General features: G+C 61.9%; 52 protein-coding genes (2 of these 52 running past the window's edge). 28 read left to right on the plus strand and 24 right to left on the minus strand.

Annotation, left to right across the window (positions count from 1 at the left end):
• Positions 1-688, minus strand: partial view of an IclR family transcriptional regulator gene (locus tag AB4O16_RS12620; protein WP_460157833.1) — the 5' portion only. The gene continues 89 nt to the left of window position 1, outside the view; the window shows 688 of its 777 coding nt (coding positions 1-688); it begins with the start codon at positions 686-688; its stop codon lies beyond the left edge, outside the window.
• Positions 689-863: 175 nt separating this feature from the next.
• Between AB4O16_RS12620 and AB4O16_RS12625 the strand changes: the two genes are divergently transcribed.
• From AB4O16_RS12625 to AB4O16_RS12640, 4 genes are all read left to right on the plus strand, one after another.
• A complete protein-coding gene (locus AB4O16_RS12625; protein ID WP_460157834.1) occupies positions 864-2,612 on the plus strand; it encodes an FAD-dependent oxidoreductase in 1,749 nt (582 codons plus the stop codon).
• Complete coding sequence (locus AB4O16_RS12630; protein ID WP_460157835.1) at positions 2,596-3,429, plus strand: aldo/keto reductase; 834 nt, start codon at positions 2,596-2,598, stop codon at positions 3,427-3,429. The genes AB4O16_RS12625 and AB4O16_RS12630 overlap by 17 nt, the downstream gene beginning before the upstream one ends.
• Positions 3,430-3,655: 226 nt before the next feature.
• Positions 3,656-4,549: a KPN_02809 family neutral zinc metallopeptidase gene (gene ypfJ / locus AB4O16_RS12635; protein WP_150716762.1), complete on the plus strand. Its 894-nt coding sequence runs from the start codon at positions 3,656-3,658 to the stop codon at positions 4,547-4,549.
• A complete protein-coding gene (locus tag AB4O16_RS12640; protein WP_160385702.1) occupies positions 4,550-5,506 on the plus strand; it encodes an alpha/beta hydrolase in 957 nt (318 codons plus the stop codon). It begins immediately after the preceding gene.
• Positions 5,507-5,532: 26 nt separating this feature from the next.
• Here the strand turns inward: AB4O16_RS12640 and AB4O16_RS12645 are convergent, their stop codons facing one another.
• The 3 genes from AB4O16_RS12645 to AB4O16_RS12655 form a co-directional block, all read right to left on the minus strand.
• Complete coding sequence (locus AB4O16_RS12645) at positions 5,533-6,126, minus strand: HAD family hydrolase (protein WP_460157836.1); 594 nt, start codon at positions 6,124-6,126, stop codon at positions 5,533-5,535.
• Positions 6,123-6,992: an acyl-CoA thioesterase II gene (gene tesB, locus AB4O16_RS12650; RefSeq protein ID WP_160385704.1), complete on the minus strand. Its 870-nt coding sequence runs from the start codon at positions 6,990-6,992 to the stop codon at positions 6,123-6,125. Before tesB ends, AB4O16_RS12645 begins: the two co-directional genes overlap by 4 nt.
• A 106-nt stretch (positions 6,993-7,098) precedes the next feature.
• Positions 7,099-7,668: a GNAT family N-acetyltransferase gene (locus AB4O16_RS12655; protein ID WP_460157837.1), complete on the minus strand. Its 570-nt coding sequence runs from the start codon at positions 7,666-7,668 to the stop codon at positions 7,099-7,101.
• A gap of 78 nt (positions 7,669-7,746) precedes the next feature.
• Here AB4O16_RS12655 and AB4O16_RS12660 point away from each other — a divergent pair, with 78 nt between their 5' ends.
• A complete protein-coding gene (locus AB4O16_RS12660) occupies positions 7,747-8,667 on the plus strand; it encodes a histone deacetylase family protein (RefSeq protein ID WP_160385706.1) in 921 nt (306 codons plus the stop codon).
• A gap of 290 nt (positions 8,668-8,957) precedes the next feature.
• Positions 8,958-10,199 (plus strand): TIGR03862 family flavoprotein, encoded by a 1,242-nt coding sequence (locus AB4O16_RS12665; RefSeq protein ID WP_460158057.1) that lies wholly within the window; start codon positions 8,958-8,960, stop codon positions 10,197-10,199.
• A gap of 116 nt (positions 10,200-10,315) precedes the next feature.
• Here the strand turns inward: AB4O16_RS12665 and AB4O16_RS12670 are convergent, their stop codons facing one another.
• The gene (locus AB4O16_RS12670) at positions 10,316-11,656 is read right to left on the minus strand and encodes a DEAD/DEAH box helicase (RefSeq protein WP_150716769.1); all 1,341 of its coding nucleotides are present in this window, start codon (positions 11,654-11,656) and stop codon (positions 10,316-10,318) included.
• Between the two features lie 52 nt (positions 11,657-11,708).
• A complete protein-coding gene (yedA, locus tag AB4O16_RS12675; RefSeq protein ID WP_460157838.1) occupies positions 11,709-12,638 on the minus strand; it encodes a drug/metabolite exporter YedA in 930 nt (309 codons plus the stop codon).
• 165 nt (positions 12,639-12,803) lie between these two features.
• Between yedA and AB4O16_RS12680 the strand changes: the two genes are divergently transcribed.
• The gene (locus tag AB4O16_RS12680; protein WP_007990688.1) at positions 12,804-13,256 is read left to right on the plus strand and encodes an Lrp/AsnC family transcriptional regulator; all 453 of its coding nucleotides are present in this window, start codon (positions 12,804-12,806) and stop codon (positions 13,254-13,256) included.
• 130 nt (positions 13,257-13,386) lie between these two features.
• Here the strand turns inward: AB4O16_RS12680 and AB4O16_RS12685 are convergent, their stop codons facing one another.
• The 3 genes from AB4O16_RS12685 to AB4O16_RS12695 all read right to left on the minus strand — a co-directional run bounded on the left by AB4O16_RS12685 (position 13,387) and on the right by AB4O16_RS12695 (position 15,403).
• A complete protein-coding gene (locus AB4O16_RS12685; RefSeq protein WP_150716771.1) occupies positions 13,387-13,998 on the minus strand; it encodes a 3'-5' exonuclease in 612 nt (203 codons plus the stop codon).
• Positions 13,999-14,020: 22 nt separating this feature from the next.
• A complete protein-coding gene (locus AB4O16_RS12690; protein ID WP_007990686.1) occupies positions 14,021-14,500 on the minus strand; it encodes a LabA-like NYN domain-containing protein in 480 nt (159 codons plus the stop codon).
• A 120-nt stretch (positions 14,501-14,620) separates the two neighbouring features.
• Positions 14,621-15,403: a DUF2076 domain-containing protein gene (locus tag AB4O16_RS12695; RefSeq protein ID WP_460157839.1), complete on the minus strand. Its 783-nt coding sequence runs from the start codon at positions 15,401-15,403 to the stop codon at positions 14,621-14,623.
• Between the two features lie 179 nt (positions 15,404-15,582).
• On the opposite strand from AB4O16_RS12695, the gene AB4O16_RS12700 reads away from it, so the two are divergent.
• Positions 15,583-16,257: a YciC family protein gene (locus AB4O16_RS12700; protein ID WP_460157840.1), complete on the plus strand. Its 675-nt coding sequence runs from the start codon at positions 15,583-15,585 to the stop codon at positions 16,255-16,257.
• A gap of 66 nt (positions 16,258-16,323) precedes the next feature.
• On the plus strand, positions 16,324-17,403 hold the full coding sequence (locus AB4O16_RS12705; protein ID WP_460157841.1) for an endonuclease/exonuclease/phosphatase family protein: 1,080 nt from the start codon (positions 16,324-16,326) through the stop codon (positions 17,401-17,403).
• A gap of 144 nt (positions 17,404-17,547) precedes the next feature.
• Here AB4O16_RS12705 and AB4O16_RS12710 read toward each other — a convergent pair whose 3' ends face one another.
• The 5 genes from AB4O16_RS12710 to AB4O16_RS12730 form a co-directional block, all read right to left on the minus strand.
• Positions 17,548-18,381 carry an ABC transporter ATP-binding protein gene (locus AB4O16_RS12710; protein ID WP_460157842.1) on the minus strand — a complete coding sequence of 278 codons (834 nt, stop codon included), beginning with the start codon at positions 18,379-18,381 and terminating at the stop codon, positions 17,548-17,550.
• The gene (locus AB4O16_RS12715; RefSeq protein WP_007990681.1) at positions 18,369-19,172 is read right to left on the minus strand and encodes an ABC transporter permease; all 804 of its coding nucleotides are present in this window, start codon (positions 19,170-19,172) and stop codon (positions 18,369-18,371) included. The genes AB4O16_RS12710 and AB4O16_RS12715 overlap by 13 nt, the downstream gene beginning before the upstream one ends.
• Before the next feature lie 8 nt (positions 19,173-19,180).
• Positions 19,181-20,167 carry an ABC transporter substrate-binding protein gene (locus tag AB4O16_RS12720; RefSeq protein WP_160385714.1) on the minus strand — a complete coding sequence of 329 codons (987 nt, stop codon included), beginning with the start codon at positions 20,165-20,167 and terminating at the stop codon, positions 19,181-19,183.
• Positions 20,168-20,559: 392 nt separating this feature from the next.
• Entirely contained in the window at positions 20,560-21,930 is a 1,371-nt protein-coding gene (locus AB4O16_RS12725) for an aspartate aminotransferase family protein (protein WP_160385715.1), read from the minus strand.
• 21 nt (positions 21,931-21,951) lie between these two features.
• The gene (locus tag AB4O16_RS12730; RefSeq protein ID WP_460157843.1) at positions 21,952-23,442 is read right to left on the minus strand and encodes an aldehyde dehydrogenase; all 1,491 of its coding nucleotides are present in this window, start codon (positions 23,440-23,442) and stop codon (positions 21,952-21,954) included.
• A 226-nt stretch (positions 23,443-23,668) separates the two neighbouring features.
• Here AB4O16_RS12730 and AB4O16_RS12735 point away from each other — a divergent pair, with 226 nt between their 5' ends.
• Positions 23,669-24,586 (plus strand): LysR family transcriptional regulator, encoded by a 918-nt coding sequence (locus AB4O16_RS12735; protein ID WP_460157844.1) that lies wholly within the window; start codon positions 23,669-23,671, stop codon positions 24,584-24,586.
• A 106-nt stretch (positions 24,587-24,692) separates the two neighbouring features.
• On the opposite strand, the gene hrpB is transcribed toward AB4O16_RS12735, so the two are convergent.
• Positions 24,693-27,209, minus strand: a complete 2,517-nt coding sequence (hrpB, locus tag AB4O16_RS12740) for an ATP-dependent helicase HrpB (protein ID WP_460157845.1) — start codon at positions 27,207-27,209, stop codon at positions 24,693-24,695.
• Between the two features lie 100 nt (positions 27,210-27,309).
• On the opposite strand from hrpB, the gene AB4O16_RS12745 reads away from it, so the two are divergent.
• Positions 27,310-27,729, plus strand: a complete 420-nt coding sequence (locus AB4O16_RS12745; RefSeq protein ID WP_460157846.1) for a polyribonucleotide nucleotidyltransferase — start codon at positions 27,310-27,312, stop codon at positions 27,727-27,729.
• 40 nt (positions 27,730-27,769) lie between these two features.
• Positions 27,770-28,666, plus strand: a complete 897-nt coding sequence (locus AB4O16_RS12750) for a cation diffusion facilitator family transporter (protein ID WP_460157847.1) — start codon at positions 27,770-27,772, stop codon at positions 28,664-28,666.
• Here the strand turns inward: AB4O16_RS12750 and AB4O16_RS12755 are convergent.
• Positions 28,660-29,721, minus strand: coding sequence for a DUF6515 family protein (locus tag AB4O16_RS12755; protein WP_460157848.1), 1,062 nt, complete (start codon positions 29,719-29,721; stop codon positions 28,660-28,662). The genes AB4O16_RS12750 and AB4O16_RS12755 overlap by 7 nt on opposite strands.
• A 436-nt stretch (positions 29,722-30,157) precedes the next feature.
• Between AB4O16_RS12755 and AB4O16_RS12760 the strand changes: the two genes are divergently transcribed.
• Both AB4O16_RS12760 and AB4O16_RS12765 read left to right on the plus strand, forming a co-directional pair.
• Positions 30,158-30,637, plus strand: coding sequence for an Lrp/AsnC family transcriptional regulator (locus tag AB4O16_RS12760; protein WP_056855781.1), 480 nt, complete (start codon positions 30,158-30,160; stop codon positions 30,635-30,637).
• A gap of 213 nt (positions 30,638-30,850) precedes the next feature.
• Positions 30,851-31,060, plus strand: a complete 210-nt coding sequence (locus tag AB4O16_RS12765) for a DUF2788 domain-containing protein (RefSeq protein ID WP_007975837.1) — start codon at positions 30,851-30,853, stop codon at positions 31,058-31,060.
• On the opposite strand, the gene AB4O16_RS12770 is transcribed toward AB4O16_RS12765, so the two are convergent.
• The 4 genes from AB4O16_RS12770 to AB4O16_RS12785 form a co-directional block, all read right to left on the minus strand.
• On the minus strand, positions 31,055-31,690 hold the full coding sequence (locus AB4O16_RS12770; protein ID WP_160385755.1) for a pseudouridine synthase: 636 nt from the start codon (positions 31,688-31,690) through the stop codon (positions 31,055-31,057). The two genes, AB4O16_RS12765 and AB4O16_RS12770, sit on opposite strands and share 6 nt — an antisense overlap.
• A 71-nt stretch (positions 31,691-31,761) precedes the next feature.
• On the minus strand, positions 31,762-33,261 hold the full coding sequence (gene amn, locus AB4O16_RS12775) for an AMP nucleosidase (RefSeq protein WP_178120512.1): 1,500 nt from the start codon (positions 33,259-33,261) through the stop codon (positions 31,762-31,764).
• Between the two features lie 174 nt (positions 33,262-33,435).
• Entirely contained in the window at positions 33,436-35,085 is a 1,650-nt protein-coding gene (locus AB4O16_RS12780; protein ID WP_460157849.1) for an acyl-CoA dehydrogenase family protein, read from the minus strand.
• Positions 35,086-35,159: 74 nt separating this feature from the next.
• Positions 35,160-37,544 (minus strand): 7TM diverse intracellular signaling domain-containing protein, encoded by a 2,385-nt coding sequence (locus AB4O16_RS12785; protein WP_460157850.1) that lies wholly within the window; start codon positions 37,542-37,544, stop codon positions 35,160-35,162.
• 396 nt (positions 37,545-37,940) lie between these two features.
• Here AB4O16_RS12785 and AB4O16_RS12790 point away from each other — a divergent pair, with 396 nt between their 5' ends.
• From AB4O16_RS12790 to AB4O16_RS12805, 4 genes are all read left to right on the plus strand, one after another.
• The gene (locus tag AB4O16_RS12790; protein ID WP_460157851.1) at positions 37,941-38,738 is read left to right on the plus strand and encodes a hydroxymethylpyrimidine/phosphomethylpyrimidine kinase; all 798 of its coding nucleotides are present in this window, start codon (positions 37,941-37,943) and stop codon (positions 38,736-38,738) included.
• 31 nt (positions 38,739-38,769) lie between these two features.
• A complete protein-coding gene (thiE, locus tag AB4O16_RS12795) occupies positions 38,770-39,393 on the plus strand; it encodes a thiamine phosphate synthase (RefSeq protein ID WP_460157852.1) in 624 nt (207 codons plus the stop codon).
• A 28-nt stretch (positions 39,394-39,421) separates the two neighbouring features.
• On the plus strand, positions 39,422-40,705 hold the full coding sequence (hemL, locus tag AB4O16_RS12800) for a glutamate-1-semialdehyde 2,1-aminomutase (protein WP_008052405.1): 1,284 nt from the start codon (positions 39,422-39,424) through the stop codon (positions 40,703-40,705).
• Between the two features lie 224 nt (positions 40,706-40,929).
• Positions 40,930-41,484, plus strand: coding sequence for a tetratricopeptide repeat protein (locus tag AB4O16_RS12805; protein WP_160385760.1), 555 nt, complete (start codon positions 40,930-40,932; stop codon positions 41,482-41,484).
• Positions 41,485-41,493: 9 nt separating this feature from the next.
• Here the strand turns inward: AB4O16_RS12805 and AB4O16_RS12810 are convergent, their stop codons facing one another.
• Entirely contained in the window at positions 41,494-41,823 is a 330-nt protein-coding gene (locus tag AB4O16_RS12810; protein WP_003185742.1) for a DUF1820 family protein, read from the minus strand.
• Positions 41,824-41,958: 135 nt separating this feature from the next.
• On the opposite strand from AB4O16_RS12810, the gene miaB reads away from it, so the two are divergent.
• The 5 genes from miaB (at position 41,959) to lnt (ending at position 47,371) form a co-directional block, all read left to right on the plus strand.
• Positions 41,959-43,287, plus strand: coding sequence for a tRNA (N6-isopentenyl adenosine(37)-C2)-methylthiotransferase MiaB (gene miaB / locus AB4O16_RS12815; RefSeq protein WP_160385761.1), 1,329 nt, complete (start codon positions 41,959-41,961; stop codon positions 43,285-43,287).
• Positions 43,288-43,499: 212 nt separating this feature from the next.
• The gene (locus tag AB4O16_RS12820; RefSeq protein WP_008022966.1) at positions 43,500-44,507 is read left to right on the plus strand and encodes a PhoH family protein; all 1,008 of its coding nucleotides are present in this window, start codon (positions 43,500-43,502) and stop codon (positions 44,505-44,507) included.
• Positions 44,500-44,994, plus strand: a complete 495-nt coding sequence (gene ybeY / locus AB4O16_RS12825; protein ID WP_460157853.1) for an rRNA maturation RNase YbeY — start codon at positions 44,500-44,502, stop codon at positions 44,992-44,994. Before AB4O16_RS12820 ends, ybeY begins: the two co-directional genes overlap by 8 nt.
• A 5-nt stretch (positions 44,995-44,999) precedes the next feature.
• The gene (locus AB4O16_RS12830; protein ID WP_150715958.1) at positions 45,000-45,839 is read left to right on the plus strand and encodes an HlyC/CorC family transporter; all 840 of its coding nucleotides are present in this window, start codon (positions 45,000-45,002) and stop codon (positions 45,837-45,839) included.
• Between the two features lie 8 nt (positions 45,840-45,847).
• Positions 45,848-47,371: an apolipoprotein N-acyltransferase gene (gene lnt, locus AB4O16_RS12835; protein ID WP_460157854.1), complete on the plus strand. Its 1,524-nt coding sequence runs from the start codon at positions 45,848-45,850 to the stop codon at positions 47,369-47,371.
• Positions 47,372-47,748: 377 nt separating this feature from the next.
• On the opposite strand, the gene AB4O16_RS12840 is transcribed toward lnt, so the two are convergent.
• Positions 47,749-48,510: a YdcF family protein gene (locus AB4O16_RS12840; RefSeq protein WP_460157855.1), complete on the minus strand. Its 762-nt coding sequence runs from the start codon at positions 48,508-48,510 to the stop codon at positions 47,749-47,751.
• Positions 48,511-48,614: 104 nt separating this feature from the next.
• Positions 48,615-48,935 (minus strand): hypothetical protein, encoded by a 321-nt coding sequence (locus AB4O16_RS12845; RefSeq protein WP_160385765.1) that lies wholly within the window; start codon positions 48,933-48,935, stop codon positions 48,615-48,617.
• Positions 48,936-49,215: 280 nt separating this feature from the next.
• Here AB4O16_RS12845 and leuS point away from each other — a divergent pair, with 280 nt between their 5' ends.
• From leuS to AB4O16_RS12870, 5 genes are all read left to right on the plus strand, one after another.
• Entirely contained in the window at positions 49,216-51,822 is a 2,607-nt protein-coding gene (gene leuS / locus AB4O16_RS12850) for a leucine--tRNA ligase (protein ID WP_460157856.1), read from the plus strand.
• Positions 51,823-51,909: 87 nt separating this feature from the next.
• Positions 51,910-52,515 carry an LPS-assembly lipoprotein LptE gene (locus AB4O16_RS12855; RefSeq protein WP_160385767.1) on the plus strand — a complete coding sequence of 202 codons (606 nt, stop codon included), beginning with the start codon at positions 51,910-51,912 and terminating at the stop codon, positions 52,513-52,515.
• 39 nt (positions 52,516-52,554) lie between these two features.
• Complete coding sequence (gene holA / locus AB4O16_RS12860) at positions 52,555-53,592, plus strand: DNA polymerase III subunit delta (RefSeq protein ID WP_460157857.1); 1,038 nt, start codon at positions 52,555-52,557, stop codon at positions 53,590-53,592.
• A gap of 209 nt (positions 53,593-53,801) precedes the next feature.
• A complete protein-coding gene (arfA, locus tag AB4O16_RS12865; RefSeq protein WP_007990624.1) occupies positions 53,802-53,966 on the plus strand; it encodes an alternative ribosome rescue factor ArfA in 165 nt (54 codons plus the stop codon).
• A 60-nt stretch (positions 53,967-54,026) separates the two neighbouring features.
• Positions 54,027-55,349 carry a lytic murein transglycosylase gene (locus AB4O16_RS12870; RefSeq protein ID WP_160385770.1) on the plus strand — a complete coding sequence of 441 codons (1,323 nt, stop codon included), beginning with the start codon at positions 54,027-54,029 and terminating at the stop codon, positions 55,347-55,349.
• Between the two features lie 117 nt (positions 55,350-55,466).
• Here AB4O16_RS12870 and AB4O16_RS12875 read toward each other — a convergent pair whose 3' ends face one another.
• A protein-coding gene (locus tag AB4O16_RS12875) for a S66 peptidase family protein (RefSeq protein ID WP_460157858.1) crosses the window boundary here: on the minus strand, positions 55,467-56,207 show its 3' portion. The gene runs 210 nt beyond the window's last position; the window shows 741 of its 951 coding nt (coding positions 211-951); its start codon lies off the right edge, out of view; it ends in the stop codon at positions 55,467-55,469.

Here is a 56,207-nt window from a genome sequence, read left to right on the forward strand (position 1 = left end):
CCGGCATCCGTGCGCTCGGGCCGGCAATGCTGAGCACGCCGATCACCCGTCCATCCGCGGGATGACGCACCACCGCCGCAATGGCTGAGGTCCCCACTGCCGAGCTTTCCTCGACCCAGGCGTAGCCCTGCTCCCGCGCCAGACGCAGGCGTTCGAGCAATTCGATGTTGGAGCGTGGCGCGTTCGGCCCTACGTGTTCCGGCACCTGTACACCCTGGCGCTCCACCAGAGACAAGGCTTCGGCATCGCTCATGCACGCCAGCCACGCATGTCCGGAGGCTGTGTAGAACAACGGCGCATCTCGTCCCATGTCCGGGTCGTAACGCAGACCGGAGCGCGCACCCTGGGACTTGGCGATCCAGGTCTGGCGTTCGCCATCGATCACTCCGAGACGCACCAGTTCGCCGGTTTCCTGCGCCAGGCGATCAAGCACCGGCTGCACAATGTCGGCGCCGCTGCTCGACAGGTAACGGAAGCCCATTGCCACCAGTTTGGTCGAGAGGTGATAACGCAGATTATCCGGATTCTGCCGCACATAACCGAGGCGGATCAGCTCGGCCAACAGGCGATGGGTTGCGCTCTTGGGGATGTCCAGCTGTTCCGCCAGGGTCTGCATGGGCAGGCCACGAGGGTCGCTGGTGAGGCTTTCGAGCACACTGAAAACACGTTCGATCTGACTGCCGGCCATGGTCGCTTCCACACAAAATTTGTTCGATTCTAGAAGACATCCAGTCGAATGCGAAATCTGGAACTGACCGTTCGATAACCGCCCGCTTTACGCCACCCAGACTTGTCCGACTTCACCGGACTCCTATATTTTTTGGAACCAGATTCCAAAACAATAGAACACCGGAGTTCAAACAATGCCTGCCCCAGCGCACTTTCTTCCCGACGTCGACTGCGATGTGCTGATCGTTGGCTCCGGTGCGGCGGGACTGTCAGCAGCCGTGACCGCCGCGTGGCACGGGCTGAAAGTCATAGTGGTGGAAAAGGACCCTGTGTTCGGCGGTGCCACGGCCTGGTCCGGTGGCTGGGCCTGGGTGCCGTGCAACCCGTTGGCCCGGCGTGCCGGCATCGTCGAAGACGTTGAACTGCCGCGCACTTACCTCAAACACGAATTGGGCGAGCGCTTTGATCCGGCGATGATCGACGCTTTCCTGGAGGCCGGCCCGCGCATGGTCTCGTTCTTCGAACAGCACACCGCGCTGCAATTCGCCGACGGCAACGCCATTGCCGACATTCACGGCGACACACCCGGGGCAGGCACCGGTGGACGTTCGGTGATCGCAGCCCCCTACGACGCAAGAAAAGTCGGCACACTGCTCAGGCGTCTGCGCAAAACCATGCGGGAAACCTCGTTCATGGGCATGCCGATCATGGCGGGGGCGGACCTCACGGCCTTCCTCAACCTGACCCGCTCCCTGTCGGCGGCCTGGCACGTTACGCGGCGTTTCAGTCGCCACCTGATCGACCTCGCCACGCATGGCCGGGCGATGCAACTGGTCAACGGCGTTGCCCTGGTGGCGCGCCTGGCAAAATCCGCCGACGACCTCGGCGTGTTGCTCTGGGAGTCGGCGCCCGTGACCGGCTTGCTGCGCGAGAACGATCAGGTGCGAGGTGCCGTGGTCAGCACCGCCAAAGGTTCGGTGCGCATCCATGCACGCAAGGCCGTGGTGCTCGCCGCCGGTGGTTTCGCCAATGACATCGAACGGCGCAAGGCCCTGTTCCCCCGCACGCCAACCGGGCATGAGCACCTGGCCTTGCCGCCCCTCGGCGTTTGCGGCGATGGCCTGCGCCTGGGCGAAAGCGCCGGCGCCCGGGTGAACAGCGACATGGCGTCAGCCGTCGCCTGGGCGCCGGTCTCACAAGTGCCGCACAGCGACGGCAGCACGGGACACTTCCCGCACATCATCGAGCGGGGCAAACCGGGCATCATCGGTGTGCTGAGCAACGGCCGGCGCTTCGTCAATGAAGCCAACGGCTACTACGACTACGTCACGGCCATGGTCGCCGCCGCCCCGCCGGGTGAAGAGGTGGCGTCGTGGCTGATCTGCACCCATGGCTTTCAGCGTCGATATGGCCTGGGCATCTCCCGGCCATTTCCGGTGCCGCTGTCATCCTTCATCCGCAGCGGCTATCTGAAAACCGGCAATACACTTGAGGAATTGGCGACCGCCTGTGGCATTGACCCGATTGGCTTGCGTAGCACGGTGTCGGACTACAACCGCCACGCCCGCAACGGCGAAGACCCGCAGTTCGGTCGTGGTTCCACGCCTTACAACCGCAAGCAGGGTGACGCGTTACAGCAACCCAACCCCTGCGTCGCGCCGATCGAACAAGGCCCGTTCTATGCCGTGAAGGTCCAGCCGGGCTGTTTCGGCACCTTCGCCGGACTCAAGGTCAACCAACACGCCCAGGTCCTGGACGACTGCGCGCAGCCCATCGCCGGGCTGTATGCGGCGGGCGGCGACATGGCCAGCATCATGGGCGGTCACTACCCCGCCGGCGGCATCAATCTCGGCCCGGCGCTGACCTTTGGCTACATCGCCGCGCGCCATATCGCAGGCGTCACGGCTTATGAAAAGGAGATCGACCATGCAGCACATCGTTAACGCACAGGGTTTGAACATGCCGAAACTCGGCCTCGGCACCTGGCCGATGCTCGGCGAGGAATGCACCCGTGCCGTGGAGCAGGCCCTGGCCCTGGGTTACCGGCACATCGACACGGCAGCGGCCTACAACAACGAAGACGCTGTCGGTCAGGCGCTGGCGAACAGTCCGATATCCCGCGGGCAGATCCACGTCACGAGCAAAGTCTGGTGGGACCAACTGCAACCCGACGCCATGCGTCATTCCATGGACCGCAGCCTCAAGGCCCTTCGCAGCGAATACGTCGACCTGTTCATGCTCCATTGGCCGACCACCGATTGGGATTTACCGCTCACCATCGAGACCCTGGTGTCGTTCAAGGAACAAGGCCTGGCGCGCAACATTGGCGTGGCGAACTTTCCACTGCCCTTGCTACGCAAAGTCGTCGAAGAACTCGGCGCGCCGCTGTCGGCGATCCAGGTCGAGTACCACGTGCTGCTCGGACAAAACGCCCTGCTCGACTACGCCCGTCAACACGATATGGCGCTGACGGCCTACACGCCGCTGGCCCGCAACAAGGTATCCGACATCCCGGCCATCCAGCAGATCGCGGCGAAACACGGTGTGCTGCCGACCCAGGTCGCGCTCAAATGGCTGCTCGATCAACCCAATGTGGCCGCAATCCCCAAGGCCAGCAGCGAGGCCAATCAACTGGCCAATCTCGCGGCACTGCAAGTGCAACTGGATGACCAGGACCGTTCCTTGATCGCCAGCCTGTCCAAACGCGAGCGTCAGGTCAGCCCGGACTTTGCGCCGGTGTGGGATGCATTCGACGAGTAATCCGCAAGACCGCAGACCGCCCTCAGGATAAAAACCCGTCGCCGGAGGGAATTCGATGGGTTATCCGTGTTCAATACAAGCCTGAATCGTTTTCGGCAGCCCTTCCCCGGCTGCCGGGAATCAACCTGTGCACAAGAAAAAGACGGACGACCGGACTGGCGCCGCTCCCACTTGGCAGCAACACTCATCGCACGGCTGTTTACCCGGTACAGAAGAGGATTCCCACATGCTATGGAAAAAAGGCCGACGCAGCGACAACGTGGTCGATGCCCGTGGTGACGACGTGGGCGGCGGTGGCGGCGGCATGCGGTTCGGCGGTGGCAAGGGCCTGAGCCTGACGGCGATCCTGTTGATCGTCGGCATCGGCTGGATCACCGGCCAGGACCCGCTGCAAATCCTCGGACAACTGACCGGGCAAATGGGCCAGCAAACGGCGCCCGCTACCAACCAGAGTCGCCAGGCACCGCCGGCCAATGATGAAAGCGCGGAGTTCGTGCGTTCGATCCTCGGCGACACCGAGGACACCTGGGGTGCGATTTTCCAGCAGGCCGGTCGCCAATACAAAGAACCGACCCTGGTGCTGTTCAGCAACCGCGTGAATTCGGCCTGCGGCCTGGCCACCTCGGCAACCGGCCCGTTCTATTGCCCGGCGGATCAGAAGGTCTACCTGGACATGGCGTTTTTCCAGGAAATGTCCCAACGTTTTTCCGCCGCGGGCGACTTCGCCCAGGCCTACGTGATCGCTCACGAAGTCGGACACCATGTGCAAACCCTGCTGGGGGTGTCCGCAAAAATTCAGGCCGCGCGCCAACAAGGCCGGCAGATGGAAGGCGACGGCGGTTTGCTGGTTCGCCAGGAACTGCAAGCCGATTGCCTGGCCGGCGTCTGGGCCAACAATGCGCAGAAGCGCCTGAACTGGCTGGAACCGGGCGACATCGAAGAAGCACTGAACGCGGCAAACGCCATCGGCGACGATCGTTTGCAGCAACAGGGTCAGGGCCGCGTGGTCCCGGACTCGTTCACCCACGGTACGTCAGCGCAACGGGTGCGCTGGTTCAAAACCGGTTTCGCCCAAGGCCAGGTTGGCCAGTGCGATACCTTTGCGGCGAAAAATCTGTAAATGAAGAAGTGGTTGTTGGTTGTTCTGTTTACTTGCGCAACGTCCCAGGCCGCCGAGCAAGGGGTCAAGGAGCTCAGCCCCGGGCGCTTGCTGTTGAAATCAGGTGAAATCGCGGTGGGCATAAGCCCCGCCCCGGCAAATATCGAGCGGGTGCTGATCATCATCCACGGGCGTTTACGCAACGCACAAACCTATCTGCAAAGCGGCGAGCACGCCGCCGAACTGGCCGGGCAGAGCGCTACGACCCTGGTGATCGCCCCGCAGTTTCTCAATGAAACCGACGTCGCGGCCCATCCGGTGGCCGACACGGTCTTGCGCTGGCAAGGCGATGAATGGATGGCCGGCGGCGAATCCACGGCACCGTTTCGGCTGAGTTCCTACGCGGCGCTCGACGAAATCGTCGCCCGCCTGGGTGACCGCCAGCAGTTTCCGGATGTGAAGCAAATCGTCATCGCCGGGCACTCCGGCGGCGCGCAGGTGGTTCAGCGCTATGCATTGCTCGGCCACGCGCAGTCCGGCCTCGATGCGGCTGGCGTGCAGGTGCGCTACGTGATCGCCAACCCGTCCTCCTACGCCTATTTCGATGAGCGCCGGCCCGTGGCGTTCAGCCACGCGGGTTGTCCGCAATTCAATCGCTGGAAGTATGGGCTGTCGGATTTACCGGCCTACGCCGAAGGACAAACCGCGGCGCAACTGCAGGAAAGTTACCTCAAGCGTGAAGTCGTTTATCTGCTGGGGCAGCAGGACATCGACCCGAACCATCCGGCGCTGGACAAGAGCTGCGAAGCCCGGGCACAGGGACCCTATCGATTGGCGCGTGGGCGTTTTTACTTTGATTACCTGAAGCGCCTGCAACCGCAAGGGCTGAATCAGCAACTGGTTGAAGTGCCCGGAGTCGGGCATAACGGTGACGGGATGTTTACCTCGCCGGAGGGGCAAAAGGCTTTGTTCCCGTAGGAGCTGGCTTGCCAGCGATGAGGCCATCAAGCCAACAGCATCCGCCGCAACGCAACACAATCGGCCGCATGCCAATCGGTCAATTCCGGCCATGGATTATCCGGCTGATTCACCAGCACCGTGCGTGCCCCCGCCGCGCGCCCGCAATCGAGATCGAAGCGGTAATCACCGACCATCACCATCTCGCTCGCCGGCACATTCCACGCTTCGGCCAGTTTCAGCAGCCCGCCCGGATGCGGCTTGGGCGGTGCATCATCGCGGCCCAACACATCCTCCAGCGCAAAGCAGTCGGCCAGGCCGATGGCCTGCAGCGTGACATGCGCCAGCTCCCGGGCATTGCGCGTCAGGATGCCCAGGCGATAACCGCGCCCGGCCAGCTCGCGCACCAGCTCCACCGCACCCGGTGCCGGTTGCGAACCGAGCGCCAGGTCGCGCTCATGCTCCAGCAGCCACGCATGCTTGGCTGCGGCTTCATCGGCCGGCAGCGCGGCGAGGTGGGTCAGGATGTCGTCTTCGGCAGGAATCGCCAACGCCACGCGAATCGCCGCGAAGTCGTGCACGGCCACCGTCAGGGTGCCGTCCATGTCGAACACCCAGTGACGCACGTCGGCCAGGCTCATGCCCAATCCTTGCGGTGGCGGATCAAGCCTTCCTGGGTGACCGAGGCCACCAGTTGACCGGCGCGGTTGAACACGCTGCCACGGGAGAATCCACGGGAGTTGCCGGCCCACGGGCTGTCCATCGCGTAGAGCAGCCAATCATCGGCGCGCAGATTCTGATGGAACCAGAGCGCGTGATCGAGGCTGGCGACTTGCATGTCCTTGTGCCAGACCGACTTGCCGTGGGGCTGCATCGAGGTGACCAACAGGCCGAAGTCCGATGCGTAGGCCAGCAGGTACTTGTGCAACGCCGGCGAATCGGCCAAGGCCCCGTCGGCGCGGAACCAGACGTACTTGATCGGGTCGGACGGCAGCGGGTTGTAGGGATCTTTTTCGGTCACCGGGCGGAATTCGATCGGCTTGGGGCACAGGAGCTTTTCGCGCATTTTCTCCGGGATCAAGTGCGCGCGCTGCTGGGTGATCTCCAGCTCCGATGGCAGGTTTTCCGGACCGACCACTTGCGGCATTTCGGTCTGGTGCTGGAAGCCTTCTTCGTCGTACTGGAACGAGGCGCTGCACGTGAAAATCGGATGGCCTTTCTGGATGGCCGTCACCCGACGCGTGCTGAAACTGCCCCCGTCACGCACCCGGTCAACCTGATACACCACCGGCAACCCGGCATCGCCCGGCCGCAGGAAATAGCCGTGCATCGAATGCACATGACGTGCCTCTTCAACGGTCTGACTGGCCGCCGACAGCGACTGGCCGAGCACCTGACCGCCGAACAACTGACGAAAGCCCAGGTCCTGGCTACGGCCACGGAACAGGTTTTCCTCGATCGGTTCCAGGGTCAGCAGCTCGACCAGATCTTCCAACACTTGGCTCATTCAGACTCTCCTCACGCAAAACATTGCCGCACAGTCTTGGCTGCAACGGTCGATTCAGTTTCCGGCCCGGGCCATCATGAGGGCCATTGTAAACGTCCGCGCCAGCTTATCCATGCAAGGTTTGCAGCCATTGTTCGCGACTGATGCGATACAGCACATGCCGACGCAACGGGTGATCGGCCTCGAGCCGCGGGTGATCGAAGTCATCCGCCGGATCATGGTGCATGCCGATGGCCTGCATGACTTTTTCTGAAGGCAGATTGGTTTGCGTCGTGAAGGCCACCACTTCTTTCAGCGGCAAGCGGTCAAAGCCGCAGCGCAGAGCGGTCCACGCCGCTTCACTGGCGTAACCGAGGCCCCAGTGCTCGCGGGCCAGGCGCCAGCCGATTTCCGTGGCGGGGGTGAAAGGCGCGTCGAACCCGACCATGAGTAGCCCGGTGAAGCCGATGAACTGGCCGGAGTCCTTGCGCTGCAAAGCCCAGAGGCCATAACCATGTTCGGCGAAATGCCCACGGATTCGCCCGATCAATGATGCACTTTCCAGCCGGCTCAAGGTGGCTGGGAAATAGCGCATCACCTCCGGATCGGCACACATCGCCGCAAAGTCCGGCAAGTCTTCATCGCGCCACTGGCGCAACAGCAGCCGCGCACTTTCCAGCTCCAGTATTGGCTCCATCGTGCCCGCCCCTCCATTTCAATGTCGCAAGTCTACAACGCTGGTAGGATCCTTCTCTCATTCCTACATGAAATGACCATGCCACTGCCGCTGATTTATCACGAAGACTACAGTCCCGAGTTTCCGGCGGATCACCGCTTCCCCATGGACAAGTTTCGCCTGCTGCGCGATCACCTCGTGGACAGCGGCCTGACCCGCGACGCCGACCTGCTGCGCCCGCAATTGTGTCCCGCAGACATTCTCGCCCTCGCCCATGACCCTTCGTATATCGCGCGCTACATGAGTGGCGAGTTGTCCCGCGAAGACCAGCGCCGCCTCGGCCTGCCCTGGAGCGAAGCCCTGGCCCGGCGTACGGTGCGGGCGGTCGGTGGCTCGTTGCTCGCCGCCGAGCAGGCGCTGGAGCATGGCCTGGCCTGTCACCTGGCGGGCGGCACCCACCATGCGCACTACGACTACCCGGCCGGGTTCTGCATCTTCAATGACCTGGCGGTGATCAGCCATTACCTGCTGGAAAGCGGTCGGGTCAATCGGGTACTGATCTTCGATTGCGACGTGCATCAGGGCGACGGGACTGCACGAATACTGCACAACACTCCAGAAGCGGTGACCGTTTCCCTGCACTGCGAGAAGAACTTTCCTGCACGCAAGGCCGAAAGCGACTGGGACATACCATTGCCCAACGGCATGGGCGATGCCGACTACCTGAAAGTGGTGGACGATGCGCTCAACTACCTGCTGCCGCTCTATCAACCGGATCTGGTTCTGTATGACGCCGGGGTCGATGTGCACAAGGACGATGCCCTGGGTTATCTGCAGCTGACAGACGAAGGCGTCGCCGCCCGCGATGAAAGCGTGATGCGCCATTGCCTGGGTCGCGACATCCCCGTGGTCGGCGTGATCGGCGGCGGCTACAGCAAGGACCGTCAGGCCCTCGCCCGCCGTCACGGCATCCTCCATCACAGCGCGCAGCGCGTCTGGCAGTCATCAGGTTGTCACTGAGCTGTGGATGCTTTACCCACAATGCCTGTGGAGCTGCCTGTGGATAACCTGAGTGAAAGGGACTACAGGCCACGCGGTATATAGGCTACAGAGCCCTGGTTGTTTTTTAGCCAGCGATCCAATACACCGATCATCCCTGTAGGAGCGAGCCTGCTCGCGAAACACTCACCGTCGCCGCTGGGCAGTTGGTCATACGCGTTATCGTTCAAGACCTTCGCGAGCAAGCTCGCTCCTACAGAAGGCAGGGCGGTAGAATGCGCGGCTTATCCCGCCAGACCGCAGTGCACTCCATGACCCAATCCTCGCCAGCACTCTCCCCTCACGTCGCCATCATCGGCGGCGGCCCCGCCGGCCTGATGGCGGCCGAAGTGTTGAGCCGGGCCGGGATCAAGGTCGACCTGTACGACGGCATGCCTTCGGTCGGACGCAAATTCCTCCTGGCCGGTGTCGGCGGCATGAACATCACGCACTCCGAAGCCTACCCGGCGTTTCTCTCGCGCTACGCCGAACGCGCCCCGCAGATCGCCCCGCTGCTGCGCGGTTTTGGTGCCGAAGCGCTGTGCCAGTGGATTCATGACCTGGGCATCGAAACCTTCGTCGGCAGTTCCGGCCGGGTATTCCCCACCGACATGAAAGCCGCGCCATTGCTGCGCGCCTGGCTCAAGCGCCTGCGCGACAGCGGCGTAGTTATCCACACCCGCCACCGCTGGCTCGGCTGGGACGAGCGCGGCGCTTTGCGCATCGACAGCCCGGAAGGCGAAAAGACCGTTCAGGCCGACGCCACCCTGCTCGCCCTCGGCGGCGGCAGTTGGTCGCGCCTGGGTTCGGACGGTGCCTGGATGCTGCCACTTGAGCAGCACGGCGTAGGACTGGCGCCGCTGCAACCCAGCAATTGCGGCTTCGAGGTGCAGGCCTGGAGCGAATTGATGGTCAGCAAATTCGCCGGCGCACCGCTGAAAAACATCGCCATTGGCCTCAACGACGACGTGCCACGGCTCGGCGAATGTGTGATCACGGCCACCGGAATCGAAGGCAGTTTGATCTATGCCCTGTCCGCGCCTGTGCGCGAAGCGATCAACCGACACGGATCGGCAACGATTCATCTGGACCTGCTGCCTGGCCGGCCTGTGGATAAAATTCAGGCGGCGCTGAGCAAACCCCGGGGATCACGTTCCATGGCCAAGCACCTGCACAGCCAGTTGGGCATCGATGGGGTGAAAGCGGCGTTATTGCGTGAACTGACCGGCGCCGACTGCTTTGCCGACATGGCCTTGCTGGCCAAGGCGATCAAGGCATTGCCACTGACGCTGGTGAAAACCCGTCCACTGGACGAGGCCATCAGCAGTGCTGGCGGTGTGTTGTTCGAGGCGATGGATGAGCGCTTGATGCTCAAGCAGATGCCTGGCGTGTTTTGCGCCGGGGAAATGCTCGATTGGGAAGCGCCGACGGGCGGCTATCTGCTGACTGCGTGTTTCGCCAGCGGCCGGACGGCGGGGTTGGGGATGGTGGAGTGGTTGCGGCGCAAGGGTTGAAGACCGAGGCGCCCCCATCGCGAGCAAGCTCGCTCCCACAGAGGATGTGTGAACAATGCAGATCCAGTGTGGGAGCGAGCTTGCTCGCGATGGCGGACTAACTAACGCAGCACCTATTAAGGCTTGCGCTTGCGCGGCCCGGTATTGAACACCGGCACCTTGCGCACTGGCTTGATCGAAGGCTCCGCCGGCGCGACCTCGCCGCTGTCCACCCACTTACCCAGATTGCGTTTACCACCGCCACCACCGGAAGCCTTGGGCTTCTTCGGTTTCTTCGGCTTCTTGACGACCTGGCCACTGGCATCGGTGTCCGGTACGCGGTGCTCGGGTTCGAAGTCCGGCTCGTTCTGCCGCTTCAGGGTCTGGCGGGTCAGCGTCTCGATGGCCGACAGCAGATTCACTTCATCGGCACACACCAGGGAAATTGCCTCGCCGGTCGAGCCCGCGCGGCCGGTACGACCGATGCGGTGGATGTAGTCCTCGGCAACGATCGGCAAGTCGAAGTTGACCACCAACGGCAGGTCTTCGATGTCCAGGCCACGGGCCGCGACGTCGGTGGCGACCAGGATCTGCACTTCACTCGCCTTGAAGCGGTCGAGCGCACGCTGGCGGGTCGCCTGGGGCTTGTCGCCGTGGATGCCGTCGGCATTGATGCCCAGGCCCTGGAGTTTTTCCACCAGCGCGTCCACGCCGTTGCGGGTCTTGGCGAACACCAGCACCTGCTTCCACTTGCCCTTGCGCATCAGGTGCACGAACAGTTCCGGCTTGCGCTTCTTGTCCACCGTCACGATCCATTGCTTGACCGTGTTGGCCGCGACGTTGCGCGGGCTCACTTCAACCGTCAGCGGGTCGTTGAGCATCTGCCCGGCCAGCAGGCGGATGTCGTCGGAGAAGGTCGCGGAGAACAGCAGCGTCTGACGTTTCTTCGGCAGCGCGCGGTAAATGTTCGCCAGCTCCTCGGAAAAGCCCAGGTCGAGCATGCGGTCGGCTTCGTCCAGCACCAGGGTCTGCAGCTGGTTGAACTTCAGCGCGTTCTGGCGGAACAGGTCGAGCAAGCGGCCCGGAGTCGCCACCAGCAGATCGACGCCACTGCGCAGCTTCATCATTTGCGGGTTGATGCTGACGCCGCCGTACACCGCGTAAGTGCGCAACGGCAGGTTTTCGGCGTACTGGCGCACGGCTTCGTGAACTTGCTCGGCCAGTTCGCGGGTCGGCACCAGGATCAGTGCGCGAACCGAGTTGGCGGTGACTTTCGGCCCTTCCATGGCCAGCAGTTGCAACAGCGGCAGGGCGAAACCGGCGGTCTTGCCAGTGCCGGTCTGGGCGGCGGCCATCAGGTCGCGCCCGGCCAGCACCGCCGGAATGGCTTGCGCCTGAACCGGCGTCGGAGTCTGGTAGCCGAGCGTCTCGAGGGAGCGCAGCAAGGGTTCGATCAGGCCAAGGGTGGCGAAAGTCATGGGAGTACCGTAGGAAAATTCAGCGCGGGTGTGCAATGCCGCGCAGTTTACCCTAATTCACACGGGATTCTGTCGGCACCACCTTCACCGCAGGTAGCTCCGGTTTACGACGCCATTGCGGCAGGCCAATCAACACAACGGCACTGATGATCACAGCCATCGCCAACGCTTCCTCGATACCGATGCTTTCGCCGACAAACACGATCCCCAGCAACACCGCCACCGCCGGGTTGACGTAGGCATAGCTGGTGGCCGCGGCCGGACGCACGTGCTTCAACAGGTACATGTAGGCGTTGAAGGCGATGATCGACCCGAACACGGTCAGGTACGCCAGCGCGGCCCAGCCTTCGATCGGCGGCACCTTTTCCAGGTGTTCACCGCTGACCGCACTGGCGATCAACAGCACCACACCACCCACCAGCATTTCCACGGCGCTGGCCATCGCGCCTTGGGGCAGCGGCAAATGTTTGCTCCAAACAGAACCAAACGCCCAGGTCGCCGCAGCAAAAATCAATAACGCCGCACCCAATGGACTCGATTGCAGGTTGGAACCCAGGTTGAGCATGGCAATGCCGATCAGCCCGAGGACAATCCCGGCCCATTCGAGACGGGTATTACGCGCGCCCCAGAAATATCCACAGAGCAAGGTAAACAGCGGCACCGTCGCCACTGCCAGTGCTGCCACGCCCGACGCGACGCCCGTGTGTTCGGCCACACTCACCGCGCCATTGCCGCACGCCAGCAACAAGATCCCGATGATGCCAGCAGCTTTCCATTGCGCCCAGGTCGGCGCAGGCGCCCCGCGCCAGCGCAGGAAGGCGTACATCAAGGTCCCGGCAATGACAAAGCGGATCCCCGCGAGCAACAGCGGCGGCCAATATTCCACACCGATGCGGATCACCAGGTAAGTCGAGCCCCAAATCACGTACAAGGCGAAGAAGGCAGCGATCAGGGGTAAGGGAAAGCGACGAAGACCGGACATGGGGGCAGCTCACAGGCAAAGACAAGTGAACGGCTATTCTAGAAAGGCTAGTGTCGGAAAATAAGTTACAAAACCTGTTTAAAGCGCCAGTACACTTTTCAAAACACGGAGTTCAGCGCTATAAACCGTGTTTTCGAAAGTCGGCTATTTTCAGGAGTCACCCCGATGGATAAGTACGACCGCATGCTGCTCAGCGCCCTGCTGGAAAACGGTCGCGCGTCCTACGCCGACCTGGCGCGCAAGGTCAACCTGTCCGCCCCGGCGGTGGCCGAGCGCGTGGCCAAGCTCGAAGCCAGCGGGGTGATCACCGGCTATCAGGCGAAAGTCGACATGGCCAAGCTCGGCCTGCCGATCCAGTGCGTGATCGAACTGCGCCTGAACCAGCACGGCAACCAGAAAGCCTACGACGACCTGATCAAAATCCCGCAGTTGACCGAATGCCATCGGGTGACCGGCGACCCGTGCGTGATCATGCAAGCGGCGGTGGGCTCGATGCCGGAGCTGGAAGAACTGATCAACCGGATTGCTACGTTCGGGTTCAGCAAGACGTCGATCGTGTTGTCGAGTGCGATAGAGAAGCGGGTGCCGTTGGGGCATATCGAAGGGAATGGCAAGTAAACCCAAGACAACAGCAGATCCAATGTGGGAGCGAGCCTGCTCGCGAAAGCGGAGTATCAGTCGACATCAATGTTGAATGGTAAATAGCCTTCGCGAGCAGGCTCGCTCCCACAGGGGATGTTTGGTGAATTCAGAACCCGCGATAGCGCTTGAGGTGCTCGCCCACTTTCGCCGCCGGCACTTTCTGCAACTTGCACAGCAAGTCATGGGACAGTTCGCGCAAGCCATGCTTCTGCCGCAGTTCTTCGGCCAGGTGCGCCGTCAGGTTGGCCGCCATCTCGGCATCGGCCATGGCCCGGTGGGCCTTGCCGGTGTTGGGCAGGTTGGCGAAGGTGGTCAGGGTGCCGAGCTTGTGGTTCGGCGCGGCGGGCATCAGGCGGCGGGCCAACAGCAGCGAGCAGGCAAAGTTCTGCAAGCGGGTGCGTTTGATTCGCCCGAGCTCGAAGTCCCAGAACTTCTGGTCGAACGCGGCATTGTGCGCGAGCAACGGCGTGCAGCCGACGAACTCATTGACCTCGTTCATCACCTGCTCGGCAGGCGGCGCGGTGCGCAGCATGGCGTTACTGATGCCGGTGAGTTGCTCGATGAAGCCCGGGACGCGCACACCGGCGTTCATCAGGCTCTGGTAACGCTCGACGATGCGCCCCTGTTCAAGGATCACCACGGCAATTTCCGTGGCCCGGCAGCTGCTGCTCGGGGAGATCCCGGTGGTTTCAAAGTCGATGACTGCTATGCGTTCCAAACCTGGTTCAACTCCGTAAAAATCAATTCTTGAGCAGCAACGCGCCTTCGATCGGCACGTAGCGGCTGGCGGCGCGGATCAGCGAGTTGGCCGTCAGCCCCGGCACGCCGTAGGCCACCGCCTGTACCCCGTGTTTGCTGATGATGCGCTCGAGCAACATGTCGAAATCACCATCACCGGAGGCCAGGACGATTTCATCGACATGGTCGGCGGCGTCCATGATGTCGAGGGTGATGCCCACGTCCCAGTCACCCTTGGCCGAGCCGTCGCTGCGCTGGATGTAGGGCTTGAGCTTCACGGTGAAACCGAGGTTGCGCAGGATTTGCTGGAACTGCTGCTGTTTACTGTCGCCGCGGTCGATGGCGTAGGCGTAGGCCTCGACGATCTCGCCCTGTTTGCTGATGTCAGCCCACAGCGCGGCGTAGTTGAAGTGGCAACCATAAGCCTGACGCACGGTGTAGTAGAGGTTCTGGACATCGGCGAACACTGCGATTTTTTTCACCGGTATTCCTCAAGGCGGAATCAGGCCCCGGGCCCGAAAAGTCGCCCAGTATGCCAGCCCAAAGGATTGTTCCGCGAATAATCGGCCCGGAGCGCGGTTGCGCTCCGGACGAATGGCGTGTCAGACGAAGGAATCGTCGTCGCCACCGAAGAACGATGAGTTGTCATCGCTGTAGTCGGCGTCGCTGAACCCGCCCTGATCGTTGCTCCAGGAATCATTACCGGCCATGCGCTGGTCATCGCCCCAGCCATTGTTGCCCTGGTCGTTGACCTGGGCCGGCTCTTCCTTGATGACTTCGACGACTTCCGGTTGCTGATTGTGATGGAACAGGCTGCTGATGCCTTGAGCCAGCATCACGCCACCCGCCACGCCGGCAGCGGTTTTCAGCGCACCGCCGAGGAAACTGCTACCGGCCGCTGCCGGAGCCTGCTGCTGCGGTGCATAGCCCTGCTGTGGAAAGTTTTGCTGTGGCGCGCCGAAGTTCTGCTGTGGCGGTTGCGCACCGAACGACGAGCGTCCCGGCTCACGCCAGCCGCCGCTGGGCGGCGGTGCGTTCTGGGTGGGTGCCGGTTGTGGATCACGGGAAGCGCCGCCAAAGATGCTCGACAAAAAGCCACCACTGCTGGGTGCCGGAGCCGGGATCGCCTGCGCCTTGGCCTGCTGCAGCTCGGCCTGCAACTGCTGGACTTGCCCGTTCAGTTGCTTGTTCTGCTCATCGAGGCTCTTGATTGCCGCCTCTTGCACCAGAATCGCCTGGGTCATGAAATAACCTGCCGCTGGCTGGCGCGTCAGGTGTTCCTTGATCCGCGCCTCGGCCAATGCGTCGCGCGGGGCTGAGTCCGTTTCGGCCTGCTGCAGCCGGGAAAACAGTCCATCGATCAGGGTTTGTTCTTCGCTGTTCATGGCGACCTCGTAGATTGCCGGGGGAAATCAATGCGCTTTTCCAGTGAGGATAAGGCGCCCGACCTTAATGGAGGCTGAAACAAGTTGTTTCAATGACCTTTACCGATCGTTTACGTTTGCGTCCCCGAGCACTTGATCGGTTAAAGTGGACCACTGCTTCCAACCTGCGATACCGACTGATGAATCCGTTAGATGTGCTGCGTGACTCCCTGTATTTCTTCAAGCGCAATCTGGGCCAGATCGTGCAGCTGTGCCTGCCGCTGGTGATTTTCGAGGCGCTGCTGCAACAAGTGGTCGACCACTCCACGGAGCCGGACAGTTTCCCCGGCATCAGCGTGATCGTCGGCTTGCTGGTGTACCCGCTGTACACCGCCGCGCTGATCCTGTTTCTCGACGCCCGCAGCCGGGGCGAATCGCCGAGCAACCGCGAGCTGCTGTCTAGGTCCGCCTACCTGTGGCCGCGCTTCGCCCTGCTGACGGCGCTCAATACGGTGCTGATTCTGCTGGGCCTGTCGCTGTACTTCCTGCCAGGCATCTACCTGATGGTGACCCTGGCGTTTGGCGAATACCTGCTGGTGTTGCGCGGCCTGGCGCCGCTGGCGGCCATGAAGGAAAGCCTGCGCGTGACCAAAGGTCACTTCCTGCGCATCCTGCTGTGCATTCTGTGTGTGATGGGGCCGTTGTGGCTGCTCAAGGGCATGACGCTGGCGGCGTACCCGGAACCTCAGAACCCGGTGGTTTCAGTGCTGATCGACAGCGCCCACAGCTTCCTGCAGTTGTTTACCAGCGTGGTGCTGTTCCGCCTGTTCATGCTGATCAACCCGCTGCCCGAGAGCAATGACAACCCGCTCTGACCTTGGGCGCGACCCTCGCTCTCGGGTATGCTCGAGAGCAATTTTGTAACGCTATTAAGCCGAGCCATGACCCGTCTACTGCGCTACACCCTGCTGGGCCTGCTGATTGCGATCGGCCTGGCCGTCGTGATGATCTACAGCCTGACCTGGCGCCCCGACGCCAAAGAAGTGTTACCCGTCAGTTGCAGCGACCAGGCACCCACCCTGGTCCCGGGGCAGGCGTTGAAGGTGATGACCTGGAACGTCCAGTACCTGGCCGGCAAGCGTTACGTGTTCTGGAATGACCTGGCCGCCGGTACCGACGAACGCCCCACACCGGAAGACATGGCCTTCAGCCTCGACGAAGTGGCGCGGGTGATTCGCGACGAGCAACCGGACATCGTGTTGCTGCAGGAACTGGACGACGGCGCCAAGGCCAGCGATTACCAGCACCAGTTCAAGCTGCTGCAGGAACGGCTCGCCGACTTGTATCCATGTAGCGCCAGCGCCTTCGACTGGAAGGCCGACTTCGTACCGAACCCGCACATCTTCGGCAGCGTTGGCCGGCAACTGGCGACCCTGAGCCGTTACCAGATCGAACATGCCGAACGCCTGCAACTGCCCGTCGCCTCGGGCAATCCTCTCAGCCGCCAGTTCCAGCCGAGGAACGCCTTGCTGGTGAGCTACCTGCCCTTGAGTGACGGTGGGCAAATTGCCGTGCTCAATACCCATCTGGAGCGTGCGACCCGGGCCGGCAATATCCTGCAAAAACAGGTGGACGCCGTGGCCAGGACGCTCGACAGATTCGAAAGCCGTGGCACGCCGTGGCTGATCGGTGGGGATTTCAACCTGTTGCCGCTTGGCCAGTATCGACGCCTGCCCGATGCACAACGCACGCCCTTCTCCGCCGACAGCCCGCTGCACTTGCTGTGGGACAAATACCCGATGATCCCGACCAACAACGAGGCCAGTGGCATCAATCGCGAGCGCTGGCTGACGCATTACCCGAACGACACCGGGCTGAACGGCCCGGACCGGACCGTCGACTACCTGTTCTACAGTCCGCGGATCAAACGGGTGGAGGCCATGGTGCGGCAGGACGATACGTTGCGTATCTCCGATCACCTGCCGGTGATTGCGCGGTTTCTGTTGCCGGCTGCGCCCTGACACCTCACTCCAGCCAGACACAAAACCTGTGGGAGCGAGCTTGCTCGCGATGGCGTCGTGTCAGTCGACATCTATGCTGAATGACAAATTGCAATCGCGAGCAAGCTCGCTCCCACAGGGATGGTGCACGGGCTGGAATCGGCTTTAATGCACCTCTTCCAGATCATCATGCAGCAGCCCGAAGATCTCGCGTTTCATCTCGATGAACGAGCGCTCCATGACCATGTCCAGGTTGCGCGGACGTTCGATCGGCACATCGAGAATCTGCTTGATCCGCCCCGGCCTGGCGCCCATCACATACACCCGGTCACCCAGCAGAATCGCTTCGTCAATGTCGTGGGTCACGAACAACACGGTCTTCTTGCTGTTGCCCCACACCCGCAGCAACAACTGCTGCATTTGCAGGCGCGTCTGGCTGTCGAGGGCGCCGAAGGGTTCGTCCATCAGCAGGATCTGCGGATCATTGGCCAGCGCACGGGCAATGGCGACGCGTTGCATCATGCCGCCGGACAACTGCTTGGCGTAGTTGTCGGCAAAGCCGCTCAAGCCCACTTCGTTGACGTAGTAGTCGACGATGTCTTTGCGCTCCGCCGCCGGCATGCCGCGCCGCTTGAGGCCGAACTCGACGTTCTGGCGCACCGTCAGCCACGGGAACAGCGTGTAGCTCTGGAACACCATGCCGCGATCCGCACCCGGCCCTTCCACCTGTTGGCCGCCGACGTAAATCTCGCCCGAGGTCGGTTCGGCCAGGCCGGCGGTGAGGTACAGCAGGCTCGACTTGCCGCAGCCCGAAGGTCCGACCAGTACCGCGAATTGCTGGTCCGGCACTTCGAATGACACTTCCTCCAATGCGGTAAAGGTTCCGCCATCGGGTTTCTTGTAACGCAGGCTGACCTTGTCCACCTTCAGCCGAGGGGCGTTCACCGGGACAACCTGGGGGGCGACAAAACGATGAGTGGCGGCGGTTACTGAGCCCATGCGGTGATCCTCAAGCGAAGGAAACGGAACAGTTGATCGGTGACCAGGCCCAGCAGGCCGATGATCGCGATGGCGAGGAAAATCACATCCACCTGGAAGCCACGCATGGCCTTGAGGCTCAGGTAACCCAGGCCACTGGAAGCGGCGACCAGTTCAGCCACCACCAGGTAAGTCCAGGCCCAGCCCATGGTCACGCGCAGGGTGTCGAGCACACCTGGCAAGGAAGCCGGAGCGATCACGTGCAGCACCGCATCACGACGGTTGGAACCCAGGGTGTAGGAGGCGTTGATCAGGTCCTTGGAGATGCCTTTTGACACGTCCGCGATCATCACCAGTTGCTGGAAGAATACGCCGAAGATGATCACCGACACCCGCTGCTCCAGACCGATACCGATCCACAGGATGAACAACGGTACGAACGAGGTCACCGGCAAATAGCGGATGAAGTTGACCAACGGTTCCAGGAACGCCTGGACGATGCGGAAGCTGCCCATCAGCAGTCCCAGCGGCACCGCCACCAGGGACGACACGATGAAGCCGACCATCACCACCTCAACGCTGGCCCACACATGCTGGCCGAGGGTGCCGTCGCGACCCAGGCGCACGGCGGCCTCGACCACCGCGCCCGGCGTCGGCAGGAACATGCCCGGCACCACGCCACCGTAGGACAAGCCGGCCCACAGGCCGACCAACAGCACCCAGGCCAAACCGCTCGCGCTCCAGATCACCGAGACCGGCAAACCGGTCTTGGGCGTGATGCAACGGCTCAGCCACGAATTGCGCTTGAACATGCAGCCTCCTAGAGCGGGGTGACGAAGCGGTTGTCGATCAGGTCGTCATTGCTGACGTTGTAGGGTTTGCCTTGCAGCTCGCTGGCGGTCTCGTTGGCCAGTTTGATCAGCGGCGCGCTGTCACCCGGCTTGCCCGGCGAACCCAGCAGTTTTTCGCTCATGGCCTGATCGTAGAAACGCACGCCTTGCGCTGCAGCTTCCAGCTCCTTCGGATCGGCCAGGTAACCGCCAACCCCCTTGGCCATGATTTTGTAGGCTTCCTGCGGATGATCCTTGGTGTACTGCACGGCTTTGTACAAACCGGCCACCAGGGCCTTGACGTCTTCCGGCTGTTTTTCGATGACGCTGCAGTTGAGTGCAACCACGTCGACGATCACCCCCGGTGTGCTGCTGCTGTCGATCAGCACCTTGCCCTGCTGCTTGTCGCGAACCATCGACAGGTGCGGCTCCCAGGTCACTGCGGCGGGAACGCGACCGGCGATGAAGGCAGTGGCGGCATCGTCGGCCGTCATGTTCTGCACGGTGATGTCGCTCATGCTCATGCCGTGTTTCTTCAGCAGATAGGACAGCCAGAACTGCGAGGTCGAACCTTCGTTCACCGCCACTGCCTTGCCCTTGAGTTCTTGCAGGCTCTTGACGTCCTTGCCCACCAGCACGCCGTCGCCACCATGGCTGTCGTCCAGTGCGGCCACGGCCTTGAAGCAGAATTGCGGACGGTACTTGAGCACCTCGTCGATGGTCGACGCCGAGCCGGACAACTCGCCGGACGCTTGTGCGGCCATGTACATCGCCGCTTCTTCGACCACCGGCAACTCGACGGTCAAACCGTTTTCCTTGAAGTAGCCAAGGTCCTGGGCCAGGTACAGGGTGCCGTAGCCGACCCAGGTGGTATGACCGATGGACAGGGTGCCGGCCTGGGCGCTGGTGGCGACCGTCGCGGCGATGGCGGTGACCGCCAGTGGATGGGCAACGCGGGTAAGCAAGGACTTGATCATGGAGCACTCCCAAAGCTGTTGATTTAGTTTTGTCATGGGCAGTACGGCGAGCCCTGAATCGGCTGCGGCCTGTGGTCTCTCGGGGACCCTTCGACGGGCAGCATTCGGCGGGCTGGCGAGATCGATGGTGGCCCAAGGGCGGGATCAGGAAAACGAGGAAATATGTCGATGCGAACGATGAAAAAACTCGTTAGCGCGCACCGGGAAAGGGCGCTGTGGGCGGGGATGCCCGAGGTGGGTGCAACGCGTTAAAAATGTATTGAATGGGCGATAGCAATCGCGGGCAAGCCCGCTCCCACAGGTCAGGTGTCGTGCCCGATTTCTGCGGCCGACATAAATCCTGTGGGAGCGGGCTTGCCCGCGATCAAGGTCCGCAGGACCTTCCGGCAATATCAGAGCCGGCCGTATTCCTGCGCCGTACGATCCATCGCTGTCAGGGTCTTGCTGATCAACTCGTCAACCTCTTCACGACTGGCAATCAACGCCGGCGCCATGATGATCCGCCCCAAAGTCGAGCGCACGATCACGCCCTCCTCGAAACCAATCGTACGGCAGCGCCACGCAATGTCGTTCTCGTTGGCGAAACGCTTGCGAGTGGATTTGTCTTCGGCCAGTTGCAGCGCCGCGACCATGCCGGTGCCCTGGATGTCGCCCACCAGCGGGTGCTTGCCGAACACTTCGCGCAGGCACTGTTGCAGGTACGGGCCGATGTCGTCCTTGACCCGCGTCACCACGCCTTCATCACGCAGCGCCTTGAGGTTGGCAATCGCCACCGCCGCCGCCACCGGGTGCCCGGAATAGGTCAGGCCGTGGGCAAACACGCCGCCCTGCTCCACCAGCACCGAGGCCATTTTCTTCGACAGGATCAAGCCGCCCATCGGGATATAGCCCGAGGTCAGGCCCTTGGCGATGGACAGGGTGTCCGGCTCGAAACCGAAGTACTCGTGGGCGAACCATTCGCCGGTACGACCGAAGCCGCCGATCACTTCATCGGCGCACAGCAGCACGTCGTATTTGCGGCAAATGCGCTGGATTTCCGGCCAGTAGCTTTCGGGCGGGAAGATCATGCCGCCGGCGCCCTGGAACGGTTCGGCGATGAAGCCTGCGACCTTGTCCGCCCCCAGTTCGAGAATCTTCGCTTCCAGTTGCTGTGCCGCGCGCAGACCGAATTCGGCTGGCGTCAGGTTGCCTTCGTGGGCGAAGAAGTACGGCTCGTCGATGTGCTCGATGTCCGGAATCATGCCGCCCATTTCGTGCATGAATTTCATGCCGCCCAGCGCCGTCGCGGCCAGGGTCGAACCGTGATAACCGTTCCAGCGGCCGATCATGATTTTCTTCTCGGGCTTGCCGAGCACCTGCCAGTAACGACGCACCGTGCGGATCAACACCTCGTTGGCTTCAGAGCCGGAGTTGGTGTAGATCGCGTGGCTGTAGTGAGCCGGCAGCAGGCTGAACAGCAGCTCGGACAGCTCGATCACCTGCGGGTGGGTGGTGTGGAAAAACATGTTGTAGTACGGCAGCTGCTCCAGCTGTTGCGACGCCGCAGCGGCCAGGTCCTTGCGCCCGTAACCGAGGTTGGTGCACCACAACCCGGACATGCCGTCGAGGTAACGCCGGCCATCGTTGTCCCACAGATGCAGGCGCTCGCCACGGACCATCACCCGTGGTCCCTCGTCGTTGAGGGCTTTCTGATCGACGAACGCATGGATGTGGTGCGCAGCGTCGGCGGCCTGGTAGTCGCGGGTTTCACGTGGTGTGGTCATCGCCAGTTCTCCGTTTTGTTATCAGCGCAATTGAAACCAGGTGGTCTTCAACTGGGTGTATTTATCGAATGAATGCAGGGACAGGTCGCGGCCGAAACCGGACTGCTTGCCACCGCCAAAAGGTACGGTCACGTCCAGCGCATCGACGCTGTTGACCGACACCGTACCGGCTCGCAATTGTCGCGCCACACGGTGGGCGCGGTTGAGGTCGTCGGTCCACAGCGAAGCGGCCAGACCGTAGACGCTGTCGTTGGCCAATTGCAAGGCGTGAGCCTCATCGTTGAACGCCGTGACGGCCAGCACCGGGCCGAACACTTCGTCGCGAAACAGCGGCATATCCGGGGTCACACCGGTGAAAATCGTTGGCTGGATGAAGTTGTCCGAGCCGTTGAAGATCGACTGCCGACCGCCACAAATCCGGGTCGCGCCTTGCTGCTCGGCCTGCTGGATGAAGGTCATGATGCGCGCGGTCTGACGGCTGTCGACGATGGCCCCGGCGGCGCTCGACGGGTCCAGCGGGTCGCCCGGCAACCAGCGTTCGGCCTGGGCCTTGAGGCGCTCGACGAACTCGTCATGAATCGAGCGCTGCACCAGCAACCGCGAGTTGGCCGAACAGACTTCACCCTGGTTGAAGAAGATGCCGAACGCGGCTTTCTGCGCGGCCAGGTCCAGATCCTGACAATCGGCGAACACCAGGTTGGCGCTCTTGCCGCCGCACTCCAGCCACACCTGCTTGAGGTTCGATTGCGCCGAGTACTGCATGAAATATTTGCCGACTTCGGTGGAGCCGGTGAACACCAGGCAATCGACGTCCGGGTGCAGGCCGAGGGCCTTGCCGGTTTGCTCGCCGAGGCCGGGCAACACGTTCAACACACCTGCCGGCACGCCGGCTTCAAGCGCCAGCTCAGCCAGACGCAAAGCGGAAAACGGCGACTGCTCGGCCGGCTTGAGAATTACCGAGTTGCCCGACGCCAGGGCCGGAGCGAGTTTCCACGCGGCCATGTCCAGCGGGAAATTCCACGGCACCACGGCCGCCACCACGCCGAGGGCTTCGCGGGTGATGGTCGCGAGCACGTTCTGCGCACTCGGGGCGACCTGATCATAGAGTTTGTCGAGGCTCTCGGCGTACCAGCGGAACACGCCCGCGGCGCCCGGCACATCGATGTTGTAGGCATCCGCGACGGGCTTGCCCATGTTCAGCGAGTCGAGCAGCGCCAGTTCTTCGCGGTTGTCGAGAATCAAGTCGGCCAGGCGCAACAGTACTTGCTTGCGTTCGCTCGGTGAGCGCGCAGCCCAGGTACCCGCCTCGAAGACCTGCCGCGCATTGCGCACCGCCACGTTCACGTCTTCTTCGCCGCAGGCGGCAACGTTGGCCAGGCATTGGCCGGTGGCGGGGTTGATCGCGGCGAAAGTCTGCCCCGACTGCGCCGCATGGCGCTTGCCGTCGATCACGGCCTGGTCGGGAAACCGCAGGGAAGCGGCCTTGCGTTGCCAATACTCAAGCTCGAACACGTTCAGATGCTCCGTTGGACATTCTTGTGTATTGGATAGTCGCTCAGGCCCGAGCGGTGGAAAACCAGTAAAAATGTGTTCGCAGGCCAAGAAAAAACTACGTAGCCAATCTCCCTTCCGGCGCAGCATGTGGTTATTGTTCAACCACGACAAATCGCTACCCGAGCGGATAGGGGTGGCGCGCAAATTGCCTGGATGCCTGATCCGTTCTCCCCCGAGGTTTGCTGTGGCTGCCTACAATCTGCGTCAACTGAAATACTTCATCACCACCGTCGAGTGCGGCAGCGTCGCCGAGGCCTCGCGCAAGCTCTACATCGCCCAGCCTTCGATCTCCACGGCCATCAAAGGTCTGGAAGACAGTTTCGGCGTGCAACTGCTGATCCGCCATCACGCCCAGGGCGTGTCATTGACCCCCAGCGGTGCCCGCTTTTACCGCAAGGCCCAGGAACTGCTGCGCATGGCCAAGGAGTTCGAGCAGAACGCCCTGGCCGACAACGACGTGGTATCCGGGCAGATCGATATCGGCTGTTTCGAAACCGTCGCGCCGCTGTACCTGCCGCAATTGATCGCCGGGTTTTCCGCGTTGTACCCGGGGGTGGAAATCCGCATCCGCGACGGCGAGCAACAAGAGCTGGTGCAGGGCCTGACGTCTGGCGCCTTCGATCTGGCGATCCTCTACGAGCACGATCTGGACGGCACCATCCAGACCGAACCACTGATGCCGGCGCAGCGACCGTACGCGCTGCTACCGGCGGATCACCGCTTCGCACAGCAAGCGCAAGTGTCGCTGCGGGACCTGTACCTGGAGCCGATGATTCTTTTGGACGTGCAGCCGAGCCGGACCTATTTCGTCAGCCTGTTCGATGAGCTGGGCCTGACCCCGCGCATCGCCTTCAGCTCGCCATCGATCGAGATGGTGCGCGGCATGGTCGGCCAAGGCTTCGGATTCTCGATCCTGGTGACCAAGCCGCACTCGGAGTGCACCTACGACGGGCAGAAAGTGGTGTGTGTGGACATCGCCGAAGACGTCACCGGTTCCGGGCTGGTGGCGGCATGGCTCAAGCGTGGGCAACTGACCAAACCGGCGCAGTTGTTCGCTGACTATTGCCGCGAACAACTGACCGCCAAATCCGAAAGCTCGTAGGAGCTGGCTTGCCAGCGATGGCGGCATCAAGGACGGTACATGTCTCAAGGGCCTCATCGCCGGCAAGCCGGCTCCTACAAGGTATGCGTGCAGGTCGACGTTTGATTTACTTACGCGGTTTGATCCGCGCCGTCGCCTCCGCCACCAAAGGATCATCCGGCCAGTAATGCTTCGGGTACCGCCCCTTCAAATCCTTCTTCACTTCGGCGTAGGTGCTGCGCCAGAAGTTCGCCAGATCCTGAGTCACTTGCACTGGCCGCCGTGCTGGCGACAGCAGATGAAGTTTCACGACTTGTCGCCCGCCAGCGATGCGCGGGGTCTCGGCCAGGCCGAACAACTCCTGCAAACGCACCGCCAGAATCGGCGGCTGTTCACTGTAGTCCAGACGAATCGACGAGCCCGACGGCACGCTCAAATGATGCGGCGCCAGTTCGTCCAGCCGCTGTGGCAGCGGCCACGGCAGCAGGTTGTGGACGATGCTCGACAGGTCCAGGTTGGCGAAGTGACTGAGCCGGGAAACCTTGCCCAGATACGGCATCAGCCAATGCTCCAGGCCTATGAGCAACGCCGCGTCGCTGACATCCGGCCACTCGCTCTCGCCCTTGGCGGCGAGGTCCAATTGACGCAACAAGGCAACCCGCGCCTGCCACTGACGCAGCTCCGGGGTCCACGGCAACAGCTCCAGGCCTTTGCGACGCACCAGATTCACCAGCGCCTGGCTGCGTGCGTTTTCGTCGAGTCCGGTGAGCGGTTCACGACTGAGGATCAATTCGCCGACCTTGCGCTGACGCTCGGCCCGCAGCACGCCTTCACGCTCATCCCAATCCAGTTGATCGACGCAACGCACCTGCTCGGCCAGCACTGAATCGAAGAGCGCCGGGTCGAAGTCCGTCGCCAGATAAATCCGTTCCTCACGCTGCCCCTGACGACTGCCCAGATCGGCAATCACCAGCCACGGTTGCTTCATCAGGCTGTCGGCTTCGGCGAACAGTGCCGCACGACCGTTGGCCAAACGGTATTCCGCGCCACCGGCACGCCGCTGCTGGGCGACCCGGTCGGGATAGGCCAGCGCCAGCAAGGCGCCGAGCCAGCGTGGATGGTCGGGATCGCTGACCGGCGCCGAGGCTTTGCCGCGCAGGTAACCACGATATTGCCGCGCCAGTTGCCGTGCGCGCTGCACCCCGCCCTGTGCGCCACGTGCAGCACGCTCTTCGCCGGACAGCAGCACCAGTCGGCTGTGCAGGTCCGCCCCGGCACCGCGCAAGATATCGCGCTCGCCGAGCAGCGCCGCGACGTCGCAGGCCATGTCCGCCAGCCCCAGCGCCTGACCGCGCAACAGCAAATGCGCGATGCGCGGATGCGCAGGCAGTTCAGCCATGGCCTGGCCGTGGCGGGTCAGCGCTTCGCCCTCCAGTGCGCCCAGGCGTTCGAGCAGGTCCTGGGCCTGTGCATAAGCGGCGGCCGGTGGCACGTCGAGCCACACCAGTTGCCCGGGTGTCACACCCCAGCGTCCCAGTTGCAAAGCCAGCCCGGCGAGGTCCGCGGAAAGAATTTCCGCACTGCCGTAGGCCGCCAGTTGCTCGTGCTGATCCTGGGACCACAGGCGATAACACACGCCCGGTTCCAGCCGCCCTGCCCGGCCCGCACGTTGCGTGGCGCTGGCTTTGGAAATGCGCTGGGTGTCGAGGCGAGTCATGCCGCTGCCGGGGTCGAAACGCGGCACCCGCGCCAGCCCGGCATCGATCACCACGCGCACACCATTGATGGTCAAGCTGGTCTCGGCGATGTTGGTGGCCAGCACCACTTTGCGCTCGCCCGCCGGTGCCGGATCGATCGCGGCCCGTTGCGCGGCGAGGTCCAGTTCACCGTGCAACGGACACAACAGAACCTGAGTGTTTTCGCCCAAGGCATCGGCCAGTTGCTGATGCACGCGGCGGATTTCTGCCTGCCCCGGCAGGAACACCAGCACGCTGCCGGTCTCGTCGTTCAAGGCTTCGAGGATGGTCTGCACCAGCCGCGGCTCGATGAATTCACCTGCCTGGAACGGCCGCCCCCAGCGCATCGCCACCGGGAACATGCGCCCTTCGCTGCGCAGGATCGGTGCGTCGTCGAGTAACCCGGACAGGCGCTCGCCCTCGAGCGTGGCCGACATCAAGAGGATTTTCAGCGGCTGATCGTCACGGAACAGTTCCCTGCCATTGAGGCTCAGGGCCAAGGCCAGATCCGCGTCGAGACTGCGTTCGTGGAACTCGTCGAAGATCAGCAGGCCCACGCCTTCCAGCGCCGGGTCATCCTGCAGGCGCCGGGTGAGGATGCCTTCGGTGACCACTTCGATGCGGGTATTGGGGCCGACCTTGCTGTCGAGCCGAATGCGATAGCCCACGGTTTCGCCGACCTTCTCCCCCAACTCGCTGGCCAGGCGCTCCGCTGCTGCGCGTGCGGCCAACCGGCGGGGTTCGAGCATCAGGATGGTCTGCCCGGCCAGCCACGCCTCGTTGAGCAAGGCCAAAGGCACGCGGGTGGTTTTACCGGCGCCTGGCGGCGCTTCGAGCACGGCTTCGTGGCGTGTAGCGAGGGCTTCACGCAGGGCGGGTAAAACTTCATCGATCGGCAAAGAAATCATGCTGGCTCCAATACAGAGCGGCGAGTATAACGGCGAACTGTTTGGCGTAGTCTGGGCTCTAACCAGTAACGTTATTGGCGTTCTACTCAGGAGATTTCAAATGCGTGCTCCCTTTCGCCTGATTGGCGGTGTTCTGGTCGCAACCTTGCTGACTCAAGTGACCGCCTGCGGTTCGATCTTCTACCCCGATCGCCGTGGCCAGATCGAAGGCAAGATCGACCCGGCCATTGCCGTGCTCGACGCCGTCGGCCTGCTGTTCTACATCATCCCCGGCCTGATCGCGTTTGCCGTGGATTTCGCCACTGGCGCGATCTACTTCGAGCCAGGCAAGACCGCGCAGGTCGATCCGCAAAAACTCAAGAACGCCATCGGCCCCGACGGCAAGGTCGATAACCGCAAGTTGCAGACTATTCTGGAAAGCGAGCTGGGCCGCAGCTTCCCGCTGGACGATCCACGCCTGATCCAGAGCAAGGGCAGCGCCCAGCAACTGGCGATGTTCGGCCTGCAACCGGCCGCGTAATCACTGCGCGCCAACGGACTCTTCAAGGAACGATTGCCCTATGACCTCCAGCTCCGAACACGCCCGCCTGCTGCGGCTGGCGACCCGTGCCTCGGTGGCGGTGGCGTGCACGTTGATCGTCGCCAAGGCCATCGCCTGGTGGCTGAGCGGTTCGGTGAGCATGCTCGCCGGGCTCACCGACTCGGCACTCGACGGCGTCACGTCGTTGCTCAATCTGTTGGCGGTGCATTACGCCCTGCGCCCCGCCGACGATGATCATCGCTACGGGCACGGCAAGGCCGAGTCTCTGGCGGGCATGGCCCAGGCGCTGTTCATCGGCGGCAGTGCGGTGCTGATTGCGTTGCAGGCCTACGATCGGCTGAAACATCCCGAACCGATCGGCGCGCCGTGGATCAGCATCGGTGTGATTGTGTTCTCGCTCGCCCTGACCCTGGCCTTGCTGATGTTGCAGCATCGGGTGATCAAGGCGACGGGCTCCAATGCCGTGCGTGCCGATTCGCTGCATTACCGTTCGGACATGCTGCTCAACGGCAGCATTTTGCTGGCGCTGATACTGGCCGGGTTCGGCTGGGATCAGGTCGACGCCTGGTTTGGCCTGGGCATCGCCGCGTATATCCTGTGGAGCGCGGTGCAGATCGCCCGGGAGAGTTTTGCAGTATTGATGGATGAGGAACTGCCACCGGATGTCAGCCAGCACATGCTGGAACTGGCGTGCGGCGTACCCGGCGTGTTGGGTGCGCATGACCTGCGCACGCGGATATCCGGCAACCAGTGGTTTGTGCAGTTGCACCTGGAGTTGCCGGGGGAACTGACGTTGTCAGTCGCCCACGGCATCAGCGATCAGGCGGCCGCAGCCATTCACAACACCTACCCGCGAGCCGAAGTGCTGGTGCACGCCGACCCGCAGGAAGTGGTGAAAGCCGCCCGGGCTCAGTAGTTCACCTGATAACCGCGACTGCTCAGGCAGTTGCCCTGGGCCTGTCGATAGGCTTGCACCACCGACGGGTCTGGCTGGTAGGTGGCGGTGCGTGGATCGAAACCACTCTGCTGCACCGCGTATTGATAACACTCGTAGCCATCCCGGCTGACCTGCTCCTGCGACTGCCCGTTGGCCGGATACGCTTCCACGTCATAGCCATTGCTGGCGGCCGGTGGTTGCGATTGCGGTTGGCCAACCGGCGGCTCGACCACGATGTAATCCCGAGTGTTCTCCTGGTAGGCGTAATACGAACCGGCCGCGAGGAACAGCAGCGCCCCGCCGATCCACACCTGTTCGGCGTAGTCAGGCAGGTAGCTGACGCGAATTCCGCGCGGTGGCGCTACCACCTCATAACGCGGGCCCAGCGGGCGATACCAGTAGCCCCCGGAATAGTAGTAATCCATGCCACGGTAAGGCACGCGGTAGTTACGCTCGGGGAAGCGGTCGATCACCTGGCCGGGGCGATACCTGGGGCCCGGACCCCAGCCGTTACCGCGTCCGCTCGGGCGTCCGTCCCAGTGATTGTCATTGTTCGGCGCACCGACATAGCCGTTCCAGCGCTGGTTGTTATCGTTGCGATGAGGCTGATCCTGGTAGTAACCGCGCTGCGGTTGCTGGGTCTGGCGCACGGTGTCGGGGCGGGGCTGGATCGGCATGTCAGTGGCCGGCGCCTGCGGCGGTGGCGGTGGTGAGCGAACCCGGCTGTTGAAATCCGGTGCTGGACTCTCCTGCCCCTGGCCCTTGTTCTGACGTTGGTTCTGACCGTTGTGCTCGTACTGGCGGTTGTCGTTGTTCTGCGCGCGCGGCTGATTCTGTGGCGGGTTGTTTTGCGGACGTGGCTGGTTGTTGCCACCACGGCCCTGATCACCACCCTGGTTACCACCCTGACGCCCATCCTGGCCGTGCTGTCCGCCATCATGGCCTCGGTTCTGCGGCTCATCGGCCAGCGTTTGCGCGGTGACACTGACACACAGCAAACCAACACCGGCCAAACGCCAGATGCGCGATTTCATGCTTTTCCTCATTGCGGGTTAGGGCCTGTACATAAGACTGGGAAAGCAGTGGCCGGTTCTGCAACAGGTTATCAGTCACGCAACTTATTTATTGAGGACGGGGGGTAAATTCCACGCAAGAAAAAGGGGAGACCCGTCGGCCTCCCCTTGGAGAACTTCGTCCTGGCTCGACGCTTATGACGTCGGCTCACCTCACGCCGTCTTCTGGACAGTGTGTAGCTCGGGGGCCGGCACATCCCCGGTGGGGGTGGCGGCCGCGGCTGGCCTGATTGGGCGAGTCGCAGTGGACTGTTTGTCCGAGCAGTGATTCTGGTGATAAGAATAGGCTCGGAGCGCCGGCAGAGGATTGCGAAGATTGCTCAATTAAACATCACTTGCGCAATTTTTAACCCCGGATACATAATCCGCCGCAATAGTTACGACAAAGGACTGATTGATGAGCAAGCTCGACCGTTATGACCTGAGTATTTTGGCGGAATTGCAGCGCGACGCGCGCATCTCCAACCAGGAGCTGGCCGAGCGCATCGGCCTGTCGCCTTCGCCGTGCTCGCGGCGGGTCAAGCAACTGGAAGACGACGGCTACATTTCCCGTCAGGTCGCCCTGCTCGACCGCAAGATGCTCGGCCTGAGCCTGACGGCCTACGTGCTGATCGGCATGGACCGACATACCCCGGAGCGTTTCGAGAATTTCGAACAGGCCATCCGCACTTTGCCGCAGGTACTGGAATGCAGCCTGGTGACCGGCATGGACGCCGACTATCAGCTCAAGGTCGTGGTGCCGGACATGGATCACTACCAGAAACTGCTGCTCGGGCATCTGACGCGGATTGAAGGCGTGACCAGCGTGCGGTCGAGTTTTGTGTTGAATCAGGTGTTGAATAGCACCGAACTGCCTTTGACTCATCTGCGCAGCTAAGTACGCCATCGCTGGCAAGCCAGCTCCCACAGTGTCCGTGTCGTATACAAATTCCGTGAACACTGCTGAACCTGTGGGAGCTGGCTTGCCAGCGATGGGGCCGGCACAGGCGACGAATGACTGCGACACACCGACGCAGGTCAATACTGCACGCAGCCTGCCGGGCGTATACTCCCCGCGCCCTTTTAGCCTCGTCCGCGCTGGAGATGTTCGATGGATCCTGCAGTTTTTGAAGAATGGATGATGACCGGCCTGGTCACGATCCTGATCATTTTCATGGGTTTCATCGTCTGGGATCTGGCGAAGAAATCCAAGGCCGGGCGCTTTGGCTCGTTCATTCTGTTCTTCGTGCTGGGCCTGGGCGTGGCCGCGTTCATCATCAAGAGCGTGGTGATCGGCCTGATCGAATCCGGCGCCCTATAAGCGCGCCGGTACTTCTTTCCACTGGCCCTGGTCGAGCCCTTCGATCGTCCAGTCGCCGATCTTCACCCGCACCAGACGCAAGGTCGGCAAGCCGACCGCAGCGGTCATGCGCCGCACCTGGCGGTTGCGCCCTTCACGAATCACCAACTCCAGCCAACGGGTCGGCACGCTTTTACGGAAGCGCACCGGCGGATTGCGTGGCCACAGCTCGGGCTCGTCCAGTTGCCGCGCCTCGGCGGGCAAGGTCATGCCGTCATTCAATTCAACGCCGTCACGCAAACGCTGCAATTGTTCGGCACTCGGCTCGCCCTCGACCTGCACCCAATAGGTCTTGGCCAATTTGTGTTTCGGGTCGGCGATGCGCGCCTGCAACTGACCGTCGTTGGTCAGCAGCAGCAAGCCTTCGCTGTCGCGGTCCAGCCGTCCGGCCGGATAGATTCCCGGTACATCGATGTAATCCTTGAGCGTCGCGCGCCCTTCGCCGTCGCTGAATTGCGTCAGCACATCGAAAGGTTTGTTGAACAGGATCAGCTTCGGCTCGGCCGGTGGTGCCTTGGCGACACGACGCGGGGCTGAAGGTGAAGGTTTCGCGCCAGGGCGACGGGAAACGGGGCGTTGAGGACGGGACATGGCGAAGAGAACATCTAACGGTCAGGGCTGCTAATGCTAGTGCCCTGACCGCCAAATGACCATGATAACCGTTAGCGGAACGGCGGCTCGTCGAAGCTGCGCAGTTTGCGCGAGTGCAGCGAGTTGAGTTCGGTGCGCAACAGATCCACCGCCTCGATACCGATCTTCAAGTGCTGGCTGACCGCGCGTTCATAGAAGGCGTTGGCCGAGCCCGGCAACTTGATTTCGCTGTGCAGCGGTTTGTCCGAGACGCACAGCAACGTGCCGTACGGCACCCGCAAGCGATAACCCTGGGCTGCGATGGTGCCGCTTTCCATGTCCACCGCCACGGCGCGGGACAGGTTGATCAGCGGCCGCTCCTGGGCCCAGCGCAGTTCCCAGTTGCGGTCGTCGTAGGTCAGCACGGTACCGGTACGCAGGCGTTTCTTCAGTTCGTCACCCTTCTCGCCGGTGACGTTGGCCGCCGCTTGCTGAAGCGCCATCTGCACTTCGGCCAGCGCCGGAATCGGAATGTTTGGCGGCACCACCCGGTCGAGAATGCCGTCGCGACGCATGTAGGCGTGGGCCAGCACGTAATCGCCGATGGTCTGCGACTGACGCAGGCCGCCGCAGTGACCGATCATCAGCCAGCAATGCGGACGCAGCACGGCCAGATGGTCGGTGATGTTCTTGGCGTTGGACGGGCCGACACCGATGTTGACCAGGGTCACGCCGTGGCCGTCAGTGGCGATCAGGTGATAGGCCGGCATCTGGTAGCGGTGCCAGACCACGCCGGCGGCAATCGCCGAGGCTTCGCCGTGATCCATGCTCTTTTCGATGATCACGTTGCCCGGCAGGACCATGCGCACAAAACGCGGGTCGCTGCGCAATTGCTCCAGGCCGTGGACGATGAACTGGTCGACATAGCGGTGATAGTTGGTCAGCAGGATCCACGGCTGCACATGCCGCCAGTCGCTGCCGGTGTAATGCACCAGCCGGCGCAGGGAGAAATCCACCCGGGCGGCATCGAACAGGGCCAGCGGCAGCGGATCGGTGTTTTCCCAGTCGTACAAACCGTCGGCAATGCCGTCGGTCGCGGCCGACAGGTCGGTACTCGGGAACACCCGTGCCAGCACGGCAGCGGTGACGCCGGAGCCGGCCAGTTCATCGCCCTGCTCGACCACATACGGATACGGGATGTTCTGCTGGCTGACACCGACTTCCACGGTCACGGTGAAGTCGTGCATCAGCGGAACCAGTTGTTCCAGCAGGTATTTACGGAAAGCCGATGGATGGGTGACGGTGACGCTGTAAGTGCCCGGCAACTGGACCTTGGCGTAAGCGCGAGTGGTCTGCGGGACTTCGCCTTGACAGTGATAGGTCAGGCGCAATTCGGGATAGCGGAACATCGAGCGCTGTTCGGCATCGGGCTCGACGCGGTCCTTGAGGTAGCGCTTGAGCGCCTGACTCAACGCGGTGGTTGCACGATGGTGCAAGTGTGCAAGCCGATCCACGGCTTGCTCGGCGGTTTGAACGATAATAAAAGCTTCGGTCACGATCAGCATCCTGTGTTCTGACTTGCAGACCTTCATCTTGCCTGCATCGTCGCTTCACGGGAACAGTGGCATTGACTGAGTACAAAGAACAACTGTGGGAGCGAGCTTGCTCGCGATAGCGGCGTATCAGTCAACATCACTGCTGAATGTTAATCCGTCATCGCGAGCAAGCTCGCTCCCACAGGGTTTGCGGTGCCGGGTCAGTCGTGATCAGAAACCCTGTGGCGTCGAGCGGGCGACAATCGCTTCCACATCCAGCCCGCGTGGCAATGCGCCGTAGACCCGGCCGCCACCGCCCAGACGACTGGCAATAAACGCATCACTGACCACCGAATTCCCCGCTTCCAGCAACAACTTCGCCTGCAACCCCAGAGCAATATCTTCAGTCAATTGCCGGGCACGGTACTGAATGTCGCTGGTGTCCTTGAAGGCCACCTGCAATTGATGGATATGCGCAGCCAGGCGCTTGTCGCCATGGCCATCGCCCAACTCGCTGAACAGTGCGTCAAGCACACCCGGCTCTTTCGACAGGGCTCGCAGCACATCCAGGCACTGCACGTTACCGGAACCTTCCCACGTCGAATTCACCGGTGCCTCGCGGTAAAGCCGCGGCAGGATGCTGTCTTCGACATAACCCGCGCCGCCCATGCATTCAGCCGCTTCGTTGATCATCGCCGGGGCTCGTTTGCAGATCCAGTACTTGCCCACTGCCGTCACCAGCCGGGCGAACCTGGCTTCCTGCGAGTCATCCAGATGATCCAGCGCCTTGCCCATGCGCAGGCTCAATGCCAGGGCGGCTTCGCTTTCCAGCGCCAGATCCGCCAGCACGTTCTGCATCAACGGCTGCTCGCTGAGCCGCTTGCCGCCGACCGAACGGTGCGCGCAATGATGGCTGGCCTGGGTCAGCGCCTGGCGCATCAGCGAGCTGGACCCGACCATGCAATCGAAGCGGGTCATGGCGACCATCTCGATGATCGTCGGGACGCCTCGGCCCTCTTCACCGACCATCCACGCCAGCGCGCCACGGAACTCCACTTCGCTGGAAGCGTTGGAGCAGTTGCCGAGCTTGTTCTTCAAACGCTGGATGTAGAACTGATTGCGCGTGTCGTCCGGACGATGGCGCGGCAGCAGGAAACAGGTCAGCCCCTTGTCGGTCTGCGCCAGTGTCAGGAAGGCGTCGCACATCGGCGCCGAGCAAAACCACTTGTGCCCCACCAGCTCATAAGCCTGGCCCGGACCGCTGGCACCGACCGGATAAGCCTTGGTGGTATTGGCCCGCACATCGGTGCCGCCCTGTTTCTCGGTCATGGCCATGCCGATGGTGACCCCGGCCTTGTGGGCCATGCCGACGTTGCGCGGGTCGTATTCGGTGGCGAGGATTTTCGGCAGCCACTTTTCCGCCAGGTCCGGTTGCAGGCGCATGGCCGGCACACTGGCGAAGGTCATGGTCAATGGACAACCACTGCCGGCTTCGGCCTGGCTGTGCAGATACGACATCGAAGCGCGGGCGACATGGGCGCCGTCCTGCGGGTGTGCCCAGGGCAGCGAGGTCAGGCCGTGCTCCACCGCCGTGCGCATCAATTGGTGATAAGCCGGATGAAATTCCACCAGATCGATACGATGACCGAAGCGGTCATGGCTGTTGAACACCGGCTTGTTCTGATTGGCGAGGAACCCGGCCTCCATCAACGGGCCACCGGCCAGTGCGCCATAGGCGTCGATCCGCGATTCGGCCCAGCCCGCCCCGAAGCGTCGCGACCATTCCTGCAACGGCAAGTCGATGCGGTACAGGTTGGCGCCATCCAGTGAAGGTGGCTGGTTGGTGACTTCGTGGGTTTCGGCGAACTGATGCAGGTTCATGACAGGGCTCCTTTGGTCGGCCAAGGGAATTCAGTTAAGCACCGCCCCTCGGCCGATCAAAGTGTCATATCCGCCTAACTGTCGGCGCTTTCGCCCTGCTGCGGGCAGAGCACGCGACGGTAGAGCGCGGCCTGCAAGTCTTCGAATTTCACCGGTTTGCTCAAGTAATCGATCAGCGCGCCGGTCGGGCAGCGTTCTCGGTCACCGCTCAGCGCGATCATGAACAACGGCAGTTCGGCATATCCCGGCAACTCGCGGATGCGGCAGCACAGCGACTCACCGTCCTGAAGCGGCAACTGACAATCGACCAGCACCGCGTCAAACACTTCGCGCTGCAAGAGATCGAGCGCGACATCGGTGCTGTCAGCCGTGCGTATGCGAAAACCCAGTTTGAGCAACATGCCGCGCATCACCAACTGGCTGACGCCGTTGTCATCCACCAACAGCACGGCACAATCCCCAGGCAAGCGCAGGCGCGGAAAGTCCCGGGACATCAACGGCGTCACCGGACGTTGGGCCACCGGCAGCCCGACCTCCACATCCAGTTGAAACCGACTGCCACGGCCTGGTTCGGAGCGATGTGTCAGGCGCCCACCGAGCAATTCGACCAACTGTCGGCAAATCGCCAGGCCAACACCCAGGCCACCGTATTCACGGGTCATCGAACCGTCGAGCTGGAAGAACCGCTGATACATCGTGGCCTCCCCCAGATCGGTGAAGCCGATGCCGGTGTCGATCACCGCAAAGGTCAACGCCAGCCGGTCGGGCTCAATGGCCTTGCCGGTCACCCGCAGGGCCAGGCCACCGACCTTGGTGAACTTGATGGCGTTATCCAGCAAACATTCCAGGCATTGCGCAATCTTGAGGTTGTCGCCGTGCAAGCGATCCGGCACCCCGGTTGCCACGTCGATCTTGAAGTCCAGCGACTTGCCCGATGCGTTGCCCTCGAACTGCGTGCGCAGTGCCTCGACCATGCCGCGCAAGCTGAAGGTGTCGGCCGAGGCCTTGAGTTTGCCGGCCTGCAATTCGGTGAGGGTGAGGATGCCGTTGACCATGCGCATCATGTCCCGCGCCGAGCCCGAAGCCGTCTGCTGATACTGCTCGAGTTCCGGCTCCATTTCGACCGTCTGCATCAGCTCCAGCGAACCGATCACACCGTTCATGGGGGTGCGCAGTTCATGGGTCAGGGTGGCGAGGAATTCGTCCTTGAGCTTGTTACTGCGAGCCAGTTGCTGGTTGAGCACTTCAAGCTTCTGGCTGGCGTCGAACAGCGTTTGCGCCTGCTGCTCGCGCATGGCGTTGATGCGGTCGGCCAGCGCCAGGGACAGCAACGCCACTTCGATGGCCGAGCCGATCTGGCTGGAATACATGGTCAGGAATACGTTCGGCAGGTAGCCCAGTACCATCAGCGTATTGACGATGCCGCCGAGCAAAAACGCCGACCAGGCAATGATGAAATATCGCGCAACGCGCAGGCCCCGCAGCCAGGCAAAGATCCCGGCGGCAAAAATCACCACGGTGAACGTCAGTGCCAGCGCCGTGGCCAGGCGCAGGGCCAGGGCATAACTGGTCATCAATGACAGGCCGATCACCAGCGCACCGAAGGCAACCAGCGCCAACAACAAGCGGTCGAGCCAGCGACTGTGGGTAGCCATTTGCAGGAAGCTGCGGGCGAACTGACTGCCGAACAGCCCCGCACAGCCGATGAAAAACGGCGTAGCGGCGTTGGCCCACCATGGATTGTCCGGCCAGAAATACTGCACGGCCGCCCCGTTTACCGACAGCTGATACAGGCCGAACGAGGCGATATAGAAGATGTAGTAGAGGTAACTGGTGTCGCGCACGCTGAGGTAGATGAACAGGTTGTAGACCAGCATCCCCAGCAGCACGCCGTAGATCAGCCCCAGTACATAGAGGCGCACGGGCTGCTCTTCGAGGTAGGCGGTGCTTGACCACAAAGTGACCGGAGCCTGGATCGAGCCTTCGCTTTGCAAGCGCAGGAACAGGGTTTGCGCCTGGTCAGGCTTGAACGTCAGGTCGAACAGATAGTTGTTCTGGCGAATTTCGCGGCTGGCGAACGGCAAGGCATCGCCGGTCCGCCTGACCAACTGATAGTTGCCGGCCGCATCGGGCAAATAGAGATCGAGATGATCGAGGGGCGGATAGGCCAGTTCCAGCAACCAGGTCCGTTGCGCCGCCGGATTGGCCGGACGGTAATGCAGGTCGATTTTCAGCCAGAACACCGAACGCGAGTACCCGGCGTTGAGCGTGTCCTTGTGGTGCGCCTTGAAGTTGCCGGCCGCCGCTTGCGCACGGATATCCGCGATGGTTGCCTGACCACCTGCGTCCTCGTAGACCTGCAGGGTTCGGCCCAAGGGGAGGCTTTGAGTGAACTCATCGAACTCGACGGCGTTTGCCAGGAGGGGCAAACACAACAGCAACATCAGCAAATAGCGCATTGAAGCCCCAGCGTGGCCTGTCCGGTTCTGTCAGGAAGCCCCCCATTCCTTTTGAGCAGACGTAAAACCGGTATCACCTGTTATTGGTTTGGATCCACTCTAGCATAGCCGTTGATGGCCATTAAACACCATTGAAACTTTTCATCCGGAGGCTCTAGTACGGGCGTCTCAGAGCAGCTCCGGGAAGGCATTTTGTGGTTGGCAAGTCACTGTGGAGAGGGGGCTTGCCCCCGTTCGGCTGCGCAGCAGTCGTGAAACCCGCCAAGGCGTTGAACCAGGCAGGTTATGGGGGGCCGCTTCGCGACCCAACGGGGGCAAGCCCCCTCGCCACAATGTATCGATTAACCGCACCGCCACAACACCCGAAAAACAGGTTTGGTGGTAAGCTCGCGCACCATGAATATCTACAGCTCACGCCCCGTTGTCCTCTGTCTCTCCGGCCACGACCCAAGTGGTGGCGCCGGCTTGCAGGCAGATATCGAAGCCCTGCTCGCTCAGGGTTGCCATGCGGCTCCGGCCGTCACCGCGCTGACCGTGCAAGACACCGTCAATGTCACTGACTTCCGTGTCCTCGACCGTGAGTGGGTACTGGCCCAGGCCAATGCCGTACTCAACGATTCCGAAGTCGCGGCGGTCAAACTGGGCATGCTCGGTTCGCTGGAAATGGTCGACACCGTTGTCGAACTGCTTTCGGCGCACCCGCACCTGCCGCTGGTCTGCGACCCGGTGCTGCGCGCCGGCGGCGGCGGACGCCTGGGCAAGGACGAAGTCGGCTATGCCATGCGCGAACGCCTGCTGCCCTTGTCGATCATTGCGACCCCCAACCTTCCCGAAGCCCGAATCCTCGCCGAACTGCCCGAAGGCACCGCGGACGAGTGCGCTGAAAAACTCCTGCCGTTCGTCAAACACCTGCTGATCACCGGCGGCCATGGCGACGAAACCGAAATCCACAACCGCCTGTACAGCCGCGATGGCCTGCGCGAAACCTTTACCTGCCAGCGCTTGCCAGGCAGCTATCACGGTTCCGGTTGCACCCTGGCCAGCGCGCTGGCCGGTCGTCTGGCCCAGGGCGAAAATCTCGCCAGTGCCGTGCAGACCGCGCTTAACTACACGTGGCGCACCCTGCGTGACGCCGAGCAACTGGGCAAAGGCCAGTTTGTACCGCGCCGCTTGCCACTGGATTTCTGTTCGTAACTTCTATTTGCATTGCGGTGAGGCTTGTCCGATGAAACTACGTGGCCTGTACGCCATTACCGACAGTCATTTGCTGGACGGCAAGTTGCTCAAGTACGTGGAGGCGGCGCTGGAAGGCGGCGTCACCTTGCTGCAATACCGCGACAAGAGCAGTGACGAGGCCCGCCGCCTGCGTGAAGCCGAAGCCTTGCGCGGGCTGTGCGAACGCTACAAGACGCAGTTGATCATCAACGACGACGCCGAGTTGGCTGCACGCCTGAACGTGGGCGTGCACCTGGGCCAGACTGATGGCCCGCTGACTCCTGCCCGTGCACTGCTCGGGCGCCAGGCGATCATCGGTTCGACCTGCCACGCGCAGCTCGAACTGGCCGAACAGGCCGCCAAGGAAGGTGCCAGCTACGTCGCCTTCGGCCGCTTCTTCAATTCAAACACCAAACCCGGCGCACCGACTTGCAGCCTCGACCTGCTCGACCAGGCCCGCAAGCAGTTGCACCTGCCAATCTGCGCGATCGGCGGCATCACCCTGGATAACGCCGCCCCACTGGTGGCCCATGGCGTCGATCTGCTGGCGGTGGTGCATGGCCTGTTCGGTGCCGAGAACACGGCTGAGGTGACCCGCCGCGCCCGCACCTTCAACGAACTGTTTTCCATTTAAGCTTTAAATCTGATTTGAGAGCCCGATCATGTCTCGTTCCGAAACGCTGTTTGCCAATGCCCAGAAACACATTCCCGGTGGCGTGAACTCGCCGGTTCGCGCGTTCAAGAGCGTCGGCGGCACGCCGTTGTTCTTCAAGCACGCCGAAGGCGCCTACGTCACCGACGAAGACGACAAGCGCTATGTGGATTACGTTGGTTCCTGGGGCCCGATGATCCTCGGCCACAGCCACCCGGACGTACTGGACGCCGTGCGCAAACAGCTTGAGCATGGCCTGTCCTACGGCGCCCCGACCGAGATGGAAACGCAGATGGCCGACCTGGTCTGCTCGCTCGTGCCGTCGATGGAAATGGTGCGCATGGTCAGCTCCGGCACCGAGGCGACCATGAGCGCCATTCGCCTGGCCCGTGGTTTCACCGGCCGCGACAGCATCATCAAGTTCGAAGGCTGCTACCACGGTCACTCCGACAGCCTGCTGGTCAAGGCCGGTTCCGGCGCACTGACCCAAGGCGTACCGAGCTCGGCCGGTGTACCGGCAGCGTTCGCCAAACACACCCTGACCCTGCCCTTCAACGACATCGATGCCGTTGAAGCCATGCTCGCCGAAGTCGGCCAGGACGTCGCCTGCATCATCGTCGAGCCAGTGGCCGGCAACATGAACTGCGTGCCGCCGGCACCGGGCTTCCTCGAAGGCCTGCGGACCCTGTGCGACAAGCACGGCGTGGTGCTGATTTTCGACGAAGTGATGACCGGTTTCCGTGTCGCCCTCGGCGGTGCCCAGGCGTACTACGGCGTGACGCCGGACCTGACCACCTTCGGCAAGATCATCGGTGGCGGCATGCCGGTCGGCTGCTTCGGCGGCAAGCGGGAAATCATGCAGCGCATCGCTCCGCTGGGCCCGGTCTACCAGGCCGGCACGCTGTCCGGCAACCCGCTGGCGATGGCCGCCGGCCTGACCACCCTGCGCCTTATCAGCCGCCCGGGCTTCCACGCCGAGCTGACCGACTACACCACTCGCCTGCTCGACGGCCTGCAACAGCGCGCCGATGCGGCCGGCATTCCGTTCGTGACCACTCAGGCCGGCGGCATGTTCGGCTTGTACTTCAGCGGCGCCGACGACATTGTCACTTTCGATGACGTGATGGCCAGCGACGCAGCCCTGTTCGGCCGTTTCTTCCACCTGATGCTGGAAGGTGGCGTGTACCTGGCACCGAGTGCCTTCGAAGCCGGTTTCACTTCGATCGCCCACGGCGAAGCCGAACTGAAGCTGACCCTGGACGCCGCCGAGCGTGCCTTCGCTGCCTTGAAGTAACGCTGTAGCGCTGACGTTGGCCACGGCCAGCGTCAGCTTTCACCTACATGCCCGCCTGCATTCCTACAGTTTCAGCAAAAATCCCCCGCAAAACGGGAGATATATTTCCCGCGCAGCAGAAAAACGAGTAAAGACTTTGTAAGGTTGGCCCTGCTTATTTCATAATGCGCGCTTATTGGATCCCTCGATGGGTCCGCGCGCCCTTCAGAGGTAAGTCGATTCCCATGAACCGCACCGGCCGCACCCTTGCACTGGGCTGCCTGTTGCTTCTTCAGCCCCTGCTCGCGCAAGCACAAGCAGGCGGCAACTCGTTGTTAATCCCAGCGATGGGTCGCTGCACCCTCAATACCCAGCCGCAAGACCTGGAACAGGCGCTCGCCGCCTGCCAGAAAGCGTCGGATGAAGGGGATGCGCAAGCGCAATACGAGTTGGGTGAGTTCTACTACGAAGGCAAAAACGCACCGCGCGACCTCAATCAAGCCCTGAGCTTTTTCGAAAAAGCTTCACTGCAAGGCCACGCCCAGGCGCAATTCAAGCTCGGCACCATGTTCTTCCACGGCGAAGGCGTGCCGGCTAACAATGTTCAGGCATACATCCTGCTGAAAATGGCCGCGGTCAACGGTGCTGAAGATGCACTGGACACTGCCGACGAAGTCACCGAAAAGATGCCCCGCGAAGAACTCGAAGTCGCCACCCAGGTGCTCGGGCAAATATTCCGTAAATATTTGATGGAATTGCAGAGCGCTGACGGGCGTACGCCTTTCGCACCTCTTCCCTGACAGCGCTGCTTACTTCTCAGGCATCGGCATCGGAAACGGCATGACATTGCCGACCGCGCCACGGGCTTCGCTGATTTTCGGCGTCCCCAGACGCTCGACTTCGTCGATGCGCACGATCGAATGCATCGGCACAAAACTGCGCACCACGCCTTCGAACTGAGCCTTGAGCTTTTCCTCGCTCGGATCGACGACCACTTGCGTGCGCTCGCCAAAGACGAACTCTTCCACTTCCAGAAAGCCCCACAGATCACTTTGATAGATCTGCTTGGCGTACATTTCGAACACCTGGCCCTGGTTGAGGAAAATCACCTTGTAGATTGGAGCTTCACGTTTGGTCATGGCAGGCGAGCAACACATCGGGGGATAAAAATGAGGGCGCGAACTATAGCATAGCCATCGGACGCGCAGCGGTAGGAACCTGGGTACATGTTCCCTATAATGCGCGGTTCTTTGAATCACGTGATGACTCTTTCCATGGCCAAGAAGCTTTACATCGAAACCCACGGTTGCCAGATGAACGAGTACGACAGCTCGCGCATGGTCGATCTGCTGGGCGAACACCAGGCCCTGGAAGTCACCGCCCGCGCCGAAGACGCCGACGTCATCCTGCTCAACACCTGCTCGATCCGCGAACGGGCACAGGACCGGGTCTATTCCCAGCTCGGTCGCTGGCGTGAACTGAAGCTGGCCAACCCGGACATGGTGATCGCCGTCGGCGGTTGCGTGGCCAGCCAGGAAGGCGCCGCCATCCGCGATCGCGCGCCGTACGTCGACGTGGTCTTCGGCCCGCAGACCCTGCACCGCCTGCCGGAAATGATCGACGCCGCGCGCACCAGCAAACTGCCGCAAGTCGACGTCTCGTTCCCGGAAATCGAAAAATTCGACCATTTGCCCGAGCCGCGCATCGATGGCCCGAGCGCCTATGTGTCGGTGATGGAAGGTTGCAGCAAGTACTGCACCTTCTGCGTTGTGCCCTACACCCGAGGCGAAGAAGTCAGCCGGCCGTTCGACGACGTGCTTGCCGAGATCATTCACCTGGCCGAAAACGGTGTACGCGAAGTGACGCTGCTGGGGCAGAACGTCAACGGCTATCGCGGCCTTACCCATGACGGGCGCCTGGCGGATCTGGCCGAGCTGATCCGCGTGGTCGCCGCAGTCGATGGCATCGACCGCATCCGTTACACCACCTCGCATCCGCTGGAATTCTCCGACAGCCTGATCCAGGCCCACGCCGACGTGCCGGAACTGGTCAAGCACCTGCACTTGCCGGTGCAGTCGGGTTCGGACCGCATCCTCGCCGCGATGAAGCGCAACCACACCGCGCTGGAATACAAATCCAAACTGCGCAAGCTGCGCGCTGCCGTGCCGGGGATCTGCATCAGTTCGGACTTCATCGTCGGCTTCCCGGGCGAGACCGAGAAAGACTTCGAGCAAACCATGAAGCTGATTGCCGACGTCGGTTTCGACTTTTCCTACTCGTTCGTCTACAGCCAGCGCCCGGGCACTCCGGCCGCCGACCTCGCCGACGACACCCCGGAAGCGCTGAAAAAAGAGCGGCTGAATGCCCTGCAGCATCGCCTGAACCAGCAAGGTTTCGAGATCAGCCGACAAATGGTCGGTTCGATCCAGCGCATTCTGGTAACCGATTACTCGAAAAAAGACCCGGGCGAGCTGCAAGGCCGGACCGAGAATAACCGTATCGTCAACTTCCGCTGCGACAATCCGACCCTGATCGGCCAGTTCGCGGATGTGCACATCGATGCCGCGCAACCGCACTCGCTGCGCGGCTCGCTAATTCAGTAACACCGATCCCTGTGGGAGCTGGCTTGCCAGCGATAGGGCCAGCAAGCCCGACAATGGTGTCGCCAGTTACATCGCCATCGCTGGCAAGCCAGCTCCCACAGTGAACTGCATTGTTCTTGAGAATGGGCTGATCCATTTAAGAGCTTTCGCACCCGCGCCACTGGCGCTATCCTTGATTCATCACTATTGCCCCAGGGCGGCTAAATACGACCTTGAACGCACCCATAGAACCACATCGTTTCATCCTCGAGCCTTTTGAAGCTCGTCGCTTCGCCAATCTGTGCGGGCAATTCGACGAGCACCTGCGCTTGATCGAACAGCGCCTGACCATCGAGATCCGCAATCGCGGAAACCAGTTCGAGCTGATCGGCGAACCCAAACACACCACCTCCGCGGAAAACCTTCTGCGCCGCCTGTACCGGGAAACCAAGGGTACCGAGCTGTCGCCGGACATGGTGCACCTGTTCCTGCAGGAATCGGCCGTCGAACAGCTGGACAACCACTCCCCCGCCGAGCCGTCCGTTGCCCTGCGCACCAAGAAAGGCATGATTCGCCCCCGCGGCTTGAATCAGCTGCGCTACGTGAAGGAAATTCTCGGCAACGACATCAACTTCGGCATCGGTCCGGCCGGTACCGGCAAGACCTATCTGGCCGTTGCCTGCGCGGTGGACGCACTGGAGCGCGAGCAGATCCGTCGCATCCTGCTGGTGCGCCCGGCGGTCGAAGCGGGTGAAAAACTCGGTTTCCTGCCCGGCGACCTGTCGCAAAAAATCGACCCGTACCTGCGCCCGCTCTACGACGCGCTCTACGAAATGCTCGGCTTCGAATACGTCGCCAAGCTGATCGAGCGCCAGGTGATCGAAGTTGCGCCGCTGGCCTACATGCGCGGCCGTACGCTGAACAACAGCTTCATCATTCTCGACGAAAGCCAGAACACCACGGTCGAGCAAATGAAGATGTTCCTGACCCGGATCGGCTTCGGTTCCACGGCCGTCATCACCGGGGACATCACCCAGGTCGACCTGCCGCGCGGCACCAAGTCCGGCCTGCACCATGTGATCGAAGTGCTCAAGGACGTGCCGGGGATCAGCTTCACGCACTTCCAGCCCAAGGACGTCGTGCGCCATCCGCTGGTACAGCGCATTGTCGAAGCCTATGAGCGCTTCGAAACCAAAGCGGCCGACGATGCAGCCGCCAAGGATAGCCGCCGCGATGCTTGAGCTTGACCTGCAAATCGCTACCCAAGCCGCCGCCCCCGGCGAAGCCGAGTTCCGCCAGTGGTGCGAACTGGCTTTGCGCCAGCGCAGCGCCGACTCGGAGATGACCATTCGCCTGGTCGACGAAGCCGAAGGACGCGAGCTGAACCACACCTGGCGGCAAAAGGATTACGCAACCAACGTCTTGTCATTCCCGGCCGATGTGCCGGATGAGTTCCTCGACATCCCGCTGCTGGGCGATCTGGTGATCTGCGTGGCCGTGGTCGAGCGTGAAGCTGCCGAGCAAGGCAAGGCGCTGGATGCCCATTGGGCACATTTGGTGATCCACGGCTGCTTGCATCTGCTCGGTTATGACCATATTGATGACGACGAAGCCGAAGAGATGGAAGCACTGGAACGAACGTTGCTTGCAGAACTGGGCTTTCCCGATCCGTACGCGGACGACGAAACCGACGCATTCCCTACCGAAACAACAAAGGATTCAGAGTAATCGCTATGAGCGAAGATCGATCGAGCAACGGGCAGAAGTCATGGCTGGGTAAGCTCACCCAGGCTTTTGCCCACGAGCCGAAAAACCGCCAGGAGCTGCTGGAGCTGCTGCGCGATGCACACCAGAACAAACTGCTGGACAGCGAAGCGCTGGCCATCGTCGAAGGCGCCATCCAGGTGGCTGACCTGCAGGTGCGGGACATCATGGTCCCGCGCTCGCAGATGATCAGCATCAAGGCGAACCAGACACCCCGCGAGTTCCTGCCTGCTGTGGTCGACTCGGCCCACTCCCGCTACCCGGTCATCGGCGAAAGCCACGATGACGTGATGGGCGTGTTGCTGGCCAAGGATCTGCTGCCGTTGATCCTCAAGGAGAACGGCGACAGCTTCAACATCAAGGACCTGCTGCGCCCGGCCACCTTCGTGCCGGAATCCAAGCGCCTTAACGTGCTGCTGCGCGAATTTCGCGCCAACCACAACCACATGGCCATCGTCATCGACGAGTACGGCGGCGTGGCAGGCCTGGTCACCATCGAAGACGTGCTGGAACAAATCGTCGGCGACATCGAAGACGAACACGACGTCGAAGAAGACAGCTACATCAAGCCGCTGCCCAGCGGTGATTTCCTGATCAAGGCCCTGACGCCGATCGAGAACTTCAACGAGTTTTTCGACAGCGAGTTCTCCGACGATGAGTTCGACACCGTCGGCGGCCTGGTGATGAGCGCGTTCGGGCATCTGCCAAAACGTAACGAAATCACTGAAATCGGCCCCTACCGTTTCCGCATCCTGAACGCCGACAGCCGTCGGATTCACTTGCTTCGCCTGACGCCCATTGCTCGCTAAGGATTGAAATGCGCTGGACAACCCGCCCCGGCTGGCCCGGTAACCTGCTGGCCGTGGCGGCCGGTGCAATCACCACACTGGCCCTGGCGCCGTTCGATATCTGGCCACTGGCACTGCTCGCCGTCGGCCTGTTCTATGCCGGTCTGCGCGAGCTGAGCCCACGCCAGGCCCTGGGTCGCGGCTGGTGTTTCGGTTTCGGCCTGTTCGGTGCCGGCACCAGCTGGATCTACTACAGCATTCACCACTTCGGCGGCGCATCAGTGCTGCTGGCCGGTTTCCTGATGCTGCTCTTCACGGCGGCGATTGCCTGGTTCTTTGCCCTGCCCGCCTGGATCTGGGCGCGCTGGCTGCGCCGCAATGAGGCGCCGCTGGCCGACGCCCTGGCCTTCGCGGCGCTGTGGGTCGGCCAGGAAGCCTTCCGTGGCTGGTTCCTGACGGGCTTCCCGTGGCTGTATTCCGGCTACAGCCAGCTCGACGGCCCGCTGACCGGGCTCGCCCCCGTCGGCGGGATGTGGCTGATTTCCTTTACCCTGGCCCTGACAGCGGCATTGATCTACAACGGCTTGCGCCTCGTTCGCACGGGGCGCAAAGGCTTCATTGCTGCCGGTGTATTGTTGCTGGTCGGTCCATGGCTGGCCGGCATGGCACTCAAGCACCATGCCTGGACCAGCCCGTCGGGCCCGCCATTGAGCGTTGCCGCCATCCAGGGCAACGTCGAACAAAGCATGAAATGGGACCCGGCGCAGCTCAACGCGCAACTGGCGCTGTACCGCGACATGAGCTTCAGCTCAAAGCGCGCCGACCTGCTGATCTGGCCGGAAACGGCGATTCCAGTGCTGAAGGAGTCTGCCGAGGGCTACCTGAGCATGATGGGTAACTTCGCGGCCGAGCGTAAATCGGCCTTCATAACCGGCGTCCCGGTGCGCATGGAGGTACGCCATGAGAAGCGCTTCTTCAACGGCATCACCGTTGCCGGTGAAGGCGACGGCACTTACCTGAAGCAAAAACTGGTGCCGTTTGGTGAATATGTCCCCTTGCAGGACGTGCTGCGCGGGCTGATCGCCTTCTTTGACCTGCCGATGTCGGACTTCGCTCGTGGCCCGGCCGATCAACCGCTACTACAGGCCAAGGGTTATCAGATCGCTCCGTACATTTGTTATGAAGTGGTTTACCCGGAGTTCGCCGCCAGCCTTGCCGCCCGTAGCGACCTGCTGCTGACCATCAGCAACGACACCTGGTTCGGCACCTCCATCGGTCCGCTGCAACACCTGCAAATGGCGCAGATGCGCGCACTGGAAGCCGGCCGCTGGATGATCCGCGCCACCAACAATGGCGTGTCCGGCCTGATCAACCCGTTCGGCCAGATCACCGATCAGATCCCGCAGTTCGAACGCGGCATCCTATATGGCGAAGTGGTGCCGATGCACAACCTGACGCCGTACCTGCAATGGCGTTCGTGGCCGCTGATCATTGTCTGCGTGCTGTTGTTTGGCTGGGCGCTGATTGCCAGCCGGATGGCCAAGACCGTCTGAACTGACACCACATCAAACCTGTAGGAGCCGGCTTGCCGGCGAAAGCCATGGTCGCCATGACATCGCATTCGCTGGCAAGCCAGCACCTACAGGGTCAGTGGGTGTACGCAGTATTCGTGAGCTACCGAAATTATTGTGGGAGCTGGCTTGCCAGCGATGAGGCCCTCACATTCAACATCAATGTCGCCTGACCCACCGCCATCGCTGGCAAGCCAGCTCCCACAGGGTCAGTGGGTGTATGCAGTATTCGTGAGCTACCGAAATTATTGTGGGAGCTGGCTTGCCAGCGATGAGGCCCTCACATTCAACATCAATGTTGCCTGACACAACGCTTTCGCTGGCAAGCCAGCTCCTACAGGGCGCGGGCAACCATTGGGTTATCGGTAAAACAACGAATAACCGACCTGCCCCACCGCCTCGTTCATCAATTGCCCGTTCTGCCAGATCGCCTTGAACTCCGGCATCCAGCCACCCAGTGGCCGCGCGTGGTCGCCGCCCAGAAAGCCTACCGGCGCCGGCACCACTTCAAACCCGGCCTTGCGAAAGCTCCAGACCGCTCGTGGCATATGCCAGGCCTGAGTCACCAGCACCACGCGCTTGACGCCCTGAGGCAGCAACACCTCGGCGCTGAACCGGGCATTTTCCCAGGTGGTGCGGCTGCGCCCTTCCTGCCAGCGCACGGTCACGCCAAAATCGTCACGCAAAGAGTCAGCCATCATCTGCGCCTCGCTGGGCGGCCCGCCGTAATGCAGGCCGCCGCTGGTCAGTAGCGGCAGGCCGGAAGCCCTGGCCAGCCGCGCGGCAAAGCGCTGGCGCTCCAGACCGACGCCTGTGGGCTGGTCTGCACCCCAGGCCACATCACCGCGCTCGCGGCCCGAGCCGAGGACCACGATGGCGTCCGCACGCTGTCCCAGCACTGTCCACTCTTCGCGGGCAAGTGCCGGCTCACGCTCGAGCAGCCTCGCGCTCCACTGCACCACCACCGGCAGGCTCATCAGCCAGAAACCGCCTAACCCCAGCGCAAAACACGCACCGGCAAGCCTCGGCCTCGATCGACGCAACCACCAGGCAAGCAAAAGCAGCAGCAAGAGAATGCCGGGTGGCAAAAGAAGTTGTTTTACGAAATAACGAAAAGGCATCGAGCATCTCCCGGAGATGCCCGAAGCCTAAGTGGGTTGGCGCGATGCGACAATCGATACGGAAGGACTATTCTTCAAAAATGCGTGGAGCATGACTCTGTGCCCTATTTGAACTGCAAAGACCGGACCTTTACCGCGTCTCTGCCCTGAACTTTGTCCTTGAGCCAGATGATTTTGGCTGAACGTGGTGCGTCTAGTTGCTTTACCGCCTCTGACAAGCATCCATGCGTCTCACGCTCACTGCGATCCAGATACGCCTTGACCAGTGCAAACTCTGCGGGGCTCAGGCCACGCAGTTCCAGTTCCAGAGGGCGCACGTCGCGCAACCGGCTAGCGGTTTTTGCCGCTTCCAAGGCCAGGGCCAAACGATCGATCAGCCTTTCGTACAGCTCCGGTTTTGTAGCTTTTTGCTGTGACTCAACCATCCCTCACCTCATTGGAAGATAAGACCTACTCCCCAGTTAGAGCTTAGCTTCCATGAACAAACCGGCTGAACGCCGCGACCAACGGCCCTCGCAGCGGTTTTAGCATGACGCGCGGCACTAATCAGGGTTTCCCTCGATAGAGTGCGGTCATGTATGCTACGGCGCTTCCTGTAACTCCACTTCCAGCTCGTCTGGACACCGAAACGCCGAATTGGCGCGTTCACCGTCCAGCGTCGCATTGAAGAGGATTAGGCCACCCCTATTCAGTTCAAAAGTAGCCATGCACGAACAATATCAGCCCCGTGAAATCGAAGCCGCCGCCCAGTCGTTCTGGGACGAGCAAAAGTCCTTTGAAGTCAGTGAACAGCCAGGCAAGGAGACTTACTACTGCCTGTCGATGTTCCCTTACCCCAGCGGCAAGCTACACATGGGGCACGTGCGCAACTACACCATCGGCGACGTGATCTCCCGCTACCAGCGCATGCAAGGCAAGAATGTTCTGCAACCGATGGGTTGGGACGCCTTCGGCATGCCGGCGGAAAACGCCGCAATGAAGAACAACGTGGCGCCCGCCAAGTGGACCTACGAAAACATCGCCTACATGAAGACCCAGCTGCGCAGCCTGGGCCTGGCGGTGGACTGGTCGCGCGAAGTGACCACCTGCAAGCCTGATTACTACCGCTGGGAACAATGGCTGTTCACTCGCCTGTTCGAAAAAGGTGTGATCTACAAGAAAAGCGGCACCGTGAACTGGGATCCGGTCGACCAGACCGTCCTGGCCAACGAGCAAGTGATCGACGGTCGCGGCTGGCGTTCCGGCGCGCTGATCGAAAAGCGCGAAATCCCGATGTACTACTTCAAGATCACCGCCTACGCGGATGAGCTGCTGGAGAGCCTCGACGACCTGCCGGGCTGGCCTGAACAGGTCAAGACCATGCAGCGCAACTGGATCGGCAAGTCCCGCGGCATGGAAGTGCAGTTCCCTTACAACGTCGACTCCATCGGCGAAACAGGTGCACTGAAAGTCTTCACCACCCGTCCTGACACCCTCATGGGCGCGACCTACGTCGCCGTGGCTGCCGAGCATCACCTGGCTACCCTGGCCGCACAGAACAATCCTGAGCTGCAAGCGTTCATCGCTGAATGCAAGGGCGGCAGCGTGGCCGAAGCCGACGTCGCCACCCAGGAGAAGAAAGGCCTGCCGACCGGCCTGTTCGTCGAGCACCCGTTGACTGGCGAAAAACTGCCGGTCTGGGTCGCCAACTATGTGCTGATGCACTACGGCGACGGTGCCGTGATGGCGGTTCCGGCCCACGACGAGCGTGATTTCGAATTCGCCCACAAGTACAACCTGCCGGTGAAATCGGTGGTGCGCACCAGTTCCGGCGACACCAACCCGACGCCATGGCAAGACGCCTACGGCGAGCACGGCACGCTGATCAATTCCGGCGAGTTCGATGGCCTCGACTTCGCGGGCGCCTTCGACGCCATTGAAGTCGCGCTGATCAAGAAACAACTGGGCGCCTCGCGTACCCAGTTCCGTCTGCGCGACTGGGGCATCAGCCGTCAGCGCTACTGGGGCTGCCCGATCCCGATCATCCACTGCACCACCTGCGGTGACGTGCCGGTACCGGAAGATCAACTGCCGGTCGTACTGCCGGAAGACGTGGTGCCGGACGGCGCCGGTTCGCCACTGGCACGCATGCCTGAGTTCTACGAGTGCAGCTGCCCTAAATGCGGCCAGCCTGCCAAGCGTGAAACCGACACCATGGACACCTTCGTCGAGTCCTCGTGGTACTACGCCCGCTACGCCTCGCCACATTATGAAGGCGGCCTGGTGGAAAAATCCGCGGCCGACCACTGGCTGCCGGTGGATCAGTACATCGGCGGTATCGAACACGCGATTCTTCACCTGCTGTACGCGCGCTTCTTCCACAAGCTGATGCGCGACGAAGGCCTGGTGAGCTCCAACGAGCCGTTCAAGAACCTGCTGACCCAGGGCATGGTGATCGCCGAGACTTACTATCGTCGCGAAGCCAATGGTGCCTACACCTGGTTCAACCCGGCGGACGTCGAGCTTGAGCGTGACAGCAAGGCCAAGGTCATCAGCGCCAAATTGAAATCCGACGGCCTGCCGGTGGAAATCGGCGGCACCGAGAAGATGGCCAAGTCGAAGAACAACGGCGTCGACCCACAGTCGATGATCGATCAGTTCGGCGCAGACACCTGCCGCCTGTTCATGATGTTCGCCTCGCCGCCTGACATGAGCGCGGAATGGTCCGACTCGGGCGTAGAAGGCTCGCACCGTTTCCTCAAGCGCGTCTGGCGCCTGGCGCAAGCGCACGTCACTCAGGGCCTGCCGTGCAAACTGGATATCGCCAACCTGAACGACGAGCAGAAAGCCGTTCGCCGTTCGATCCACCTGGCCATCAAGCAGGCCAGCCAGGACGTCGGCCAGCACCACAAATTCAACACCGCCATCGCCCAGGTGATGACGCTGATGAACGTGCTGGAAAAAGCCGCACAAGGCACCGAACAGGATCGCGCGCTGGTTCAGGAAGGCCTGGAAGCCGTGACCCTGTTGCTGGCTCCGATCACCCCGCACATCAGCCACGAGTTGTGGAACAAGCTGGGTCACGCCGATCCTGTGATCGATGCCGGCTGGCCAGTGGTGGATGACAGCGCTTTGGTGCAGGACAGCCTGACGCTGGTCATCCAGGTCAACGGCAAGCTGCGTGGCCAGATCGAAATGCCGGCCGGCGCGACGCGTGAAGAAGTCGAAGCCGCTGCCCGCGCCAACGAAAACGTGCTGCGTTTCGTCGACGGCCTGACTATTCGTAAAGTGATCGTAGTGCCCGGGAAACTGGTCAACATCGTCGCCAGCTAATTGGATCAGGCGCCAGGTGAGCCTGGCGCCGAATAAAACCTTTCGGGCCGCATGACCGGCCCACATGGTTTCAAGGGGAGCAACACAATGATCAAACGCAACTTGCTGGTGATGGGCCTCGCGGTTCTGTTGAGCGCCTGCGGTTTCCAGCTGCGCGGTACCGGCACCAACGAACTGGCGATCAAGGAACTCGACCTGAGCGCCCGTAACGCCTACGGTCCGACCGTGACCCAACTGCGCCAGGTCCTGGAAGGCAGCGGCGTCAAGGTCTATACCGGCGCGCCTTACAAGCTGATCCTGACCAATGAACAGGAAAACCAGCGCATCATCAGCTACGCAGGTGCCGGTCGTGCTGGCGAGTACCAGATCACCACCGTGCTGAGCTACGACATCCGTGGCCGTGGCGATCTGCCACTGCTGAGCGACAAGCTTGAAGTGCAGAAAATCTATATGCACGACGGCAACAACCTGGTGGGCTCCGATCAGGAAGCCGCAACAGCCCGGGAAGAAGGCCGCCGGGAGATGGTTCAACGCATGATGCTGCGCCTGGAGCAACTGACCCCGGCCCAACTGGATCAGTTGCAGCAGACCGCCGAAGCCAAGGCCAAGGCTGACGCCGCGGCGCTGGAAGCGGCACAAAAGGCTGAAGCGGAAACCCCGCGCCAGTCGCCTGTCGAACTGCCGCAGCAGTAAGACTTACGGGGCGCCCAGGCGCCCCGTTCGCCCTTTCTTATGAAGCTCGCCCCCGCCCAACTCGCCAAACACCTGCAAGGTGCCCTCGCGCCGGTCTACATCATCAGCGGCGATGACCCGCTGCTGTGCCAGGAAGCGGCCGACGCTGTTCGCGCCGCCGCCCGCCAGCAGGGATTCGATGAACGCCAGGTCTTTGCCGCTGACGCCAATTTCGACTGGGGGACCTTGCTGCAAGCCGGTGCCAGCATGTCGCTGTTCGCCGAAAAGCGCCTGCTGGAACTGCGTCTGCCTTCCGGCAAACCCGGCGACAAGGGTGCCGCCGCGCTGATCGAGTACTGCTCGCGTCCAGCCGACGACACCGTGCTGCTGATCAGTTTGCCGAAGCTCGATGGCAGCGCGCAGAAAACCAAATGGGGCAAAGCGCTGGTCGAAGGACAGCAGACCCAGTTCGTGCAGATCTGGCCGGTCGATGTCAGCCAGTTGCCGAGCTGGATCCGCCAGCGTTTGTCCCAGGCCGGGCTTTCCGCCAGCCAGGATGCCGTTGAACTGATTGCTGCACGGGTCGAGGGCAACCTGCTGGCCGCCGCCCAGGAAATCGAAAAGCTCAAACTGATGGCCGAAGGCGGTCAGATCACCGTTGAAACCGTGCAGGCAGCGGTAGCCGACAGTGCGCGCTTCGACGTCTTTGGCCTGACCGATGCGGTGCTCAACGGCGAAGCGGCCCACGCGCTGCGCATGCTCGAAGGCTTGCGCGGTGAAGGCGTCGAGCCGCCGGTGATCCTCTGGGCGCTGGCCCGGGAGTTGCGCCTGCTGGCCAACATTTCGCTGCAGTACAGCCAGGGCACGCCGCTGGACAAGGCCTTTAGCCAGGCCAAACCGCCGGTCTGGGACAAACGTAAACCCTTGATGAGCAAAGCGCTGCAACGCTACTCGGCACAGCGCTGGGCGCAACTGCTGCTGGAAGCTCAACGCATCGACGCACAGATCAAGGGCCAGGCTGCCGGCTCGCCGTGGATGAGCCTGAGCCGTTTGACGTTGTTGATGGCCGGGCAGCGCTTAACCCTACCCGCTGAGTAACACCGCCCCTTGTAGGAGCGAGCTTGCTCGCGAAGGTCGCTAACGATAACGCTGGCTTCCTGGTTTAACGCGGTGCGCCCAGGTTCTTCGCGAGCAAGCTCGCTCCTACAAGGAGCGGCGCTTTTTCAGACAGACATCGGGGCTGGACAGCCTTTCAACTTCGGCCGATGATTCGCCTCGCAAAATCCATTCACTTGCGAGAAGTCACCATGAGCAAAAAGCCATCGAAGCATGGCCCCAACAAGGCCAAGTCCATCATCGCCCAGCCATTGTTCCGCAGCCGCCAGGAACGCCCGGCCAAGGGCAAAGGCAGTTACCGCCGCGAAGCCTTCCAGTCTGACAGCTGGGAGGCTTCTTACTTTCTGGCTGCGTAAAGCACAACCCCCTTCGACATGGTAAGGTCTGTACCTGATTTGTATTTACTGGACCCGTGCATGCCCTTTTGTCTTCCCCGTCGTTGGCATTTACGCCAATTGATCGCTGCCTCCAGCCTTGTTTTGCTTGTCGCCTGTGCGGAAAAACCGACCGCAGCCGACGCTCAGCCGCTTCAGACTTCTCCTGTCGCCACCGCCCCGGCCATTGTTCCGCCTGTGGTTCCGACGGGTGAGAACCTCGACATCCAGCCAACCCAGACCTTTGCCGAATGGCAGGCGGGTTTCCGCAATGATGCCCTGGCCGCCGGTATCCGCGCCGATCTGTTCGACCGCGCTTTCGCCAATGTCAGCTTCGACCCCAGCGTAATTCGCGCCGATCGCAGCCAACCTGAATTCGCCAAACCGGTGTGGGAATACCTCGATGGCGCCCTGTCGCCGCTGCGGGTACGCAAAGGCCAGTCACTGATCAATCAGTACGCCGACGTCCTGCAGGGCATCGAGCAGCGTTACGGCGTTGATCGTCAGGCGCTGGTGGCCGTGTGGGGCATGGAAAGCAACTTTGGCCAGTTCCAGGGCAACAAGTCGGTGATCAACTCGCTGGCGACCCTGGCCTACGAAGGCCGTCGCCCCGGTTTCGCCCACGCGCAATTGATTGCCGCCCTGCAGATCCTGCAACAAGGCGATATCGAACCCGAGAAGATGCTTGGGTCCTGGGCCGGCGCCATGGGCCAGACCCAGTTCATCCCGACCACCTACAACACCCATGCCGTGGACTTCGATGGTGACGGACGCCGCGATATCTGGGGCAGCTCGGCCGACGCCCTGGCTTCGACCGCGCACTACCTGCAAAGCTCAGGCTGGCAGAGAGGCCAGCCGTGGGGCTTTGAAGTCCAGCTGCCGAGCGGGTTCAACTACCTGCTGGCCGACGGTACGATTCGCAAGAGCGTCGCCGAATGGCGGCAACTGGGCATTTCCCTGCCCAACGGTGGCCAGGTCCCGGCCGGCTCGGAGCAATTGTCCGCTGCCCTGTTGTTGCCGGCCGGTTACCGTGGCCCGGCGTTCCTGGTGCTCGATAACTTCCGGGCGATCCTCAAGTACAACAACTCGTCGTCCTACGCCTTGGGTGTGAGCCTGCTGTCCGAGCGCTTCAATGGCGCTGGCCTGATCAGCGGCTCATGGCCAAAGGATGACCTGCCACTGAGCCGTACCGAGCGGATCGAGTTGCAGAACCTGCTGAGCGCACAAAACTACGACGCCGGCACTGCCGACGGGATCATCGGCGCCAACACCCGCAAGGCGATCCGCAGCGCCCAGCAGTCGTTTGGCTGGCCGGCGGACGGGTATCCGACGCACAAGTTGCTGGAAGGATTGCGCAGCCGCTAAAAGCATCGCGGGCAAGCCCGCTCCCACAGTGTTCGCGTCGTACACAAATCATGTGAACGCCCCTGAACCTGTGGGAGCGGGCTTGCCCGCGATGACTGACTAACAGGCGATAAAAATCTAGTGCCTGACAACCACATCCTGCTCCAACAGTAACTCCTTGCTCCCCGCATCCAAGCGCACCAATGCCCCCATCGGCAACGTCAGGTTCGGATCGCAATGCCCACTGCGCCACCCGGACAGCACCGGAATCTTCAATGGCGCGAAGGTCTGCTTAAGCAACCGATCCAGCGCCGCCACCTCCACCCCCGCCACATCCCCGACCAGCACACCCCGCAGCTTGTGCAACGTGCCTGCCAATCGCAGCTGGGTCAGCAACCGGTCAATGCGATACAGCGGCTCGTTGATGTCCTCGATCAACAGAATGACACCCTCGGCGTCCATTTCGTAAGGCGTGCCCATGGTTGCGGCAATCATGGCCAGATTGCCCCCCAGCAAGCGTCCATGGGCCACGCCCGGCTCGATTGTGGTCAACGGGTAGGCGACCGGATGCGCCAGCACTGTGCCTGCCCTCACCTGCCCTCTCAGCATGTTGAAGAAGGAAGACTCCGTAGGTATTTGCTTGTCACCCAGCAGGTCGGCATTGAGCAACGGACCGTGAAATGTCACGAAGCCGGCATAGCGACTGATCGCCAAATGCAATGCGGTGATGTCGCTGTAGCCGATGAACGGCTTGGCGTTATCGCGCAGCAATTTGAAATCGATACGATCGAGTAACCGGGGCGTGCCGTAGCCGCCGCGCAGGCAGATGATGGCATCGACTTCTCGATCCGCGAACGCACCGTGCAGGTCATTGAGCCG

The organism is Pseudomonas sp. S2_H10, from assembly GCF_054668285.1.

Excerpts from the sequence above, each read along its gene's own strand:
- AB4O16_RS12625 (WP_460157834.1), top strand. The coding sequence starts at position 864 with ATGCCTGCCCCAGCGCACTTTCTTCCCGACGTCGACTGCGATGTGCTG.
- AB4O16_RS12630 (WP_460157835.1), top strand. The coding sequence starts at position 2,596 with ATGCAGCACATCGTTAACGCACAGGGTTTGAACATGCCGAAACTCGGC.
- ypfJ (WP_150716762.1), top strand. The coding sequence starts at position 3,656 with ATGCTATGGAAAAAAGGCCGACGCAGCGACAACGTGGTCGATGCCCGT.
- AB4O16_RS12640 (WP_160385702.1), top strand. The coding sequence starts at position 4,550 with ATGAAGAAGTGGTTGTTGGTTGTTCTGTTTACTTGCGCAACGTCCCAG.
- AB4O16_RS12645 (WP_460157836.1), bottom strand. The coding sequence starts at position 6,126 with ATGAGCCTGGCCGACGTGCGTCACTGGGTGTTCGACATGGACGGCACC.
- tesB (WP_160385704.1), bottom strand. The coding sequence starts at position 6,992 with ATGAGCCAAGTGTTGGAAGATCTGGTCGAGCTGCTGACCCTGGAACCG.
- AB4O16_RS12655 (WP_460157837.1), bottom strand. The coding sequence starts at position 7,668 with ATGGAGCCAATACTGGAGCTGGAAAGTGCGCGGCTGCTGTTGCGCCAG.
- AB4O16_RS12660 (WP_160385706.1), top strand. The coding sequence starts at position 7,747 with ATGCCACTGCCGCTGATTTATCACGAAGACTACAGTCCCGAGTTTCCG.
- AB4O16_RS12665 (WP_460158057.1), top strand. The coding sequence starts at position 8,958 with ATGACCCAATCCTCGCCAGCACTCTCCCCTCACGTCGCCATCATCGGC.
- AB4O16_RS12670 (WP_150716769.1), bottom strand. The coding sequence starts at position 11,656 with ATGACTTTCGCCACCCTTGGCCTGATCGAACCCTTGCTGCGCTCCCTC.
- yedA (WP_460157838.1), bottom strand. The coding sequence starts at position 12,638 with ATGTCCGGTCTTCGTCGCTTTCCCTTACCCCTGATCGCTGCCTTCTTC.
- AB4O16_RS12680 (WP_007990688.1), top strand. The coding sequence starts at position 12,804 with ATGGATAAGTACGACCGCATGCTGCTCAGCGCCCTGCTGGAAAACGGT.
- AB4O16_RS12695 (WP_460157839.1), bottom strand. The coding sequence starts at position 15,403 with ATGAACAGCGAAGAACAAACCCTGATCGATGGACTGTTTTCCCGGCTG.
- AB4O16_RS12700 (WP_460157840.1), top strand. The coding sequence starts at position 15,583 with ATGAATCCGTTAGATGTGCTGCGTGACTCCCTGTATTTCTTCAAGCGC.
- AB4O16_RS12705 (WP_460157841.1), top strand. The coding sequence starts at position 16,324 with ATGACCCGTCTACTGCGCTACACCCTGCTGGGCCTGCTGATTGCGATC.
- AB4O16_RS12710 (WP_460157842.1), bottom strand. The coding sequence starts at position 18,381 with ATGGGCTCAGTAACCGCCGCCACTCATCGTTTTGTCGCCCCCCAGGTT.
- AB4O16_RS12715 (WP_007990681.1), bottom strand. The coding sequence starts at position 19,172 with ATGTTCAAGCGCAATTCGTGGCTGAGCCGTTGCATCACGCCCAAGACC.
- AB4O16_RS12720 (WP_160385714.1), bottom strand. The coding sequence starts at position 20,167 with ATGATCAAGTCCTTGCTTACCCGCGTTGCCCATCCACTGGCGGTCACC.
- AB4O16_RS12725 (WP_160385715.1), bottom strand. The coding sequence starts at position 21,930 with ATGACCACACCACGTGAAACCCGCGACTACCAGGCCGCCGACGCTGCG.
- hrpB (WP_460157845.1), bottom strand. The coding sequence starts at position 27,209 with ATGATTTCTTTGCCGATCGATGAAGTTTTACCCGCCCTGCGTGAAGCC.
- AB4O16_RS12745 (WP_460157846.1), top strand. The coding sequence starts at position 27,310 with ATGCGTGCTCCCTTTCGCCTGATTGGCGGTGTTCTGGTCGCAACCTTG.
- AB4O16_RS12750 (WP_460157847.1), top strand. The coding sequence starts at position 27,770 with ATGACCTCCAGCTCCGAACACGCCCGCCTGCTGCGGCTGGCGACCCGT.
- AB4O16_RS12755 (WP_460157848.1), bottom strand. The coding sequence starts at position 29,721 with ATGAAATCGCGCATCTGGCGTTTGGCCGGTGTTGGTTTGCTGTGTGTC.
- AB4O16_RS12760 (WP_056855781.1), top strand. The coding sequence starts at position 30,158 with ATGAGCAAGCTCGACCGTTATGACCTGAGTATTTTGGCGGAATTGCAG.
- AB4O16_RS12765 (WP_007975837.1), top strand. The coding sequence starts at position 30,851 with ATGGATCCTGCAGTTTTTGAAGAATGGATGATGACCGGCCTGGTCACG.
- AB4O16_RS12770 (WP_160385755.1), bottom strand. The coding sequence starts at position 31,690 with ATGTCCCGTCCTCAACGCCCCGTTTCCCGTCGCCCTGGCGCGAAACCT.
- amn (WP_178120512.1), bottom strand. The coding sequence starts at position 33,261 with ATGAAGGTCTGCAAGTCAGAACACAGGATGCTGATCGTGACCGAAGCT.
- AB4O16_RS12780 (WP_460157849.1), bottom strand. The coding sequence starts at position 35,085 with ATGAACCTGCATCAGTTCGCCGAAACCCACGAAGTCACCAACCAGCCA.
- AB4O16_RS12785 (WP_460157850.1), bottom strand. The coding sequence starts at position 37,544 with ATGCGCTATTTGCTGATGTTGCTGTTGTGTTTGCCCCTCCTGGCAAAC.
- AB4O16_RS12790 (WP_460157851.1), top strand. The coding sequence starts at position 37,941 with ATGAATATCTACAGCTCACGCCCCGTTGTCCTCTGTCTCTCCGGCCAC.
- thiE (WP_460157852.1), top strand. The coding sequence starts at position 38,770 with ATGAAACTACGTGGCCTGTACGCCATTACCGACAGTCATTTGCTGGAC.
- hemL (WP_008052405.1), top strand. The coding sequence starts at position 39,422 with ATGTCTCGTTCCGAAACGCTGTTTGCCAATGCCCAGAAACACATTCCC.
- AB4O16_RS12805 (WP_160385760.1), top strand. The coding sequence starts at position 40,930 with ATGAACCGCACCGGCCGCACCCTTGCACTGGGCTGCCTGTTGCTTCTT.
- AB4O16_RS12810 (WP_003185742.1), bottom strand. The coding sequence starts at position 41,823 with ATGACCAAACGTGAAGCTCCAATCTACAAGGTGATTTTCCTCAACCAG.
- miaB (WP_160385761.1), top strand. The coding sequence starts at position 41,959 with ATGGCCAAGAAGCTTTACATCGAAACCCACGGTTGCCAGATGAACGAG.
- ybeY (WP_460157853.1), top strand. The coding sequence starts at position 44,500 with ATGCTTGAGCTTGACCTGCAAATCGCTACCCAAGCCGCCGCCCCCGGC.
- AB4O16_RS12830 (WP_150715958.1), top strand. The coding sequence starts at position 45,000 with ATGAGCGAAGATCGATCGAGCAACGGGCAGAAGTCATGGCTGGGTAAG.
- lnt (WP_460157854.1), top strand. The coding sequence starts at position 45,848 with ATGCGCTGGACAACCCGCCCCGGCTGGCCCGGTAACCTGCTGGCCGTG.
- AB4O16_RS12840 (WP_460157855.1), bottom strand. The coding sequence starts at position 48,510 with ATGCCTTTTCGTTATTTCGTAAAACAACTTCTTTTGCCACCCGGCATT.
- AB4O16_RS12845 (WP_160385765.1), bottom strand. The coding sequence starts at position 48,935 with ATGGTTGAGTCACAGCAAAAAGCTACAAAACCGGAGCTGTACGAAAGG.
- leuS (WP_460157856.1), top strand. The coding sequence starts at position 49,216 with ATGCACGAACAATATCAGCCCCGTGAAATCGAAGCCGCCGCCCAGTCG.
- AB4O16_RS12855 (WP_160385767.1), top strand. The coding sequence starts at position 51,910 with ATGATCAAACGCAACTTGCTGGTGATGGGCCTCGCGGTTCTGTTGAGC.
- holA (WP_460157857.1), top strand. The coding sequence starts at position 52,555 with ATGAAGCTCGCCCCCGCCCAACTCGCCAAACACCTGCAAGGTGCCCTC.
- arfA (WP_007990624.1), top strand. The coding sequence starts at position 53,802 with ATGAGCAAAAAGCCATCGAAGCATGGCCCCAACAAGGCCAAGTCCATC.
- AB4O16_RS12870 (WP_160385770.1), top strand. The coding sequence starts at position 54,027 with ATGCCCTTTTGTCTTCCCCGTCGTTGGCATTTACGCCAATTGATCGCT.